This window comes from Kitasatospora sp. NPDC088134, assembly GCF_044741705.1.
In the GTDB taxonomy this organism is placed as follows: domain Bacteria; phylum Actinomycetota; class Actinomycetes; order Streptomycetales; family Streptomycetaceae; genus Kitasatospora.
The window spans coordinates 1-44,039 of the sequence record NZ_JBIUTD010000044.1 but is presented as its reverse complement, the minus strand read 5'-3'; the positions used below and the strand labels follow the sequence as shown (position 1 = coordinate 44,039).

36 protein-coding genes are annotated in these 44,039 nt (G+C 74.0%); 23 read left to right on the top strand and 13 right to left on the bottom strand.

All coding sequences use genetic code 11. The features are described 5' to 3' along the window. Positions 1 to 16: 16 nt before the first annotated feature. Positions 17 to 1,018: an RNA-guided endonuclease InsQ/TnpB family protein gene (locus ACIOHG_RS36795; protein WP_400957807.1), complete on the bottom strand. Its 1,002-nt coding sequence runs from the start codon at positions 1,016 to 1,018 to the stop codon at positions 17 to 19. 130 nt (positions 1,019 to 1,148) lie between these two features. On the opposite strand from ACIOHG_RS36795, the gene purE reads away from it, so the two are divergent. The 3 genes from purE to ACIOHG_RS36780 are packed head-to-tail and all read left to right on the top strand — an operon-like array spanning position 1,149 to position 3,765. Next, positions 1,149 to 1,676 carry a 5-(carboxyamino)imidazole ribonucleotide mutase gene (gene purE, locus ACIOHG_RS36790; protein WP_400957804.1) on the top strand — a complete coding sequence of 176 codons (528 nt, stop codon included), beginning with the start codon at positions 1,149 to 1,151 and terminating at the stop codon, positions 1,674 to 1,676. 23 nt (positions 1,677 to 1,699) lie between these two features. Further along, positions 1,700 to 2,893 carry a dipeptidase gene (locus tag ACIOHG_RS36785; RefSeq protein WP_400957802.1) on the top strand — a complete coding sequence of 398 codons (1,194 nt, stop codon included), beginning with the start codon at positions 1,700 to 1,702 and terminating at the stop codon, positions 2,891 to 2,893. Further along, positions 2,890 to 3,765, top strand: coding sequence for a MerR family transcriptional regulator (locus tag ACIOHG_RS36780; protein ID WP_400957800.1), 876 nt, complete (start codon positions 2,890 to 2,892; stop codon positions 3,763 to 3,765). The genes ACIOHG_RS36785 and ACIOHG_RS36780 overlap by 4 nt, the downstream gene beginning before the upstream one ends. Positions 3,766 to 3,801: 36 nt before the next feature. Here ACIOHG_RS36780 and ACIOHG_RS36775 read toward each other — a convergent pair whose 3' ends face one another. Continuing rightward, the gene (locus ACIOHG_RS36775) at positions 3,802 to 4,206 is read right to left on the bottom strand and encodes a CoA-binding protein (RefSeq protein ID WP_400957797.1); all 405 of its coding nucleotides are present in this window, start codon (positions 4,204 to 4,206) and stop codon (positions 3,802 to 3,804) included. A gap of 62 nt (positions 4,207 to 4,268) precedes the next feature. After that, on the bottom strand, positions 4,269 to 5,612 hold the full coding sequence (locus ACIOHG_RS36770; protein ID WP_400957795.1) for a UDP-glucose dehydrogenase family protein: 1,344 nt from the start codon (positions 5,610 to 5,612) through the stop codon (positions 4,269 to 4,271). A 140-nt stretch (positions 5,613 to 5,752) separates the two neighbouring features. Between ACIOHG_RS36770 and ACIOHG_RS36765 the strand changes: the two genes are divergently transcribed. Both ACIOHG_RS36765 and ACIOHG_RS36760 read left to right on the top strand, forming a co-directional pair. Further along, complete coding sequence (locus tag ACIOHG_RS36765; protein ID WP_400957792.1) at positions 5,753 to 6,925, top strand: LCP family protein; 1,173 nt, start codon at positions 5,753 to 5,755, stop codon at positions 6,923 to 6,925. Between the two features lie 92 nt (positions 6,926 to 7,017). After that, the gene (locus ACIOHG_RS36760) at positions 7,018 to 8,181 is read left to right on the top strand and encodes an acyl-CoA dehydrogenase family protein (RefSeq protein WP_400957789.1); all 1,164 of its coding nucleotides are present in this window, start codon (positions 7,018 to 7,020) and stop codon (positions 8,179 to 8,181) included. On the opposite strand, the gene ACIOHG_RS36755 is transcribed toward ACIOHG_RS36760, so the two are convergent. Beyond that, a complete protein-coding gene (locus tag ACIOHG_RS36755) occupies positions 8,178 to 8,639 on the bottom strand; it encodes a serine O-acetyltransferase (protein WP_400957787.1) in 462 nt (153 codons plus the stop codon). The two genes, ACIOHG_RS36760 and ACIOHG_RS36755, sit on opposite strands and share 4 nt — an antisense overlap. Positions 8,640 to 8,745: 106 nt before the next feature. Then, entirely contained in the window at positions 8,746 to 10,050 is a 1,305-nt protein-coding gene (locus tag ACIOHG_RS36750; RefSeq protein ID WP_400957784.1) for an LCP family protein, read from the bottom strand. A 339-nt stretch (positions 10,051 to 10,389) separates the two neighbouring features. Between ACIOHG_RS36750 and ssuE the strand changes: the two genes are divergently transcribed. The 4 genes from ssuE (at position 10,390) to ACIOHG_RS36730 (ending at position 16,674) form a co-directional block, all read left to right on the top strand. Next, positions 10,390 to 10,980: an NADPH-dependent FMN reductase gene (gene ssuE, locus ACIOHG_RS36745; protein WP_400957782.1), complete on the top strand. Its 591-nt coding sequence runs from the start codon at positions 10,390 to 10,392 to the stop codon at positions 10,978 to 10,980. Between the two features lie 288 nt (positions 10,981 to 11,268). Continuing rightward, positions 11,269 to 12,054 carry an ABC transporter ATP-binding protein gene (locus ACIOHG_RS36740; RefSeq protein ID WP_400957780.1) on the top strand — a complete coding sequence of 262 codons (786 nt, stop codon included), beginning with the start codon at positions 11,269 to 11,271 and terminating at the stop codon, positions 12,052 to 12,054. Between the two features lie 17 nt (positions 12,055 to 12,071). Beyond that, positions 12,072 to 14,630: an ABC transporter permease gene (locus ACIOHG_RS36735; RefSeq protein ID WP_400957777.1), complete on the top strand. Its 2,559-nt coding sequence runs from the start codon at positions 12,072 to 12,074 to the stop codon at positions 14,628 to 14,630. A 124-nt stretch (positions 14,631 to 14,754) separates the two neighbouring features. Beyond that, positions 14,755 to 16,674, top strand: coding sequence for a hypothetical protein (locus tag ACIOHG_RS36730; protein WP_400957775.1), 1,920 nt, complete (start codon positions 14,755 to 14,757; stop codon positions 16,672 to 16,674). A gap of 46 nt (positions 16,675 to 16,720) precedes the next feature. On the opposite strand, the gene ACIOHG_RS36725 is transcribed toward ACIOHG_RS36730, so the two are convergent. Further along, positions 16,721 to 18,277, bottom strand: coding sequence for an LCP family protein (locus ACIOHG_RS36725; RefSeq protein ID WP_400957772.1), 1,557 nt, complete (start codon positions 18,275 to 18,277; stop codon positions 16,721 to 16,723). Positions 18,278 to 18,381: 104 nt separating this feature from the next. Here ACIOHG_RS36725 and ACIOHG_RS36720 point away from each other — a divergent pair, with 104 nt between their 5' ends. Both ACIOHG_RS36720 and ACIOHG_RS36715 read left to right on the top strand, forming a co-directional pair. Next, positions 18,382 to 19,425, top strand: a complete 1,044-nt coding sequence (locus tag ACIOHG_RS36720; RefSeq protein WP_400957770.1) for a glycosyltransferase — start codon at positions 18,382 to 18,384, stop codon at positions 19,423 to 19,425. Positions 19,426 to 19,491: 66 nt separating this feature from the next. Beyond that, entirely contained in the window at positions 19,492 to 20,109 is a 618-nt protein-coding gene (locus tag ACIOHG_RS36715; RefSeq protein WP_400957768.1) for an acyltransferase, read from the top strand. Positions 20,110 to 20,157: 48 nt separating this feature from the next. Here ACIOHG_RS36715 and ACIOHG_RS36710 read toward each other — a convergent pair whose 3' ends face one another. Together ACIOHG_RS36710 and ACIOHG_RS36705 are read right to left on the bottom strand one after the other, a co-directional pair. After that, positions 20,158 to 21,819 carry an LCP family protein gene (locus ACIOHG_RS36710; RefSeq protein WP_400957766.1) on the bottom strand — a complete coding sequence of 554 codons (1,662 nt, stop codon included), beginning with the start codon at positions 21,817 to 21,819 and terminating at the stop codon, positions 20,158 to 20,160. A gap of 183 nt (positions 21,820 to 22,002) precedes the next feature. Beyond that, entirely contained in the window at positions 22,003 to 22,791 is a 789-nt protein-coding gene (locus tag ACIOHG_RS36705) for a TIGR03089 family protein (RefSeq protein WP_400957764.1), read from the bottom strand. A 121-nt stretch (positions 22,792 to 22,912) separates the two neighbouring features. Between ACIOHG_RS36705 and ACIOHG_RS36700 the strand changes: the two genes are divergently transcribed. Further along, positions 22,913 to 23,827, top strand: coding sequence for a DNA-3-methyladenine glycosylase family protein (locus ACIOHG_RS36700; RefSeq protein WP_400957761.1), 915 nt, complete (start codon positions 22,913 to 22,915; stop codon positions 23,825 to 23,827). 114 nt (positions 23,828 to 23,941) lie between these two features. Here the strand turns inward: ACIOHG_RS36700 and ACIOHG_RS36695 are convergent, their stop codons facing one another. The 3 genes from ACIOHG_RS36695 to ACIOHG_RS36685 are packed head-to-tail and all read right to left on the bottom strand — an operon-like array spanning position 23,942 to position 26,834. Beyond that, on the bottom strand, positions 23,942 to 25,243 hold the full coding sequence (locus ACIOHG_RS36695) for a coenzyme F420-0:L-glutamate ligase (RefSeq protein ID WP_400957758.1): 1,302 nt from the start codon (positions 25,241 to 25,243) through the stop codon (positions 23,942 to 23,944). Further along, positions 25,240 to 26,211 (bottom strand): 2-phospho-L-lactate transferase, encoded by a 972-nt coding sequence (gene cofD, locus ACIOHG_RS36690; RefSeq protein ID WP_400957755.1) that lies wholly within the window; start codon positions 26,209 to 26,211, stop codon positions 25,240 to 25,242. The genes ACIOHG_RS36695 and cofD overlap by 4 nt, the downstream gene beginning before the upstream one ends. Positions 26,212 to 26,231: 20 nt before the next feature. Further along, a complete protein-coding gene (locus tag ACIOHG_RS36685; protein ID WP_400957812.1) occupies positions 26,232 to 26,834 on the bottom strand; it encodes a cysteine dioxygenase in 603 nt (200 codons plus the stop codon). A 633-nt stretch (positions 26,835 to 27,467) separates the two neighbouring features. Between ACIOHG_RS36685 and ACIOHG_RS36680 the strand changes: the two genes are divergently transcribed. The 3 genes from ACIOHG_RS36680 to ACIOHG_RS36670 all read left to right on the top strand — a co-directional run bounded on the left by ACIOHG_RS36680 (position 27,468) and on the right by ACIOHG_RS36670 (position 33,464). After that, the gene (locus ACIOHG_RS36680) at positions 27,468 to 27,740 is read left to right on the top strand and encodes a WhiB family transcriptional regulator (RefSeq protein WP_033255587.1); all 273 of its coding nucleotides are present in this window, start codon (positions 27,468 to 27,470) and stop codon (positions 27,738 to 27,740) included. A 195-nt stretch (positions 27,741 to 27,935) separates the two neighbouring features. Then, entirely contained in the window at positions 27,936 to 31,802 is a 3,867-nt protein-coding gene (locus ACIOHG_RS36675) for a glycosyltransferase (RefSeq protein ID WP_400957753.1), read from the top strand. A 6-nt stretch (positions 31,803 to 31,808) separates the two neighbouring features. Beyond that, a complete protein-coding gene (locus ACIOHG_RS36670) occupies positions 31,809 to 33,464 on the top strand; it encodes a DUF5719 family protein (protein WP_400957751.1) in 1,656 nt (551 codons plus the stop codon). A gap of 338 nt (positions 33,465 to 33,802) precedes the next feature. On the opposite strand, the gene ACIOHG_RS36665 is transcribed toward ACIOHG_RS36670, so the two are convergent. Next, a complete protein-coding gene (locus ACIOHG_RS36665; protein WP_400957748.1) occupies positions 33,803 to 34,249 on the bottom strand; it encodes a metallopeptidase family protein in 447 nt (148 codons plus the stop codon). Positions 34,250 to 34,305: 56 nt separating this feature from the next. On the opposite strand from ACIOHG_RS36665, the gene ACIOHG_RS36660 reads away from it, so the two are divergent. The 7 genes from ACIOHG_RS36660 to ACIOHG_RS36630 all read left to right on the top strand — a co-directional run bounded on the left by ACIOHG_RS36660 (position 34,306) and on the right by ACIOHG_RS36630 (position 41,177). Continuing rightward, positions 34,306 to 34,749 carry a DUF3499 domain-containing protein gene (locus tag ACIOHG_RS36660; RefSeq protein ID WP_400957745.1) on the top strand — a complete coding sequence of 148 codons (444 nt, stop codon included), beginning with the start codon at positions 34,306 to 34,308 and terminating at the stop codon, positions 34,747 to 34,749. A 124-nt stretch (positions 34,750 to 34,873) separates the two neighbouring features. Beyond that, the gene (locus tag ACIOHG_RS36655) at positions 34,874 to 36,265 is read left to right on the top strand and encodes a phosphomannomutase/phosphoglucomutase (RefSeq protein WP_400957809.1); all 1,392 of its coding nucleotides are present in this window, start codon (positions 34,874 to 34,876) and stop codon (positions 36,263 to 36,265) included. Between the two features lie 126 nt (positions 36,266 to 36,391). After that, the gene (locus ACIOHG_RS36650; protein ID WP_400957743.1) at positions 36,392 to 36,574 is read left to right on the top strand and encodes a Trm112 family protein; all 183 of its coding nucleotides are present in this window, start codon (positions 36,392 to 36,394) and stop codon (positions 36,572 to 36,574) included. Positions 36,575 to 36,609: 35 nt separating this feature from the next. Then, on the top strand, positions 36,610 to 37,776 hold the full coding sequence (locus ACIOHG_RS36645; RefSeq protein WP_400957740.1) for an SIS domain-containing protein: 1,167 nt from the start codon (positions 36,610 to 36,612) through the stop codon (positions 37,774 to 37,776). A gap of 67 nt (positions 37,777 to 37,843) precedes the next feature. Further along, positions 37,844 to 38,818 (top strand): cation diffusion facilitator family transporter, encoded by a 975-nt coding sequence (locus tag ACIOHG_RS36640; protein ID WP_400957737.1) that lies wholly within the window; start codon positions 37,844 to 37,846, stop codon positions 38,816 to 38,818. Between the two features lie 187 nt (positions 38,819 to 39,005). Next, positions 39,006 to 40,454 (top strand): adenosylhomocysteinase, encoded by a 1,449-nt coding sequence (gene ahcY, locus ACIOHG_RS36635; RefSeq protein ID WP_400957735.1) that lies wholly within the window; start codon positions 39,006 to 39,008, stop codon positions 40,452 to 40,454. 105 nt (positions 40,455 to 40,559) lie between these two features. Further along, on the top strand, positions 40,560 to 41,177 hold the full coding sequence (locus ACIOHG_RS36630) for a hypothetical protein (protein WP_400957733.1): 618 nt from the start codon (positions 40,560 to 40,562) through the stop codon (positions 41,175 to 41,177). Positions 41,178 to 41,222: 45 nt separating this feature from the next. Here ACIOHG_RS36630 and ACIOHG_RS36625 read toward each other — a convergent pair whose 3' ends face one another. Then, positions 41,223 to 42,380: an RDD family protein gene (locus tag ACIOHG_RS36625; protein ID WP_400957731.1), complete on the bottom strand. Its 1,158-nt coding sequence runs from the start codon at positions 42,378 to 42,380 to the stop codon at positions 41,223 to 41,225. Positions 42,381 to 42,621: 241 nt separating this feature from the next. Here ACIOHG_RS36625 and ACIOHG_RS36620 point away from each other — a divergent pair, with 241 nt between their 5' ends. Then, positions 42,622 to 43,626, top strand: coding sequence for a stage II sporulation protein M (locus ACIOHG_RS36620; protein WP_400957729.1), 1,005 nt, complete (start codon positions 42,622 to 42,624; stop codon positions 43,624 to 43,626). Positions 43,627 to 44,039: the final 413 nt, after the last annotated feature.

The following is a 44,039-nucleotide window of genomic DNA, read 5'->3' as shown; positions in this document are numbered from 1 at the left end:
AGACTGCCCCCAGCTTCTACGCGACTGCTGCGACAGCCACGCGATGAAGGTCTCCCACCTCCATACGGTTGTTCAGCGCCTCGTGGCGCACCCAGGCGCACTTGTACTCCAGCATGGCCCGCAGTTCGGCCCAGCCCGCGTCCGCCACTGCCCGGGACAGTCTCCGGTTCCTGAGCATGCCGCCCACCGGCAGGTCCTCGATCACGACCGCTTGGTTCTCGCGGACGAGTCGGGTGCTCAGCTTGTGCAGGAAGTCCCGGCGTCGGTCGGCGATCCGGGCGTGGATGCGGGCCGCCCGCCGGCAGGCCTTCTCCCGGTTGTTGCTCCCCGGAGCCTTGCGGGCCAGCTCGCGCTGCGCCCGGGCCAGGCGTTCGCGGTCGCGGCGCTCGTGCCGGGGGTTGGGGACCTTCTCACCGGTGGAGAGCACGGCCAGGTGTGCGATGCCCAGGTCGACGCCCACGGCAGTGTCCAACACGGGCAAAGGGCGGACGGCCGCATCCTCGCACAGCAGCGAGACGAACCAGCGCCCCGCCGCATCGCAGCTGACGGTCACCGTGGACGGGACCGCGCCCTCGGGCAGCGGCCGCGACCAGCGGACATCCAGCGGATCGGCGATCTTCGCCAACGTCAGCTGCCCGTCCCGGTAGCGGAACGCCGAACGCGTGTACTCGGCAGCAGCCCGCGAGCGCTTCTTCGACTTGAACCGCGGATGCCCCGACCGGTTGGCGAAGAAGCCGGCGAACGCCGCCTGCAGATGCCGCAACGCCTGCTGCAACGGCACGCACGACACCTCGGACAGGAACGCCAACTCCGCCGTCCGCTTCCAACCCGTCAGCATCGCCGACGTCGCCCCGTACCCGATCCGCTCCCCACGATCCGCCCACGCCTCCGCACGAGCGGCCAACGCCAGGTTGTAGACCAGCCGCACGCACCCGAACGTGCGCGACAGTTCGGCCGCCTGCGCATCCGTCGGGTAGCAGCGGTACTTGAAGGCCCGCTTCACGTGAGTCGTCGCCACGGCACACACGCTAGAACCCGCCACTGACAGTACGTCAGGTGATCACCTGACGTGATGCCGGATCGTCCCGATGCCGGCCCGCCCCACCCACCCCGGCCCAAGCCCCGGGGTACCTATGAGAGGACTCCCCATGACCCAGTCCCCCCTTGTCGGCATCGTGATGGGCTCCGACTCCGACTGGCCCGTGATGGAGGCCGCCGCGCAGGCGCTCGACGAGTTCGAGATCCCGTACGAGGTCGACGTGGTGTCCGCGCACCGGATGCCGCGCGAGATGGTGGCGTACGGCGAGCGGGCGCACGGGCGCGGGCTGAAGGCGGTCATCGCGGGCGCCGGCGGGGCGGCGCACCTGCCCGGGATGCTGGCGTCGGTGACGCCGCTGCCGGTGATCGGGGTGCCGGTGCCGCTGCGCTACCTGGACGGGATGGACAGCCTGCTGTCGATCGTCCAGATGCCGGCCGGGGTGCCGGTGGCCACGGTCTCGGTGGCGGGCGCGCGCAACGCGGGCCTGCTGGCGGTCCGGATGCTGGCCGCGTTCGACCCCGAACTCGCCGAGAAGATGGTCGAGTTCCAGGCCGAGCTGAACAACCAGGCCACCGAGAAGGGCCGCAAGCTGCGGGCCAAGGTGGCGGGCAACGAGTCCTTCGGCTTCGGCAAGTAGCGGACAGGTAGTAGAACGGGGGCATGACTCCCGAACTGCTCGACCGTGCCCGGAACGTCCTGCGCGCAGCGCCCGTGGTGGACGGTCACAACGACCTGCCGTGGGCGATGCGGGCCCAGGCCGGGTACGACCTGGACGCGATCGACCTGACGGCCGATCAGCGGCACCGGCTGCACACCGACTTCGGCCGCCTGCGGGCGGGCGGGGTCGGTGCCCAGTTCTGGTCGGTGTTCGTGCCCGCTGACCTGGCCGGCGACGACGCGGTCAGCGCCACCCTGGAACAGGTCGACTTCGTCCGCACCATGACCGAGCGGTACCCGGAGCAGCTGCGCCTCGCACTGACCGCCGACGACCTGGAGGCGGCCCGCGCCGAGGGCCGGATCGCCTCGCTGATGGGCGCCGAGGGCGGCCACTCGATCAACTCCTCGCTCGGCACCCTGCGGGCGCTGTACGAGCTGGGCGTGCGCTACCTGACGCTGACCCACAACTCCAACGTGCCGTGGGCGGACTCCGCCACCGACGAGCCGGTGCACGGCGGGCTGACCGCCTTCGGCGAGGAGGTGGTGCGGGAGATGAACCGGCTCGGCATGCTGGTCGACCTCTCGCACGTCTCCGCCGACACCATGCGGGACGCGCTGCGGGTCGCCGAGGCGCCGGTGGTGTTCTCGCACTCCTCGGCCCGCGCCGTCTGCGGCCACCCGCGCAACGTCCCCGACGACGTGCTGGCCGCGCTGGCCGGCAACGGCGGCGTCGCGATGGCCACCTTCGTCCCCAAGTTCGTGCTGCCCGAGGCGATCGAGTGGACCCTCGCCGCCGACGCGAACATGCGGGCCAAGGGCTTCCACCCGCTGGACACCACGCCCGGCGCGATGGCCGTGCAGCGTGCCTACGAGACCGAGCACCCCCGCCCGGTCGCCACCGCCGCGACCGTCGCCGACCACCTCGACCACATGCGCGAGGTCGCGGGCGTCGACCACATCGGCATCGGCGGCGACTACGACGGCACCGCGTTCACCCCGGCCGACCTGGAGGACGTCGCCGGCTACCCGGTGCTGATCGCCGAACTGCTCGGCCGCGGCTGGTCGGAGGCCGACCTGTCCAAGCTGACCTGGCACAACGCCGTCCGGGTGCTGCGCGAGGCGGAGGCCGCCGCCCGCCGGCTGCGGGCCGACCGCGGCCCGTCGCTGGCCACCCTCGCCCTACTGGACGGCGCGTGAGCGAGGAGCTTGACCTCGCCCCTGGGGCAGGCCCGAGCCTGACCGGCGTGGAGGGGGAACGGCTGCTCACCACCGGTGAGTTCGCCCGCCGCGGCCTGCTGTCGGCCAAGGCGCTGCGGCTGTACGACCGGCAGGGACTGCTGCCGCCGGACCGGATCGACCCGGTCAGCGGCTACCGGTACTACCGGCCGGAACGGCTGGCCACCGCGCGGCTGATCGTCCGGCTGCGCGGGCTGGACATGCCGCTGGCCACGGTCGCCGAGGTGCTCGCCCTGCCGGGCCCCGCGGCGGCCGGGCGGATCGCCGCGTACTGGGCCGCCGTCGAACGGCGGACCGCCTCGCAGCGGGCGCTGGCCGACCACCTCCGCGTCCAACTCAGCGGACTCGAAGGGATCGAGGACATGTACCGGATCGAACAGCGCGAGGTGCCTGAGCAGCTGGTGCTCACCGAGCGGCGCCGGGCCCGGCCGCAGGAGCTGCCGGAGTTCATCGGGGGCGCCACCGCCCGGCTGGCCGGCCTGGCGGCCGGCCTCGGCGGGGTGGCCGGGGCACCGTTCGTGGTCTACCACGGCCAGGTCGACGAGGACAACGACGGCCCGGTCGAGGTCTGCGTGCCGGTCGACCCGGCCCGCGCGGCCGGTCCGACCGCCCCGCACCGGGTCGAGCCCGCGCACCGGGAGGCGTACACCACCCTCACCAAGGCGCAGGTCGAGTACCCGCAGATCCTCAGCGCCTACGACGCGGTCTGCGAGTGGCTGGAGGCCCACGGCGCCGCCCGCTCCGGCCCCGGCCGCGAGGTGTACTTCACCGACTGGGACGCGGCCGGCCCGGCCGACCCGGTCTGCGACATCGCCTTCCCGGTCGGCGGCTGACGGGTCGTCGGGGCGGGGGACGTCGGGGCGGGGGCGTCAGAGCCGGGGCAGCTCGATCGCCGGGCAGCGGTCCATCACCATCCGCAGCCCGGCCGCCCGGACCCGGGCGAACGCCTCGACGTCCACCACCCCGAGCTGGAACCAGACGGCCTTCGCGCCCGCGGCCACCGCCTGGTCGGCGACCGCGCCGGCCAGCTCGGAGTTGACGAACACGTCCACCACGTCGACCGGGAACGGGATCTCGGCGAGCGAGGCGTAGCCCTGCTCGCCGAGCACCGTCTCGGCCTTCGGGTGCACCGGCACGATCCGCTTGCCGGCCCGCTGCAGCACGGCGGCCACGCCGTACGCGGCCCGGGCCGTGTTGTTCGACAGCCCGACCACCGCCCAGGTGTCGCCGGAGGAGGTCAGGATCTCGCGCACGTCGTCGCCGTAGTCGCCCATACCGGAGGAGAACCCGCCGCCCGGCCCGGTCATTCCGCGGCCGGGCGGCTCCCCGCGCGCCGTCAGTCCGCCGACGGGCGGCCCATCGCGCGGTACGTCCAGCCCGCGGCGCGCCAGGCGTCGCCGTCCAGCACGTTGCGGCCGTCCAGCAGGCGGCGCTCGGCGACCACCGCGCCGACCTCGGCCGGGTCCAGCTCGCGGAACTCCTGCCACTCCGTCAGGTGCAGCACCACGTGCGCGCCCTCGGCGGCCGCCAGCGGGGAGTCCGCGTAGGAGAGGCTGGGGAACATCTTGCGGGCGTTGTCCATCGCCTTCGGGTCGTAGACCGTGACCTGGGCGCCCTGGAGCTGTATCTGCCCGGCCACGTTCAGCGCGGGGGAGTCCCGGATGTCGTCCGAGTTCGGCTTGAAGGAGGCGCCCAGCACCGCGACCCGGCGGCCGAGGAAGCCGCCGCCGCACTGCTCGCGGGCCAGCTCCACCATCCGGGAGCGGCGCCGCATGTTGATCGAGTCGACCTCGCGCAGGAAGGTCAGCGCCTGGTCCGCGCCCAGCTCGCCGGCCCGGGCCATGAACGCCCGGATGTCCTTGGGCAGGCAGCCGCCGCCGAAGCCGAGGCCCGCGTTCAGGAACTTGCGGCCGATCCGCTCGTCGTAGGACAGCGCCTCGGACAGCTGCACCACGTCCGCCCCGGCGGACTCGCAGACCTCGGCCATCGCGTTGATGAAGGAGATCTTGGTGGCCAGGAAGGAGTTCGCGGCGGCCTTCACCAGCTCGGCGGTCGGGAAGTCGGTCACCACGAACGGCACGCCGTCCGCGATCGGGCCCGCGTACACCTCGCGCAGCACCCGCTCGGCGTGCTCGCTGCGTACGCCGACCACCAGCCGATCCGGGTGCAGGGTGTCGCCGACCGCGTAGCCCTCGCGCAGGAACTCCGGGTTCCAGGCCAGCTCGGCCCGCTCGCCGACCGGGGCCAGCGCCGCCAGCCGCTCGGCCAGCCGGCTCGCCGAACCCACCGGCACCGTCGACTTGCCGACCACCAGGACGGGGCGCTCCAGCAGCGGGGCGAGCGAGTCCAGCGCCGAGTCGACGTAGCTCATGTCGGCCGCGAACTCGCCCTTGCGCTGCGGGGTGTTCACACAGATGAAGTGCACGTCGCCGAAGGCCGCGACCTCCGCCCAGGAGTCGGTGAAGCGCAGCCGCCCGGTCGAGCCCTGGTGGCCCGCGACGTGCTTGAGCAGCAGCTCCGACAGCCCGGGCTCGTACATCGGCACCCGGCCGGCGGCGAGCGCGGCCAGCCGTTCCCGGTCGATGTCCAGCCCCAGGACCTCGAAACCGAGTTCGGCCATGCACGCGGCATGCGTCGCGCCCAGGTAGCCGGTACCGATCACCGTGATGCGGGGAGCCACGCGCGTTCCCTTCGATTCGGGCCGTACCAAGGCTGAGCGACGGCCGCAGCCACCGATGGTAGCCGCCCGGCACGGCCCCGGGATGCGCCGATTTCACGGTTTTCGCTCGAAGCTCCGTACGAAAGGTTCACAATGCGCGCATGACCCCGCGGGAGTGGGCCGACGAGGCCGACGAGGACTCCGGTCCGCTGAGCATCTTCGATCACGACGAGAGCAACGAGGGCGACGGCACCGACGGGAGCACCGGCCCGGACGGCGAGCGGGACCTCGCCGACGCGCCGCGCCGCCGCCGGCGCGGCCGCCGCCTGTTGCTGTGGACGCTCGGGGTGCTGCTCCTGCTGGCCGGCGGGGCCCTCGGCGCGGTGGCGTGGACGGCCGAGCACTACGCCTCCTCGGTGGCGCGCATCCCGAACGCCTTCCCGAACGTCCCGGCCTCCGAGCAGCCCACCGCCGTCCCGCACAGCGGCCAGACCTTCCTGCTGGTCGGCCTGGACGCCCGCTCCGACCAACCGACCACGGGCAAGGACGCCAAGGCCCCGGCCTGGCAGGTCGGCGCGCAGCGCAGCGACACCATGATGCTGATGCACATCTCGGCGGACCGGAAGTCGGTCGCGCTGGTGTCGATCCCGCGCGACACCTGGGTGCCCGTCCCCGGCCACGGCAGCGCGAAGATCAACGCGGCCTACTCCTGGGGCGGCCCGGCGCTGATGGTGCAGACCGTCCAGGACCTGACGAAGATCCGGATCGACCACGTCGCGGTGATCGACTGGAACGGCTTCCGGGCCCTCACCGACGCGGTCGGCGGCGTCGACATCACCATCCCGCGCACCATCGAGGCCAAGGGCGACGCCCGCGAGTGGCTGGCCGGCACCCACCACATGGACGGCGCGCAGGCGCTGCTCTACGTCCGCGAGCGGCACGGCCTGCCCAACGGGGACCTCGACCGCACCAAGCGCCAGCAGAACTTCCTGCGCTCGCTGATGCTGCAGACCATGAACTCCGGCACCCTCTCCAGCCCGTCCAGGCTGACCGGGCTGCTCGGCACCATCGGCGACGTCGCCAGCGTCGACGACCGGCTCAGCAACTCCGACCTCTACGACCTGGCCTGGAGCCTGCGCGCGGTCCGCCCCGACGGCGTCCACTTCATGAACGCCCCCTTCGGCGGCTTCGACACCGTCGACGGCCAGTCCGTGGTCCTGATGGACAACGGCGCGGCCGGCGTGCTCTGGGACGCGATGCGCACCGACCGGATGGACGACTACCTCGCCCAGCACCGCACCAGCGCCGACACCCTGGGCACCGACGTGAACTGACGCACCACCTGTTGTCGAGGTCACCTGCCGCACCGGGTCCCACCGACCGTAGGATGACCACTACTTAACGGTAACTAACCGAGGGGCAAGCGATGGCGGCCAACTCCGGCGCGGACTTCGACCTGTATCGGATCGGCGAGGAGCACGAGATGCTCCGGGAGTCGGTGCGTTCGTTGGCGGAGGCGAAGATCGCCCCGTTCGCGGCGGCGGTCGACGAGGAGGGGCGTTTCCCGCAGGAGGCGCTGGACGCGCTGCTGGCGAACGACCTGCATGCGGTGCACGTGCCGGAGGAGTACGGGGGTGCGGGGGCGGACGCGCTGGCGACGGTGCTGGTGATCGAGGAGGTGGCGCGGGTGTGTGCGTCGTCCTCGTTGATCCCGGCGGTGAACAAGCTGGGTTCGCTGCCGGTGCAGCTGTCGGGTTCGGAGGAGTTGAAGGCGAAGTACCTGGGGGCGCTGGCGCGCGGGGAGGGCATGTTCTCGTACTGCCTGTCGGAGCCGGAGGCGGGTTCGGACGCGGCGGGGATGCGGACCCGGGCGGTGCGCGACGGCGACTTCTGGGTCCTCAACGGTGTGAAGCGGTGGATCACCAACGCGGGCGTCTCGGAGTACTACACGGTGATGGCGGTGACCGATCCGGAGAAGCGCTCGAAGGGGATCTCGGCGTTCGTGGTGGAGAAGGGCGACGAGGGCGTCTCCTTCGGCGCGCCGGAGAAGAAGCTGGGCATCAAGGGCTCGCCGACGCGGGAGGTGTACTTCGACAACGTGCGCATCCCGGCGGAGCGGATGATCGGCGCGGAGGGCACCGGCTTCGCCACCGCGATGCGCACCCTGGACCACACCCGGGTCACCATCGCCGCCCAGGCGCTGGGCATCGCCCAGGGCGCCCTCGACTACGCCAAGGGCTACGTGAAGGAGCGCCGGCAGTTCGGCCGGCCGATCGCCGACTTCCAGGGCGTCCAGTTCATGCTCGCCGACATGGCGATGAAGCTGGAGGCGGCCCGCCAGCTCACCTACGCCGCGGCTGCCAAGTCGCAGCGCGGCGACGGCGACCTGACCTTCTTCGGCGCGGCGGCGAAGTGCTTTGCTTCGGACGCGGCGATGGAGATCACGGTGGACGCGGTGCAGCTGCTGGGCGGCTACGGCTACACGCGGGACTACCCGGTGGAGCGGATGATGCGGGACGCGAAGATCACCCAGATCTACGAGGGCACCAACCAGGTCCAGCGCATCGTGATGGCCCGCAACCTCCCCTAAGCGGAGCCCCGACCGACCGCGATCCCGGCCCGCACGCCCACCCGGCGGGCCGGGACGCCGGCCCAGATCTCGCCGGGCCCGGTGGAGCGGGTGAGCACGGCGTTGGCACCGACCACGGTGCCCGCGCCGACGGTGAGCACGCCGTCCTTGCAGACGATCTTCGCCCCGGCGCAGACCACCACGCCGTCCTCCAGCACCACCCGGCGCATCGCGGACGCCTCCTGCGGCACCCACGGGTCGGCCCGGCCGATCGTCACGCCGTTGTAGAGCGTGACGTTCGCGCCGAGGGTGGTGTACGGGTGCAGGACGGTGCCGAAGCCGCGGTGGAAGACCGTCAGGCCGGGGCCGATCTCGGCCGCCGCGGGCACCTCCATCCCGTAGAGCGCCAGCGCCTCCTGGACGAGGCGCCCGAACAGCCGGCTCCGGCGCCGGTAGACCAGGGAAGACACCAGGGACATACGGGCATTCTGCCCTCGAACAATCTGACGAGCCGTCAGCGACGCGCGCCGGGGCGGGGTTCCGCCGCCCGGACGGCGGACCGCGGAACCCCGCCCCGGCGGGCGGTCACTTGCTGTCGGGCACCGCGGTGTCGTTCTTCAGCGCGTCGAACACGGCCTTCGACTTCGCCGGGTCCCACTTGACCGCGGACTCGCCGGTCGAGGTCCGGTAGTCCGGGTTCCCGATCGGCACGGTCATGGTCTTCCCGTCGCCGCCGGTGACGCCCTTCATCGCCAGGAACATCGAGCCCAGGTCGGTCAGGCCCGCGTCGTCGTCCACGATCAGGGTGTCCAGCCCGGCCGAGGCCAGCGGGTAGAAGGTGAACGGGTTCAGCAGGTTCGCGGGCGAGGCCGCCTGCGCGGCCAGCGCGCCGAGGAACTTCTGCTGGTTGCGCATCCGGCCCAGGTCCTGGTCGGCCATCTGGTGCCGCTGGCGGACGAAGGCCAGCGACTGCTTGCCGGTCAGGGTCTGCTTGCCGGCCTGCAGGTCCAGGCCGGAGTCCTTGTCCTTGACCGGCTGGTCGATGGTCATCTCGACCCCGCCGACCGCGTCGACCAGGCCGACGAAACCGGCGAAGCCGATCTCCGCGTAGTGGTCGATCCGCAGGCCCATGTTGGTCTCCACGGTCTGCACCAGCAGCTTGCCGCCGCCGGCCGCGAAGGCCGCGTTGATCTTCCGGGTGGCGGCCGGGACGGTCTTGCCGTTGCCGGAGGAGTCCGGGTGCGCCGGTATCTGCACCCAGGAGTCGCGCGGGATCGACATCAGGGTGTTCCCGTGGTCGCCGATGTGCAGGATCATCATCGAGTCGCTGCGCTTGCCCTCGGCCGAGCCGGTGTGCAGGTTCTGCTCGTCCGCGTCGGTCAGGCCCTGGCGGCTGTCCGAGCCGACGATCAGCCAGTTGGTGCCCTTCCCGGCCGCCGGCCGGCCCGGGTAGTCGGCCAGCACGTTCTCGTGGTGCAGCTTGCCGTCCGCCCAGAAGTAGGTGCCGACCAGGGTGGCCAGCAGCGCCAGCACCAGGCCGAGCACCGAGTAGCCGACGATCTTCTTGCGCGAGCGCCGCGGCCGGGCCGGCGCCGCCGGTCCCCCCGGACCGGCGCCCTGCCCGGGGCCCTGCCCGGGGCCCTGCCCGGGGACGCCGGGCGCGCCGCCGTGCGGGCCGCCGTGGTAGCCGCCCCCGTTGCCGGCAGCGCCGCCGTAACCGCCGCCGTAGCCCTCGCCCCGCGGGTCGGCCGGGCGGGAGACCGGGGCGCCCTGGCCCCGGGGGTTCAGCGACGGGGGCAGCGGCGGCTCCGCGCCCGCACCGCCCTGGCCGCGTGCCGCATCGCCCTGCCCGTATGAGCCGCCCCCCGGGCGCTCCTGCCACGTGTTCATGGGGGAAGGATGCCCGAACGGGGGGCCGCGCAGTGATCCGGGAGCCCCCGCGGGGCGCCTTGTGGCCGTTTTGATGCAGGGTGCGGACCGTTCGCGGCACTGTTCACCAGCCGGGCACGGCCTTGACCCGCCGAAACCGGGCGTGTTTGCATGGCCGCATGGAGCAGCGTCAGGTCCTCACCCGTCGGCGACACGTCGACCACGGCCGGGTGTCCTGCTCGCTGTGTCGCGGCTGACGCCCTCGCCGCGCACGCACCCGGCGGGCCCGCGCCCCCGCCGACCCTCTCCCCTTTCTCCCGGCTGCGCCACGTCCGCCGCCGCATGCCCAGAGGTGACTCCATGGCCGTGATCCTGTCCGTCTCCGGTTCCCCCTCCGCGACCTCCCGCACCACCCGCCTGCTGCGCCACGTCGACCGCCGGCTCGCCGCCCACGGGCACCGGGTGCACGCGCTGGACGTCCGCACCCTGCCCGCCGGGCCGCTGCTCGCCGCCGACACCTCGGACCCGGAGATAGCCCGCGCCGTCGAGCTGTTCGAGCGGGCCGACGGCGTGGTGATCGGCACCCCGGTCTACAAGGCCGCCTACTCGGGCCTGCTGAAGACCCTGCTCGACCTGCTGCCGCAGTACGCGCTGCGCGGCAAGACCGTGCTCCCGCTGGCCACCGGCGGCTCCACCGCGCACGTGCTGGCGGTCGACTACGCGCTGCGCCCGGTGCTGACCTCGATGGGCGCCCGGCACGTCACCCAGGGCTGGTTCGTGCTGGACCGGCACATCGGGTCGCGCGAGGACGGCGGCACCGAACTGGAGCACGAGACCGAGCTGTTGCTGAACCCGGTGGTGGACGCCTTCTCCGCCGCGCTCGACGTCGCCCGCGGTGCCGGGGCCGTCCCCGGGGTCGACGTCGGGGTCGCGCTGGCGGCCACCGCCTGACGGTTCGTCGGCCGACGGTTCCCGACCGGGGCCCGGACCCTCAGACCGCGCCGCGGTCACCCCTAGGGGACGGGGTCCGGGCCCCGGGGTCTTTCTCGGTGGCGGGCTGCTACCGGCGGGGGACGACGGCGGTAGCGCCCGCTCCTACCGTGGAGCCATCCCCCCAGCACCACCGTGGACGGTGGTGCTGGCCCCACCTCGAAGACGGATGCCTGCCGGATTCCGCGAGAGGGGCCGCGGCCGGAAGGCTGGGGGCAACGGGTGGACCCCACGACGAGGAGAATTTCCGTGACCACGGCAGCGAGCGCCGCTCACCTCACACACCTTCCGGAGCCGGGCGAGGCCGCCGCCCGCGCCCGGCTGGTCACCAAGGCGTACGGCTCCGGGGAGACCCGGGTCACGGCGCTCGACGCGGTCGACGTCGACATCCGGCGCGGCCGGTTCACCGCGATCATGGGGCCCTCGGGCTCCGGCAAGTCGACACTGATGCACTGCCTGGCCGGGCTGGACGCGGTCTCCGAGGGCCGGATCTGGATCGGCGACACCGAGATCACCGGCCTGAAGGACAAGCAGCTCACCAAGCTCCGCCGCGACAAGATCGGCTTCGTCTTCCAGGCGTTCAACCTGCTGCCCACCCTGAACGCCCTGGAGAACATCACCCTGCCGATGGACATCGCGGGCCGCAGGCCCGACCGGGCCTGGCTCCAGCAGGTGATCGACACCGTCGGCCTGTCCGACCGGCTCAAGCACCGCCCCGGCCAGCTCTCCGGCGGCCAGCAGCAGCGCGTCGCGGTGGCCCGCGCACTGGCTGCCCGCCCCGAGATCATCTTCGGCGACGAGCCCACCGGCAACCTCGACTCCCGCTCCGGCGCCGAGGTGCTCGGCTTCCTGCGCCGCTCGGTCGACGAACTCGGCCAGACCATCGTCATGGTGACGCACGACCCGGTCGCCGCCGGCCACGCGGACCGGGTGCTGTTCCTCGCCGACGGCGCCATCGTCGACGAGATGCACCACCCCACGGCCGATTCCGTCCTCACCCGCATGCGCCGTTTCGACGGCAAGCGCACCAGCTGATCCGGAGTCAGGACGCCATGCTGCTCAAGACCTCGCTGCGGAGCTTCCTCGCCCACAAGTGGCGCCTGGTGCTCTCCCTGCTCGCCGTGGTGCTCTCGGTCGCCTTCGTGGCCGGCACCCTGGTCTTCTACCAGACCGCCACCAGCACCTTCGACCGGCTGTTCGCCGCCACCGCCTCCGACGTCTCCGTGCAGAAGGCGGACGACCCGATGGCCCGGCGCGGCGGCCCCGGCGCCGTCCCGACCATCCCGGTGCAGACGCAGGCGAAGCTCGCCGCCGAGCCCGGCGTCAAGGCCGCGCTGGGCTCGATCATGGTCCCCACCGCCGTCCTGGTCGACCCGGCCACCAACAAGGTCGTCGGCCCGACCAGCGGCGCCCCCACCCTGACGGGCAACTGGACGGACACCCCGCGCACCTCGGTCGACGTCACCTCCGGCCACGTCCCGCAGGGCCCCGACCAGATCGTGCTGGACGCCGACACCGCCAAGAAGTCCGGCCTCGGCCTGGGCGCCGGGCTGCGGGTCATCACCGACAGCGGCGACCACGACTTCACCATCGCCGGCATCGCCACCTTCCGGACCACCAACCCGGGCGCCGCCCTCGCCTTCCTGGACACCGCCACCGCCCAGCGCGTCCTGCTCGGCACCGAGGCGTACACCTCCGTCGAGGTGTTCGGCGACGGCAGCCGCGGCAACGACCAGCTGAAGGCCGCCGCCCTCGCCGACCTCGGCAGCGGCTACCAGGCCAAGACGGCCGAGGAGCAGAAGAAGGAGAACTCGGCCGGCGTCGGCTCCTTCCTCGACTTCATGAAGTACGCCATGCTCGGCTTCGCCGTGCTCGCGGCCGGGGTCGGCGGCTTCCTGATCGTCAACACCTTCTCCATGCTGGTCACCCAGCGCACCCGCGAGATCGGCCTGCTGAGGGCCATCGGCGGCAGCCGCTCCCAGGTCAACCGCTCGGTGCTGACCGAGGGCCTGATCCTCGGCGTGCTCGGCTCCACCCTGGGCATCGGCGCCGGCCTCGGCCTCGCGGTCGGCCTGATCCAGCTGATGAAGGCCGTCGGGATGAACCTGGACGCCTCCTCGCTGGACGTCACCTGGACGGTCCCGGTGGTCTCCTACGCGGTCGGCATCCTGGTCACGCTGTTCGCCGCGTTCGTCCCGGCCCGCCGCGCCTCCCGGATCACCCCGATGGCCGCCCTGCTGGACCACGCGGCCCCGCCGGAGCCCCGGGCCAACCGGATCAGGACCGCGCTCGGCGGCCTGACCACACTGCTCGGCGCCGGTGCCCTGGTGCTCGCCGCCCGCTCGACCGGCGCCACCGGCGGCCTGCTGATCGGCCTGGGCGTGCTCGCCACCCTGGTCGGCGCGGTGGTCCTCGGCCCGCTGCTCGCCGCCGGGCTGGTCCGGCTGCTCGGCGGCCTGCTGCCCGCGCTGTTCGGCCCGGCCGGCCGGCTCGCCCAGCGGAACGTGATGCGCAACCCGCGGCGCACCGGCTCCACCGCCGCCGCCCTGATGATCGGCCTGGCCGTGGTCATCGGCGCCTCCGTGGTCACCTCCTCGATGGTCACCTCCGCCACCGCGCAGATCGACAAGTCCGTCGGCGCCGACTACATCGTGGCCGACAACCGCACCGGCCTCAGCCCGGCCGTGGTCGACGCGATCGCCCACTCCAAGGGCATCGACCACATCACCCGGCAGAAGTCGGTGGCCGCCGACCTCAGCACCCCCGACGGCGCCCGCACCGAGACCGAACTGGTCGCCGCGGACAAGAACTTCACCCGGGACTTCCACCTCCCGCTCGCCTCCGGCAGCGCCGACGGCGTCTTCAACGGCGGGGTCTCCGTCGACCAGAAGTTCGCCGACGCGCACCACCTCAAGGTCGGCGACCCGATCACCCTCGACTACGGCAAGGGCCGCAGCCAGACCCTCCCGGTCGCCGCCGTCGTCAAGACCGGCAACCAGTTCTTCGACGGCAACTTCTTCACCGGCCTCGACACCGTCTCCACCGCCCTGAACGGCGAACTGCCGGCGGACTCCGAGGTCTTCGCGGGCGCCGTCGCCGGCGCCGACAAGGCCGCCGTCCTCGCCGACCTGCAGAAGTCCCTCGCGGCCTACCCGCAGCTGACGGTCAAGGACCAGGCCGGCTACAAGGACATGATCAAGTCCCAGGTCGACCAGCTGCTCTCCATGGTCTACGGCCTGCTCGGCCTGACGATCGTGGTCGCCGTCCTCGGCGTGGTCAACACGCTGGCCCTGTCGGTGATCGAGCGGACCAGGGAGATCGGCCTGTTGCGCGCCATCGGCCTCTCCCGCCGCCAACTGCGCCGCATCGTCCGGCTGGAGTCCGTGGTCATCGCCCTGTTCGGCGCCGTCCTCGGCACCGCGCTCGGCCTGTCCTGGGGCGTCACCGCCCGCTACGTCCTCTCCGACCAGGGCCTGACCGCGCTGACGATCCCCACCGGCACGATCACCTCGGTCCTGGTCGGCTCGGTCCTGATCGGCCTGATCGCCGCGCTTGTCCCGGCCTTCCGGGCCGCCCGGATGAACGTCCTGGCCGCCATCGCCACCGACTGATCCACCGACTGATCCAACGCCCGATCCACCGGCCGGCGACCTGTCGGCCGCCCCGGGGGTGCACGCTTCCACCGTGCACCCCCGCTCGGCGTTCCCCCGCCGCCGGCCTGGGAGAATCGCCCGCATGGCCCCCCTCCCGCCGCCCCCGCTGCCCGCCGCGCCCGCGCTCACGCTGGCCGCCGCCGACCAGTGGCGCGCCGCCCGGGTGTGGCGGCGGCTGGAGAGCCGCTGGCTGGCGCTGCTGCCGGTGCTGACCGTTGCCCTGGCCGTCGCGGTCGACGAACTCCCGTCCGCCTGCGACCGGTTGAACGCCTGCGCGGTGCCGTACGGCGAGGGCGCCGCCCAGGCGCTGCTGCTGGCCGAGCTGCTGGTGCTGCTGGTCCGCCCGCGCGGCAGCTTCGCGGTGCCGGCCGCCGTCGGCCCCGCGCTCTGGCTGCTGCCCGGCGCGCTGCCCGGCACCGGGGTCCGGACGGCCGCGCTGCTGGCGCACCTGGCGGTGGCGGCGGCGCTGTACCGGGTCGCGGCCGGCCGCCGCCGGGCCCGGGCCCAACTGGTCGCCCTGATGGGCCCGCCCGTGCCCCACCCGTGGACGCTGCTCGACGGCGAGGAGCCGCACCCCCGCCCTGGCCCGCCCCGGCTGCGGCGCCTGCTGGCCGCCCTGCTCGGCACCGGCGCCCTGCTGCTCGCCGCCACCGGCTGGTGGGCGGCCGCCGCCGACGACGCCCGCGCACAGACCGCCGAGGAGGTCAGGGCCACCGTGCGGGCGGTGCACGACGACGGCGACCGGGTCACCGTCGACTACCAACTCCCCACCGGCACCCGGACGTTCAGCACCGACGTGGAGGTCCGCTGGAGCCGGGAGCCGGGGATCGGCGACACCCTGGTGCTGCTGGCCGACGACACCGGCTGGCACCGGGTCGCGGGGGAGCCCTACGACCCCGCCCCGTGGTGGAGCTGCGCCGGACTGGCCGGGGCCGCCGCCGCCCTGCTGCTCGGCTCCGCCCACCGCACCGACCGGGCCCGGCACGCCCCGGTCGGCGCGGCCCCGGCGCTGCGGGTCCGGGTCCGGCAGGAGCCCGGCGGCCCGGTCGTGCTGCCGGTCGACGGCGGGGACGGCGAACCCGGGCTCTGGCGGCTGGTCCGCCCCGGCCAGGAGGCGTACTTCGCGCCCGCCGACGAGGACGGCCCGGACGAGTGGCTGCCGCACGGCCCGCCCCCCGCCGGGCCGGAGCCGACCGCCGCGACGCCCGCCGAGGCCGCCGCCCTGCTGGCCGGGGCGGCCCGCCCGGTCGAGGCGCTGCTCTACCACGGCCCGGACGGACCGCACCGGCAACTGCTGGTGCACCGGATCCCCGAGGACCCGGAGAGCTGGCAGGCGGTCGGCGCCGCCGCCTACCCGGCCCCGCCCCGGCGGCGCTCCGCCCGCGGCCTGCACGAGGACACCCTGGCGGTGCCCGCGGCCGCCGCCCCGCTGCTGGTGGAGGACCTGGCCGACCCGGACGCGCGCCCCGAACCGGCCCGGGTGCACGGCCCGCCCGCCGCGCTCCGGCTGGCGGCCGCCCCGGTCGGCGCGGTCCTGACGGCCGTCGCGGCGACCGCGCTGGACGACGGCGGGTTCCTGGACGGCCTGGTCCGGCCGCTGGTGGTCGGCCTGCCGTTCCTGCTGGCGGTGATCGGGTCCTGCGGCTGGCAGTTGGCGGTCGACCGGGACGGCGTCGCGGTCAGCGGCGCCCTGCTCCGCCGCCGCCTGCCCTGGGAGCGGGTGACGGCGGCGGCCGTCCACCGCGGCCGGTTCACCGTGCAGACCGCGGACGCCCAGCAGATCGGCTTCGGCTCCTGGCCGGCCGAGCGGCTGCACCGCCACTTCGGCGGCGACTACGACCCCCGGCACGCCGCCCGCACCATCACCCTGCTCGCCCACGCCCCGGACCGCCGCCCCACCGCCCCGCTCCCGCCCGACGCGGTGGGCCGCGCCCTCCCGCTCAACCGGCTGGCCGTGGCCGGCTACCTGGCCTGGACGCTCGGCCACTGGCTGCTCGGCTGACGCCCCGTCAGGACGCGCTGTCCCGACGCCCCGCCACGAAGCGCTGTCAGGACGCGCCACAGCTGATCGCGCTGCCGCTCTCCGCGCCCGCGACCGCCGTGGGCTCCGACCTGGCGGTGGCGGCGGCGGGCGCAGCGGCGGTGGGCGCCGAACCGGCCGCCGAACCGCCGCCCGGCCCCCGGTAGTCGCTGCCCGCGACCACCTGGAAGGTCGGGCCGAGCCCGTTCACCGCGACCTGCTCGGCGTCCGGGAGCGCCGCGGCCAGGGTCCGCAAGGACTCGTCCCAGCGCGGGTCGTAGCGGATCACCGTGCGGGCCGCCGAGCCGCCGCCGGGCGCGTTGGCGGGGGTGCCGGTGGTGGCGAAACCGGCCTTGCGCAGCTCCGCGTCGACCCGGAAGCCCAGCCCCTGGACGCCCGCGCCGTTCAGCACCTGCACCCGTACCTCGCTCGGCGGAATCGTTCCGGCAGCCGGCGCCGCCCCCGCCGGGGAGGCCACCGGGGAGGCCACCGGGGAAGCCGCCGGAGCGGGCGCCGCGGGTGCGGCCGCCGCGGCCCCCGTCAGCGGCCGCCCGGCCCGGACCGCCTCGAACAGCGCCTGCGCGCCCTTCTCGTCCCAGAGCACCGTGGAGCCCCAGCCCGGCACCTGGTGGTCGACGGTGGACAGCGGCACGGTGGCGAAGTCCGCGTTCGAGGCCGACAGGTCCTTCAGACTGCCCGCGAACTGCAGCAGTTCGGCGTTGCCCAGGCCCTTGTCGACCTTCACCGAGCGCAGCACGGTGTCCAGCACCCCGCCGAGCCGCGCCGGATTGAGCAGCGTGCCGCCGGAGGAGGCCTGGTGCAGCAACTGGGCCAGGAACTTCTGCTGACGGTGCATCCGCCCCAGGTCGGAGGAGCCGTCCACGTGCCGGGCCCGGACGTAGCGCAGCGCCCCGGCGCCGTCCAGCTTCGTCGTCCCGGCGGGCAGGTCGAGGCCCGACCAGTCGTCCTTGAGCGGCTTGGGGGTGCACACCTCGACGCCGCCGAGGGCGTCCACGGTGGAGACGAAGCCGAGGAAGTTCACCTCGACGTAGTGGTCGATCCGCAGGCCGGTGTTCTGCTCGACGGTGCGGACGGTCAGCGGCGCGCCGCCCATCCCGTACGCGGCGTTGATCTTGCCCTTGCCGGCCGGGACCTGCTTGCCGGTGGCCGGGTCCTGGTGGGCGGGGATGTCCACGTAGGAGTCGCGCGGGACGGAGACCACGGTGGCCCGGCCGCGGTCGGCCGAGAGCTGCACGATCATCATGGTGTCGGTGCAGTGGCAGGACTCGCCGCCGGCGTGCAGGACGTCCTTCAGGGTGGCTTCCGGGATGCCCTCGCGGTCGTCGGTGCCGACCACCAGGAAGGTCTGCGCCCCGTCGTCGGCGGGCCGGTCGGAGCCGCCGCCGATCGCGTCCACCCGGTCCAGCGAGGAGCCGACGCCGTTCAGCACCGCCCAGCCGCCGCAGGAGGTGGCCAGCACGGAGAAGGACAGGGTGCCCGCCGCCCACCGGCCCCAGCGCCGGCGCTGCGGCCGCCGCGGCCGGTCGGTTGCGGACGGGCGTTCGGACAGGCGCTGGTGGGGCATCTTTCGGATGGTAGGCGGGCCGGCCGCGAGCACCCCGGCGGCACGCCGGGCGCGGGCGGACCCCGTCTGACAGGGGCGGGTGCGCGCCGGTACGCTCGGGCACGATGAACACCAAGGCTGCTGAGGAGCTGCCGGCGGTCTCCGTGATCATGCCGGTGCTCAACGAGGAACGTCACCTGCGGACCGCCGTCCACCACATCCTGGGCCAGGAGTACGGCGGCGAGCTGGAGGTGGTGATCGCGCTGGGCCCGTCCACCGACCGGACGGACGCGATCGCCGCCGAACTGGTCGCCGAGGACCCCCGGGTGCGCACCGTGCCGAACCCCACCGGGCGCACCCCGGCGGGCCTGAACGCGGCGATCCGGGCCGGTCGGCACCCCGTGGTGGTGCGGGTCGACGGCCACGGCCTGCTGACGCCGGGTTACATCGCCACCGCCGTCCGGCTGCTCGACGAGATGGACGCCGCCAACGTCGGCGGCATCATGCACGCCGAGGGCGAGACCGAGTGGGAGCGGGCCGTCGCCGCCGCGATGACCTCGAAGATCGGTGTCGGCAACGCCGCCTTCCACACCGGCGGCCTGGCCGGCCCGGCCGACACCGTCTACCTCGGGGTGTTCCGCCGCGAGGTGCTGGAGCGGCAGGGCGGCTACAACGAGGAGTTCGTCCGGGCCCAGGACTGGGAGCTGAACTACCGCATCCGGCAGGAGGGCGGCCTGATCTGGTTCACCCCCCAGCTGAAGGTCACCTACCGGCCTCGGCCGTCGGTGCGCGCCCTGGCCAAGCAGTACAAGGACTACGGCCGCTGGCGCCGGGTGGTCACCCGCTACCACCGCGGCTCGGTCAACCTGCGCTACCTGGCCCCGCCGGCCGCGCTGCTCGGCGTGGTGGCCGGCGCGGTGCTCGGCGCGGCCGTGCACCCGGCGTTCCTGGTGCTGCCCGGCGGCTACGCCGCGGCGATCGTCGGCGGCGGCCTGTGGGAGGGCCGCGGCCTGTCCGGGAAGGCCCGCGCGCAGCTCCCGCTGGCCCTCGCCACCATGCACCTGAGCTGGGGCTTCGGCTTCCTCACCTCCCCGCGCAAGCTGGCCCGCCGGGTGATCGCCTCCACCCCGCCCGCCCCGATCGACCCGGCCGCCGTCCACGGCGCCTGACCCCCTGCCGACAGCGGTCCCCGGAACGCCGGACGGGGGCCGCCCGCCCGCGCTAGGGTCGGCGCCATGACCAGCGCCCCCCGCATCGAGGCCACCGCCGACGTCGATCCGCGGGCCGTGATCGGCCCCGGCAGCACCGTCTGGCACCTCGCCCAGGTCCGGGAGGACGCCGAGATCGGCGCCGACTGCATCGTCGGCCGCGGCGCGTACGTCGGCCCGGGCGTGAAGCTCGGCGACCGGGTCAAGCTGCAGAACCACGCCCTGGTGTACGAGCCCGCGGTGCTGGAGGACGGCGTGTTCGTCGGCCCGGCGGCGGTGCTCACCAACGACCTGTACCCGCGCTCGGTCGACCCGGACGGCAAGCTCAAGCGCGGCGACGACTGGCACGCCCGCGGGGTGACGCTCCGTCAGGGCTGCTCGGTCGGCGGCCGGGCGGTGCTGGTCGCCGGGGTGACGGTCGGCCGCTGGGCGCTGGTCGCGGCCGGCGCCGTGGTGCACCGGGACGTCCCCGACTTCGCCCTGGTGGTCGGCGTCCCGGCCCGCCGGATCAAGTGGGTCGGCCGGGCCGGCGAGCCGCTGGAGCCGACCGGCGAAGGCCGCTGGCGCTGCCCGCGCACCGGCGAGACCTACACCGAGACCGGTCCGGACACCCTGCTCCCCGACACCGAACTGCCGCCCGCCTAGGGCCCGTCGCCGGATTCCTGCCTGCCACGCGACGACCGGCCCCGGCCCTCACTTCGCCTTGGCGGCGCAGACGTTGGTGTCGTCGGCCTGGACCCGCTGGAGGTCCTTCGGGACCTCGGTCGGCGCGGCCGAGGGGGCGGCGGGCGGGGCGGTGAAGTCCTTGCCGAGTATCACCACCACGCCGTCCCGGGAGCCCAGCTTCGCGTTCTCCTGGACGGCCGAGGCCGGCAGCCCGAGCGCCGCCGCCACCGCCTGCGCCTTCTCCTGCTGGCCCGCCGGGTAGCCGACGGAGGTGGCGGCGGCCGGGTCGGCGTTGCTGCCCGCGACGGCCAGTGCGAAGCCCCTGCCCTGGAGCGCGGTGGCGGCCTTGGTGGCCTGCCCGGAGGCCCCGCTGCCGTTGCGGACTGTCACCTTGACCGCCTTCGCGTCGACCTGCGGCGCGGCGGGAGTGCTCGGGGCCGCCTCGGGGGCGGCGTCGGCAGGAGCGGCGACCTGGGTCAGCGAGCGATCCGCGGCGATCATGGCGAACACCTGCTGGGCGTCGTTCGGCTTGAGCGCCAGCCGGTTCTTGTCGGCCGGGTCGTCGATCACCGGCACCGTGGTGAAGGTGATGTTCTTGGTGTCGACCCGGGAGACGTCGAGCGCCAGGTCCTTCAGCCGGTTGACGTCGTCGATGCCGTCGTCCACCGTCAGCGCCTTGGTCGCGGCGTCCGCCAGGTTCCACAGCTTGGTCGGGCTGGTCAGGGTGTCGCTGCTCTTCATCTTGCGGATCATCGAGCTGATGAACTGCTGCTGCAGTGGAATCCGGGTCAGGTCGCCGCCCAGGCCGACCGCGTGCCTGGTCCGGACGAAGGCCAGCGCCTCCTCGCCCTGCACCACGTGCCGGCCCGCCGCCATCTTCAGGTGCGAGTACGGGTCGTCGATGTTCGTCGACGCGCACACTTCGACCCCGCCGACGGCCGTCGACAGCGTCTTCACCGCCTCGAAGTTCACCATCATGAAGTGGTTGATCCGGACGCCGGTCAGTTTCTCCACGGTCTTCCAGGTGCAGCCCGGGTCCCGGCCGTCCTGCCCCAGGCTGGTGTTGAACATCGCCCGGGCCTCGCCGGGGATCTTCTTGCTGCCGCTCTGGCAGTCCGGGATCGGCACCATCAGGTCGCGCGGGATCGACAGCACCGTCGCGTTGCTGCGGTCCTTGGAGACGTGGAACAGCAGCGTGGTGTCCGCGTGCCCGGTCGAGCCCTCGTCGCCGTACTCGCGGCCCAGGCCGACCCGGCTGTCGGTGCCGATCACCAGGATGTTCAGCGCGTCGGTCGCCTGCGGGCGCTCCGACTCGTCGCCGACCTGGACCTTCACCGAGGAGATGTTCTTGTTGAAGTGCTGGTACGCGTAGAACGCGCCGCCGCAGCCCGCCACCAGCACCAGGCCCAGCGAACCCGCCGTCCACTTCAGCGTCCGCCGCCCGCGGCTCGACCGGCCCCGCCGCCGCGCCGCCCGGCCGCCCGGCAGTGCGTTCGAACCCGCCGCACCGGCGCCCCGGTTCCGGGCACGCCCGGCACCGCGGGACGGCTCGGGGGAGTGCCAGGTGCCCGCGTCCAGATCGAGTCGGAACTCCCCGGTCGCCGGGTCGAGCACCCACTGGTCCGCGGGGTCGACGTCCGGCCGGATCGAGTTCCCCGAGTCGCCCCGGTTCCGCTGTCCGCTGTTCATCCCGGCCACCCTAGACGAGCCCCGCGGCCGATCCCGCCGCCCTGTGACACCTGTCACCCCGGCGGAAGATGAGAAAACGGCGGTGGCGGACGCCCTCCGGCCGGTCGGGCCGGACGGCGCCCACTACCGCCGCACTCCACTGCCATCACCCCCAGGACTACCCGCCGCGGGGGTGCGGACGCGTCACCCCAGGCGCAGAGTCACCCGTTCGGAGTCGATCCGCTTCTGCCACTGATCCTCCGTCAACTGCCCGGAGTTGCGGCACAGCACCACCGAAGCGCCGACCGCCAGCGGCGCCAGCAGACCCGCCTCCAGACCCGCCCAGTCGTCGTACGACAGCGTGGACAGCACCCGGCTCCCGCTGTCCAGGCCCAGCCGGGCCGCGCCCTCCCGGGCCAGCGCCACCGTCTGCTCGCCCGTCAGCTTCAGCGCCAGGCCGTCCACCGAGGTCTCCAGCGCCACCGCCTGCGGGTCCACCGGCGAGTACGGGGCGAACCGGTCGCCCTGCCCCGGCACCTCCGCCGCGTAGTCCAGGAACCCGTCCGGCCGCTGCGGGAACCGGCCGCCCAGCGGGCGCAGCGCCAGCGCCACCCGCTCGCCCGGGCACTCCTGCGCCGCCGCCAGCCCGTCCGGACCTGACACCACCAGTTCGGCGTCCTTCGGCTCGCCGCCCGGCACCGCGACCACGCCCACCGACCAGCAGGCCAGCAGCCACACCGCGCTCTGCCAGTGGGCCGGCAGCAGCAGCGCCGCCCGGTCGTCCGGGGACGCGTTCAACTCGTCCTGCAGCAGGTTGGCCGTCTTCGCCACCCAGTTGTCGAAGGTCTTCGCCGACAACTCCACCCGTTCCCCGGTGGAATCGTCGTAGAAGGTCACCAGAGGGCGGGACGGGTCGGCATCGGCCCCGGCGCGCAGGTAGGCCTGCAGCAGCTCGGCGGGGGTGCGGGCGTCGGCAGCGAAAGGCGCAGTCATGGTGCACCCCAGCCTACGGCCTGCCCCCGCCCGGACGGGAGGGTGCCCGGCCCGTCGGAACGCCGCGTCGCGCTACCCTCGCAGACGCCCTTGCCGCCCGCCCCGCCACCGAGGACCGACGATGCCAGAACGGACCCGACACTGGCGGCCCGGCTACCCCCTGGACCTCGCCCGCACCCTCTTCCCGCTCCAGCACGGGGCCGGCGACCCCACCTTCCGGCGCACCCCCGACGGCACCGTCTGGCGCTCCTCCCGCACCCCCGGCGGGCCCGGCACCCTGCGGATCACCGCCCGCCCCGGCGAGATCGAGGCCACCGCCTGGGGCCCGGGCGGGAGTTGGCTGCTCGACCAGCTCCCCGCGCTGCTCGGCGCGCACGACGACCCCGACGGCCTGGTCCTCCCACCCGGCCCGCTGCGCGAGGCCCAACGCGCCTGCGCCGGACTGCGGTTGACCCGCAGCGGCCTGGTGCTGGACTCCCTCCTCCCGGCGATCCTGGAACAGAAGGTCACCACCGGCGAGGCCCGCAGCGCCTGGCGCACCCTGCTGCACGCCTACGGCACCCCCGCGCCCGGCCCCGGCGCCGAACTCGGCCTGCGGGTCGTCCCCACCGCCCGCGACTGGTCCCTCGTCCCCAGCTGGGCCTGGCACCGCGCGGGCGTCGACCCCAAGCGCTCCGCCACCGTCGCCCGCGCGGTCCGCCTCGCCGCCCGCCTGGAAGAAGCAGCCACGATGTCCCCCGCGGACGCCTTCGCCCGCCTCACCACCGTCCCCGGCATCGGCATCTGGACCGCCGCCGAAACCCTCCAGCGCAGCAACGGCGACGCGGACGCGGTCTCGGTCGGCGACTACCACCTCCCCCACACCGTCGGCTGGGCCCTGGCCGGCCGGCCCCGCAGCGACGACGCCCAGATGCTCGCCCTCCTGGAGCCCTACCGCCCCCACCGCCACCGCCTCTGCCGCCTCCTCCCCCTCACCGGCGCCCGCCCCCCGAAGTACGGGCCCCGCCTCGCCCCGAACGACCACCGCCGAAGATGAGAGGGCTCCGCTTTTCCGGCCCGGAGGTCTTTGGCCGACGCCCCGTGGCGCCCCACTGTGTTCCGGCGATCAGCCTCTCGGCCCCGCCGTTCCCCGGGCCCCTGAAAAACGTCCCTAGAGCACCCTCAAGAAGGCGTCCGCAGGTCGGGGTTGACGCTCCCTCGGCTCCTCCGCCGGTCGGCCGACGGCGATCGCGCCCATCGGGTCCCAGTCCGCGGGGAGGTCGAGGACGTCGCGGACGGTGTCGCGGCAGAACATCGTGGAGGACACCCACGCGGAGCCGTAGCCCTCACCGGTGAGGGTCACCAGCAGGTTCTGCACGGCGGCGCCGACCGCGACGGTGAACATCTCCCGTTCGGCCCCGGCCCGCCGGCCGTCGGGGTAGTCGTGGGACCCGTCCATGACCAGGCAGGGGACGATCAAGTACGGCGCACCGCGCAGCACCTCGCCGCGGGCGGTGCGCCGGGCGATCCGCTCCTCGGTCCAGCCGTCGAGGTCGCGGAGGTCGCGGCGCCAGGCGTCGAGCATGGCGTCCAGCAGCCGGGTGCGGACCTCGGGGGATTCGAGCAGGACGAACCGCCAGGGGGTGGTGCGGTGGGGGGCGGGCGCGGTGGCGGCGGCGGCGACCGCGCGGCGGACGGCGCCGCCGTCGACGGGCTCGTCGGTGAAGGCGCGGACGGTGCGCCGGAGGGTGACGGCCTCGCGGACGGCCTCGGAGGTGCCGAGCCGGAACATGTCGTTCGCGGCGGAGCGGATCAACGGCCGGACGCCCTCCCCGTCCTCGGCGGTGACCAGGTGCGGCAGGCCGCGGACCACCGCGACGGGGGTGCCGGTGGCCTTGCCCTTCACCAGGTCGGCGGCGGCGGCGAGTTCGTCGGCGGTCGCGGTGATGGTGAGCCGCAGCTCGTTGCCGTAGCTGTCGACCCGCCCGCGGTGGTCCTCCAGGACGGGGAGGCCGGCGGCGCCGATCGCCACGTCGGTCAGGCCGCTGCGCCAGGGGCGGCCGAAGGTGTCGGTGATCAGCACGGCCAGCCGGCGGCCCGTCAACTCCTGGATCCGGGCGCGCAGTCGGCGGGCCGAGGCGTCGGGGTCGACCGGCAGCAGCAGGATCGTGCCGGGGGCGGTGTTGGAGGCGTCGACGCCGGCGGCGGCCATCACCAGGCCGTTGCGGTTCTCGACGATCCGGGACCGGCCGCGGCGGGCCACCACCCGGACGGTCTCGGCGTCGATCGCGGCCTCCCGGTCGTCCGCGTGCACCAGTCGGCCCTCGGCCTTGGAGACCACCTTGGAGGTGACCACCAGGACGTCGCCGTCCTCGAACTCCCCGGCCTTGGCGATGAGTTGGGCGAGGTCGTCGCCCGCCCCGACCTCCGGCAGGCCGCGGACGGGCAGCACCTGGAGCCCGGCGGCGGTCATCCGGACACCTCGGCCGCCAGCGCCAGCGCGGCGCGCGCCATCTCGGCGGTGGCGTCGACGGAGGTCATCAGCAGCGGGACGGCCCGGCAGGCGATCCCGGCCGCTTCGACCTCGGCCACCGCGGCGGCGTCGGCGGAGTCGACCAGCCAGCCGTCCAGCAGCCCGCCGGTGCGGCGGGAGCCGTAGTGCCGGGCCACCGCGGCGGCGGAGGTCTCGACGCCGACGGCGGCCAGCACCTTGTCGGCCATGCCGCGCACCGGGGCGCCGCCGACGATGGGGGAGAGGCCGACCACGGGGGCGGGCGCGGCGGCGACCGCCTCCCGGACACCGGGGACGGCGAGGATCGTGCCGATCGAGACCACCGGGTTCGACGGCGGCAGCAGGACCAGGTCGGCGTCGGCGATGGCCTCCAGCACGCCGGGCGCGGGCTTCGCGGTGTCGGCGCCGACCGGGATGATCGCCTCGGCGTCGACGGCGGCGTGCAGCCGCACCCAGTACTCCTGGAAGTGCACCACCCGGGGCCCGTCGGCGTCGGTGATCCGGACGTGCGTCTCGACCCGGTCGTCGGTCATCGGCAGCAGCCGGACGCCGGGCCGCCAGCGGTCGCAGAGCGCCTCGGTCACGGCGGACAGCGGGTACCCGGCGGCCAGCATCTGGGTGCGGACGATGTGGGTGGCGAAGTCGCGGTCGCCGAGCCCGAACCACTCGGGCCCGACCCCGTACGCCTTCATCTCCTCCTTGATCGACCAGGTCTCGTCGGTCCGGCCCCAGCCCTGCTCCTCGTGGATGCCCCCGCCCAGGGTGTACATCACGGTGTCCAGGTCGGGGCAGACCTTCAGCCCGTACAGGTGGATGTCGTCGCCGGTGTTCCCGATCACGGTGATCTCGTCCCCGGGGGAGACCGCCGCCCGCAGCCCGCGCAGGAACCTGGCCCCGCCGATGCCGCCTGCCAACGCAGTGATTCGCATGACCTCATCCTGCCAGCGCGTCAGTGCACCTGGTGACGGGCGGTGTCCGGGACGGCCGGGTACTGGTTCATCTCGACCAGGCCCGGGGTGTAGAGGTGGATCGAGACGGCGGGCTCCAGCGCGGCGTTGACCATCTCGTGCAGGTAGCCGGGGGAGAACACCCGCAGACCGCCCGGCGCCAGGGCGCGCGAGCCCTCGCCGCCGGCCGTCAACGAGCGCTCGGTGAGTTCGCCCTGAAGGACCGTCATCACACCGGAGGCCCGGCCGTGGTCGTGGAAGCCGCTGGACTGGCCGGGCAGCCAGCTGAGCAGCCAGACCTCGTAGCCGGGGCCGGTCTCCAGCCGGGCGTACCAGCGGGTCAGCGCGTCGTAGCGGACCAGCGGCTCCCAGCGGGCCCGGTCGGCGGCGATCTCCCGGACCAGCCGGGCGTAGCCGGCCACCGTGGTCGGGTGCGCGGGCAGGTCGGTGCGGGCCAGGTGCGGGAAGGCCGTCGGGTCGCCGGCGATGGAGACGTCGCTCAGGCCGTCCGTCCAGCGCGGGCCGGCGGCGGGGAGGGGAGCGGGGGAGAGGGGAGCGGAGGGAAAGCGCTTGCGATCGCGGTTGCGCTTGCGGAAGCGGGGCATTCGCACGGTCGTGACGTCCTCGGGTTCGGCTGCGAGTGGGGATCAGCCGGAACCGCGGAGCGTTCAGGGGGGACTGTCGCGCGGCTCGGCCTCTGTTCCGGGGCGGCGCGCGGTGGGACGCGGGCGCCTAGATACAGCGGAGACAGCGGCGACAACACGACGAGGAGTTCACGGCAGCACCGAGGAGCGCCTGGCGGCGCCGGTCGGTGGCGAGGGCCGAGAACTCTGACATGGGGGCTAGCAGACCGCAACCGACCCTCCAGTGTCAAGGCGCACGGACGGACATTCGGGTCACATCACCCGGGAACCACCGGATGGGGTGATAAGCGCCCATTAAGGTTTCGACCCCAAGATCGCCGGGAAGGGACGCCGTGAGATCGCCCCGGACCGGTCCGGTCGGGAGCGCTCGGACGGCCTGACGGCAGGTCAGGGACTGGGCGGAGTGTCCTGGTTGTCCGAATATGTACACTATTCGTAGTGGCTTGGTTCCGGGGAGTGAATCCTTGGCCCAATACCAGAGCTCGGCTTGACTGGGCCAGAGTGACGCAACTGTAATTTCCCTCGTGTCGTTCCGCCGCACCGGCAACGGCAACACCACGGGGACGCCAAGAGGGGCAGAGGAGGCGCGCCAGCATGAGCGAGCTCTTTGAGCTGTTGATCGGTGAGGGCATCGAGGAAGAAGAAGAGGAACTCGGCTGGCAGGAACGCGCCCTGTGCGCCCAGACCGACCCCGAGTCCTTCTTCCCCGAGAAGGGCGGCTCCACCCGGGAGGCCAAGAAGGTCTGCCTGGCGTGCGAGGTCCGCGCGGAGTGCCTGGAGTACGCCCTCGCCAACGACGAGCGGTTCGGCATCTGGGGCGGCCTCTCCGAGCGCGAACGCCGCCGCCTGAAGAAGAGCGCGGTCTGACCCCGCACCACCCCGAGCTGTGCCGGCGCCTCACCGAACAGGTGGGGCGCTTTCGCGTGCCCGGCCGCCCCGGAGCGCGGGCGTGATACCCACTGCACCGTCTCTTCACGCACACCCGGGACGACCGCGCCACCCGGAGCCGTTAGTGTGGTGCGTCATCTGCCGTCAAACCCGAACCGGTGGTCCGCGCACCCGATGACTGTCTACAGCCACCAGAGCGGCTTCTCCGCTGCCAGGCCGCCCGCCTACCCGCGCCACTTGGTCACCGCGGTGATCGTCTCGCACGACGGCGCCCGCTGGCTGCCGCAGGCGCTCGCCGGACTGCTCGGCCAGGACCGGCAGGTCCAGCGGATCCTCGCGGTCGACACCGGTTCCACCGACAACTCCCCGCAACTGCTCGCCGACACCCTCGGCGACTGGCTCCCCGACAGCGGGCCGCAGATCCTCGGCCGCCGGGTCGGCTTCGGCCGCGCCGTCGGCGAAGCCGTCTTCAACAGCCCCCCGCTGCGCCCCGAGGACCTCTCCTACAGCCTCGACCCGTCCGGCTACGACCCGGTCACCGGCGGCTGGGACGACTTCGGCGACCCGCTCGGCACCGAGGACGAACTCGGCCGCGGCGGACCGCGCGAGACCCAGCCGGTCGAATGGCTCTGGCTGCTGCACGACGACTGCGAACCGCAGACCGACGCCCTGCGCCGACTGCTCCAGGTCGCCGACTCCACCCCCACCGCCGCCGTCGTCGGCCCCAAGCTCCGCTCCTGGTACGACCGCCGCCAGCTGCTGGAGGTCGGCGTCACCATCGCCCGCTCCGGCCGCCGCTGGACCGGACTCGACCGCCGCGAGCAGGACCAGGGCCAGCACGACCAGGTCCGCCCCGTCCTCGCCGTCTCCACCGCCGGCATGCTGGTCCGCCGCGACGTCTTCGAGGAACTCGGCGGATTCGACAAGGCGTTGCCGCTGATGCGGGACGACACCGACTTCTGCTGGCGGGTCAACGCGGCCGGCCACCGCGTCGTGGTCGCCCCCGACGCCGTGCTCCGGCACGCCGAGGCCGCCAGCCGCGAACGCCGCCCCATCGACTGCGCCTCCGCCCACCCGCACCGGGTCGACAAGGCCGGCGCCGTCTACACCCTGCTCGCCAACTCCAAGGGCGCGCTGTTCCCCTACACCCTGCTCCGGCTGATCGTCGGCACCCTGCTCCGGGTGATCGTCAACCTGGTCGGCAAGGACCCCCGCCAGGCCTACGACGAGATCGCCGGCCTCGGCCACGAACTGCTGCGCCTGCCACGGCTGATGGCAGCCCGCGCGCGCCGCCGCCGGACCCGCTCGGTCGACTCGCTGGACGACCGCACCCTGTTCCCGGTCCCCGGCGCCACCGCCCGCCTCGCCGTCGAGAACGTGGTCACCTCGCTCGGCATCGGCGGCACCGACGACACCGGCGGCCGGCACGGCTCGGTCGAGTCCGGGCCCGGCGACGAGGACGCCGACGACCTGGTGGTCGAGCAGTTCGCGCTGCTCAAGAAACTGGTCCGGCGCCCCGCCCCCGTACTGTTCGCCGCCCTGCTGCTGTTCGCGCTGATCGCCTGCCGCGACCTGATCGGCGCCGGCTACCTCCAGGGCGGCGCCCTGCTGCCCGCCGCCGACGGCGCCGCCGGCCTGTGGAACATGTACGCCGCGCCCTGGCACCCCGTCGGCACCGGCTCCACCGCCACCGCCCCGCCCTACCTGGCGGTCCTGTCGATCCTGTCCTGGGCCCTGTTCGACCACGCCGACCTGGCGCTCACCCTGCTGGTGGTGCTCTCCGTCCCGCTCGCCGCGGTCGGCGCCTACCTGGTCTCCCGGCCGCTGATCGCCTCCAAGCTGGTCCGCGCCTGGGCCAGCGCCACCTACGCGCTGCTGCCCGCCGCCACCGGCGCGCTCGCCCAGGGCCGGATCGGCACCGCCGTGCTCGCCGTCCTGCTGCCCCCGCTGGCCCGCGCCGCCGCGATCACCGCCGGCCTCGGCATCCGCACCGAGACCGCCGCCAAGGGCGCCCGCCCCGGCTGGCGCTCCGCCTGGATGACCGTGCTGCTGCTCACCCTCGGCACCGCCTTCGTCCCGCTCACCTGGGCCATCGCCGTCCCGCTCAGCCTCGCCGCGCTCGGCCACGCCGTGCTCCGCGGCGGCGCCTTCGGCCGCGGCGCCCAGGCGCTGCGGCTGCTCGGCCTACGCGTCGCCGTCATCCTCGGCGTCCCCGTCCTGGTGCTCGCCCCCTGGTCGCTGCACGTCCTCGCCGACCCGTCCCGGCTGCTGCTGGAGGCCGGCGTGGCCGGCTTCAACGGCCCCGCCGCCGACCCGCTCGGCCTGATCCTGGTCAACCCCGGCGGCGCCGGCGTGCCCCCGGTCTGGCTCTCCGCCGGCGTGGTGCTCGCCGCCCTCGCCGCCCTGCTGCGCGCCGACCGCCGCCGCGCCGTGCTCGCCGCCTGGGGCGCCGCCCTCGCCGGCCTGGTCTTCTCGGTGATCGTCGCCGGCACCGCCGTCACCCCCGCCTCCGGCGGCCCCGCCACCCCGGCCTGGGCCGGCCCGGCCGCCCTGCTGGCCGGCGTCGCCCTGCTCGCCGCCGCCGCGATCGGCGCCGACGGCGCCAACGCCCGGGTCTCCGGCATCGCCTTCGGCTGGCGCCAGCCGGTCGCCGCGCTGCTGGTCGCCTCCGCCGTGCTCGCCCCGCTCGGCACTGCCGCCTGGTGGGCGGTCACCGGCGCCGACGGCCCGCTGCACCGCGGCCCCGCCGCGCAGGTCCCCGCGTTCATCGCCGAGGCCGCCAACACCACCGACCGCTCCCGCACCCTGATGGTCACCGGCGACGCCTCGGGCGACGCCGTCCGCTACACCCTGGTCCGCGGCCCCGGCCTGACGACCGGGCAGGCCGAGAGCACCGTGGACGCCGCCGCCGACGGCAAGCTCGACCAGCTCACCGCGAAGCTGCTGGCCGGCTCCGGCGGCGACCTGGCGCGCACCCTGGCCGGCTACGGCGTCAGCTACGTCCAGGTCAAGGACCCGGTGATCGCCAAGGTCCGGGACGTCCTCGACACCACCCCCGGCGTCACCCGGCTCAGCCTCGACCACGGCGTCGGCCTCTGGCAGATCAGCAGCGTCCCCGGCACCCGGGCCGCCATCGTCAGCCCCGGCGCCGTCCCGATCACCGTGCCGTCCGGCGCCCGCGACGTCCGGGGCAGCATCCCGGCCGGCCCGGCCGGCCGCCAGCTGCGGCTCGCCGAACAGGCCGACCCCGCCTGGCAGGCCACCCTGGACGGCAAGCCGCTCACCCCCGTCACCCTCGACGGCTGGGCGCAGGGCTTCACCCTCCCCGCCGAGGGCGGCAGCCTCGACGTCACCCGCACCGGCAGCACCCTGCACACCGGCTGGGTCTGGGGCCAGCTGCTGCTCGGCGTGGTCGTCCTGGTCCTCGCCCTGCCCGGCCGCCGCAACACCAACGACGACGACCTGCCCGAGGACGTGGTCGCCGCCCAGGCGCTGGCCGCCGCCGCCCAGGCCCAGGCCCCCGCCCCCGGCAGCCGCCGGGCCCGCCGCCTCGCCGAACGCGGCGAGGGCGACGGCGAGGACGCCGACCCCGGTGTCTACGCCGGCGGCGCCCCCGACCGGCCCGCCGGCGAACCCGAGCCGGCGGCCGACCACCTGCCCGAGCCCGAGCCCTTCGCCGACCCGTACCAGGCCGATCCCTACCAGGCCGACCCGTACCGGACGGACCCCTACCAGGCCGACCACCAGGCCGACCCGTACCAGCAGCAGGGCTACCCGGCCGACGCCTACGGCTACGACCCGGCCCACCAGCAGCCCGTCGGCGTGCCGCACCAGCAGCAGTCCGAGGGCTACGACCCGTACGGGCAGCAGCCCTACGGCTACGACGCCCCGGCCGCCCAGGGCTGGACCGACCCGTACGCCGACCAGCAGCACGACGCCGGACAGCCCTGGCTGCCCGAGCAGCAGCAGCCCACCACCTACTACGACCCCAACGACCCCTACGGCAGCCAGCACCCGCAGCGGCCCGGGACGGGGAGCTGACCCGCGATGAAGAAGCCCACCCTGAAGGCACCCAAGCTCAAGGCCCCCGACCTGAGCGCCGTGGCCGGCGGCAGCCGCACCGGCCAGTCGCTGCTGGCCGGCGTCGCCGTCCTCGGCCTGGTGTTCGGCATCGCCGAGCTCCGCCCGCCGGTCGCCCCCGCCGCGGGCGCCACCGGCAAGCGCACCACCGCCCAGGTCGAACGCACCGCCCTGGTCTGCCCGCCGCCCATGCAGGGCGCCGTCGGCTCCACCACCCTCACCCTGTTCAGCCCCGAGGGCGGCTCCGGCAGCACCGGCACCGGCCTGCTCGCCGACGCCACCCGCGACAACGTGATCGCTGCCCAGACCCCGGTCCAGCCCGCCGCGAGCGGCGCCCCGGCCCCGTCCGGCAGCCCCGCCGCGCAGCCCGCCCCCCAGCCTTCCGGGCAGCCCTCCGGCGCCCCCGTCGCGCCCGTGCTCGACGCCCGCCTCACCCTGGCCAAGCCCGGCGTCCCCGCGGCCGGCCCGGCCGCCAACAACGACACCGCCCCCGGCAGCTTCGCGCTCGCCACCGGCAACCTCGCCCCCGGCTTCACCGTCAGCCAGACCACCAGCTCCGAACAGGGCGGCTCCGCCCTCTCCGGCACCCGCTGCGCCCCCTCCGGCACCAGCTTCTGGTTCTCCGGCGCCAGCACCGGCCCCAACCGGGTCGACTACGTCACCCTGGTCAACGCCGACACCGTGCCCGCCGTCGTCGACCTGCGGATGTACGGCGACAAGGGCCTGGTCGAGAACGAGCTCGCCGCCGGCATCGCGGTCGCCCCCGGCACCTTCAAGACCCTGCTGCTCAGCGGCCTCAGCAAGGGCCCGGTCAACGACCTCGCCGTGCACGTGGTCGCCCGCAGCGGCCGGGTCGGCGCCGGGCTGCACGCCCTGGAGACCGGCAAGGGCGCCGACTGGCTCGAACCCTCCGCCGACCCCGCCCCCTCGGTGACCGTCCCCGGCATCCCCGCCGACGTCACCACCGCCCACCTGGTGGTCGCCACCGACTCCTCGGACGACGCCGACCTGAAGGTCCAACTCTCCGGCAAGAACGGCTGGTTCACCCCCGCCGGCAAGGAGAGCATCCACGTCAAGGCCGGCATGACCGCCGCCCTCGACTTCCAGTTCGCCGCCGAGACCCGCGAGGGCGCCAGCGCGATCCGGCTCACCCCCACCGACCCCAAGCACGCCACCCCCGTCGTGGCCGGCCTCCGGGTCGACCGCGAGAACAAGGGCAAGACCGAAGCCGCGTGGCTCGCCGCCGGCACCCCCGTCGGCGCCCGCGCCTCCCTCGCCGACAACCGGGGCGGCCAGACCGCGCTGATCCTCACCGCCGTCGACACCGACGCCAAGGTCAAGGTCACCTCCTCGGCCGGCACCAACGGCGGCACCCCCGCCACCAAGGACGTCGCGGTCCCCGCCGGCACCACCGTCACCGTCGACGGCATCGACCCCGCCGGCCTCAACGGCCCCTACGCCCTCACCGTCCAGACCGTCTCCGGCGGCCCCGTCCTCGCCACCCGCCAACTCACCGTCCCGGCCAAGGACGTCCCCGCCTTCACCACCCAACAACTCCGCGACGACCACGCCACCGTCGAAGTCCCCCAGGTCGCCGCCGACCCCGGCGTGGTCCTCAAGTAGGAAGCGAAGCTCCCGGGAGCCCCGTCAGGGGCCCGCTGGGAGCGGAGCTCCGTCCTGGGCCCGCCGGTAACGAAACTCCGTCCTGGGCCCGCTGGGAGCGAAGCTCCAGGGGCCCGGGGAACGGCGGGGCCGAGTGGCGGGTGTCCGACGGGCTGCGAGGCGCCACCCCGTTTCGGGCCGAAGGTCTTTTGGCCGACGCCCCGTGGCGCCCCACTGTGTCCCGGCCCATCGCCTCTCGGCCCCGCCGTTCCCCGGGCCCCTGATTTCGCACCCTCGTCTGCCCAAGAGTTCCCCGGGCCCCTGGGTGCTTCGTCTGCCCGAGAGCTCCCGGCCCCGGGCTACTCCTCGCCGTAGCGCGGATCGATCGCGTCCGGCGACAGCCCCAGCAGCTCCGCGACCTGCTCGATCAGGATCTCGTGGACGAGCGCGGCCCGGTCCTCCTTGGCCTTGGCGCGGATCTCCACCGGCCGCCGGTAGACCAGGATGCGGCTGCGCCGCCCCGCCGCGCCCGGAATCACCCGGCCGAGCGGGACGGCCTCGGGCTCGGGTTCACCCTTGACGGGCAGCGGGACCTCCAGGACGGCGAACTCCACGTCCTCCAGCTGCGGCCAGCGCCGGACCAGTCGCTCCATGGACTCCCGGACGTAGTCGTCGAAGAGCTCGGACCGGGTCAGCGAGATGGGCACCTGCGGCGGCGCCAGCGGTCCGCGCAGGCCGCGGCCGTGCCGGTCGCGGTGCCTGCGGCGGCCGGGACCGGACGGGGACGAGGGAGTCGGGCTGTCCATAGCAGTGTCGAGCGTAGTCCCTGGATGCCCGGAAGTGGACCACTCGAGCACGGCGCGTGACGGCAGCGGGCCCGCCGGGGACACGCGAGCCGGGGGCGGGTCTTCGCGGCCCGGTGCCCAGTACGGTACCGTCCACCCTCGTGAGCTCTGTACGTCGTTGTTCGCGGACCGCGTGCGGCCGACCGGCCGTGGCGACGCTGACGTACGTCTACGCGGACTCCACGGCCGTCCTCGGCCCGCTGGCGACGTACGCGGAGCCGCACTGCTACGACCTGTGTGCCGAGCACGCCGAGCGCCTGACGGCGCCGCGCGGCTGGGAGGTGGTCCGGCTGGCCGCCGACACCGCGGTGCGCCGCAGCAGCGACGACCTGGAGGCGCTGGCGAACGCGGTCCGCGAGGCCGCCCGCCCGCAGGAGCGCACGCCCCGTCAGGGGCCGCCCGGCGAGGGCGAGTCGGGCCGCCGGGGGCACCTGCGGGTGCTCCGCTCGCCGGAGAGCTGACCGCCCCGCGCCGGACGGCGGCACCGGGCATTTCCCGTGGCCGGGTACGCTGCCCCTCTGCGGGCGGCGCGGACACCAGGTCCGCCCGGCCCGCAGCACAGTGCGGAACAGACACGGGAGCATTCTGGTGCGGGACCTCAAGCAGCTTGTGAAGGCGTACGACGTCCGGGGCGTCGTGCCGGACCAGTGGGACGAGTCGCTGGCGTACGCCTTCGGTGCGGCGTTCGTCGAGGTGGTCGGCGGCAGTGCGGTCGTGGTCGGCCACGACATGCGGCCGTCCTCGCCCTCGCTGTCCCGCGCGTTCGCCGAGGGCGCGGCCTCGCGCGGCGCGGACGTGGTGGAGATCGGGCTGTGCTCCACCGACCAGCTGTACTACGCCAGCGGCAGCCTGGACCTGCCCGGCGCGATGTTCACCGCCTCGCACAACCCGGCCCAGTACAACGGCATCAAGCTGTGCCGCGCGGGCGCCGCCCCGGTCGGCCAGGACACCGGCCTGTCGGAGATCCGCGAGCTGGTCGAGTCCTGGCTCGACGAGGACGGCAAGGTGCACGTCCCGGCCGCCGAGGCCGCCACCGTGGGCGCGCTCAGCTCCAAGGAGACCCTGGGCGGCTACGCCGACCACCTGCGCAAGCTGGTCGACCTGACCGCGATCCGCCCGCTCAAGGTCGCGGTGGACGCGGGCAACGGCATGGGCGGCCACACCGTGCCGACCGTCTTCGACGGCCTGCCGCTGGACGTCGTCCCGATGTACTTCGAGCTGGACGGCACCTTCCCGAACCACGAGGCGAACCCGCTGGACCCGGCCAACCTGGTCGACCTGCAGGCCAAGGTCCGCGAGGTCGGCGCCGACCTCGGCCTGGCCTTCGACGGCGACGCCGACCGCTGCTTCGTGATCGACGAGAACGGCGACGCGGTCTCCCCGTCCGCGATCACCGCGCTGGTCGCCGAGCGGGAGATCGCCCGCGCCCAGGCGAACGGCGAGGCCAACCCGACGATCATCCACAACCTGATCACCTCCTGGACGGTCCCCGAGGTGGTCCGCGACCTCGGCGGCGTCCCGGTCCGCACCCGGGTCGGCCACTCCTTCATCAAGCAGGAGATGGCGAACACCGACGCGGTGTTCGGCGGCGAGCACTCCGCGCACTACTACTTCCGCGACTTCTGGCGCGCCGACACCGGCATGCTGGCCGCGCTGCACGTGCTGGCCGCGCTCGGCGGGCAGGACGGCACGCTGTCCGCGCTGACCGCCAAGTACGAGCGGTACGCCGCCTCCGGCGAGATCAACTCCACGGTCGCCGACCAGGCCGCCGCCACCGAGAAGGTGCGGGCCGCCTACGCGGGCCTGGAGGGCGTCACCACCGACGAGCTGGACGGCCTGACTGTGGCCGGCCCGGACTGGTGGTTCAACCTGCGCGCCTCCAACACCGAGCCGCTGCTGCGCCTGAACGCCGAGGCCAAGGACCCGGCGAAGATGGCCGAGCTGCGCGACGGCGTGCTGGCCATCGTGCGGGGCTGACGCACGGGTCAGCCAGCCGCTGACTTTTCGGGTGCCCCGGCCGGTAGGGTTGCCACCGGCCGGGGTACTGCTGTGTCACGGCCCTTCGCACCACGACCGCCACGAGAGTTCCCGGAGCCGAGCACCATGAGCCTGCCGTCCTTCCTGCTGGAGATCCTGGTCTGCCCGGAGTGCCGTTCGCCGCTCGACGAGGAGATCGAGGGCGAGGTGCACGAGCTGCGCTGCACCGGCGAGGGCTGCGGCCTGGTGTACCCGGTCCGTGACGGCATCCCGGTCCTGCTGGTGGACGAGGCCCGCCGCCCGTCCTGACCCCTGCCCCGCCCAGTCGCTGGAGGCCAGCCGCCATGTTCGACGACTCCCTGCTGGACGACCCGGCCGCGCTGCAGCGCGCCGACCGCCGCCGCGAGCTGCTGGCCCTGGCCGGGGCGGGCGCCCGGATCAGGATCGCGCTGCGCCGGGCCGACGCGGCCGGCGTCAACGCGCTGGACCCGGACGGCCGCCCGCGCGCGGTGCTGGTGGCCGGGCACGGCGGAGTCCTGACGGCGGCCGCCGTGCTGGCGGCGCTGGCCCTGCCCAGCACCCAGGTGTGGCCGCTGCCGCCCGCCGACGCCCGCCCCGACGGGTTCGCCTTCACCGACGGCGAGACCTGGCAACTCCCGGGCTGGGCCAACCCGCTGGACCTGGTCGTGCTGGCCAGCGCGGGCGGCCGGGAGGGCGGCCTGATCAACCTGGCCGAGCAGGCGTACGCCCGGGGCTGCGCCGTCGCGGTGATCGCCCCGGAGGGCTCGGAGCTGTTCGAGGCGGCCCTCCAGGTGCGCGGCCTGCCGCTGCCGTTCGAGCCGAGCGCGGTGGAGCCGGACGGCACCGACGCCGAACCCGACCTCCCGGCCGAGGACCCAGCCGCGCTGTGGGCCTTCCTGGCCCCGCTGCTGACCCTGGCCGACCGGGTCGGCGCGGCCCAACTCGCGCCCGGCGCCCTGGAGTCGGCCGCCGACCGGCTGGACGAGGTGGCGGTCCGCTGCCGCCCGGACGCCCAGGCGTACGACAACCCGGCGAAGACGCTGGCCGCCCGGCTCGCCGAGACGGTCCCGCTGCTGTGGGCCGAGGGCGCGCCCGCCGCCGCCGCGGGGGAGCGGTTCGCGGCCGCGCTCGCCGACCGGGCCGGCCTGCCCGCGCTGGCCGCCCGCCTCCCGCAGGCGCTGACGGCGCACCGCGGCATGTTCACCGGCCGGCTGGGCGCCGGCGCCGACCCGGACGACTTCTTCCGCGACCGGGTCGAGGAGCCGGTGCCGCTCCAGCTCCAGGTGCTGCTGCTCCGGCACACCCCCGGCGTGGCCGAACTGGAGGCCGCCGCCTGGCCGGTGGCCCGGGCCCGGCGGCTCGCCGCCGCGCACGAGGTGCGGGTCACCGAGCACGCCTCCAGCCTGGAGGACCCGCTGCAGGCGCTGGCCGAACTGATCGGTCTGACCGACTTCGCCGCGGTGTACCTCGGCCTGGCGACCAGGAGCTGACGCGGTATCGTCCCCTCGTCAACCAAGGCCCGGCAAAGCCCCGGGCCCGGCGGAGGGAAGTGCGGGGTTGAGTACCGAAGGCGGCACCAAGGCGCTGGTGGCGGCACTGTCCGCGAACCTGGGGATCGCGCTGAGCAAGTTCGTGGCGTTCGCGTTCTCCGGCTCGTCCTCGATGCTCGCCGAGGGCGTGCACTCGATCGCCGACTCCGGCAACCAGGTGCTGCTGCTGGTCGGCGGCAAGCGCGCCCAGCGGGCCGCCACCGAGGAGCACCCGTTCGGTTACGGCCGCGAGCGGTACATCTACGGGTTCCTGGTCTCCATCGTGCTGTTCAGCGTCGGCGGCATGTTCGCGGTCTACGAGGGCTACGAGAAGATCTCCCACCCGCACGAGCTGGAGAACTGGTACTGGCCGGTCGGCGTGCTGGTCTTCGCGGTCCTGCTGGAGGGCTACTCCTTCCTCACCGCCTACAAGGAGGCGTCGAAGGACAAGGGCCAGCACGGCTGGTCCGCGTACATCCGCCGGGCCAAGGCCCCCGAGCTGCCCGTGGTGCTGCTGGAGGACACCGGCGCGCTGATCGGCCTGGTGCTGGCGCTCGGCGGCGTCGGCCTGACGGTCGCCACCGGGGACGGGGTCTGGGACGGCGTCGGCACCCTGTGCATCGGCATCCTGCTGGTGGTGATCGCCCTGGTGCTGGCGCTGGAGACCAAGTCGCTGCTGATCGGCGAGTCCGCCGACGCCGAGGTGGTGGCGAAGATCCGCGAGGCGCTGGTCGACCACGACACCGTCACCTCGGTGATCCACATGCGCACCCTGCACGTCGGCCCCGAGGAACTGCTGGTCGCCGCGAAGATCGGCGTCAACGCGGAGGACAGCGCCGCGGTGGTCGCCGAGGCGATCGACCACGCCGAGACCCGGGTCCGCAAGGCCGTGCCGATCGCCCGCGCGATCTACCTGGAGCCCGACGTCTACTCCGAGGAGAAGGCGCTGGCCGGCCCCGACGCCGACGCCACTCCGGGCGGTCCGGGCCCGAACGCCCACTGAGCCGCACCCGATCGGTGTAGATTCGTCAGCAGTGCCAAACGTCGCTGCTGATGGCGGTCGATCGGAGCCGGGCTCCGGTCGAGGGAGAGAGGTCCTCCGACGGATTGTGCCGCAGCAGAGGGCCGCTCCCGCGCACCCTCTGCCGCTCAGCACACCCGTAACCAGGACCACCCCGCGAGGAGTTCGCATGTCGAACCAGCCCACCGGCGACTTCAAGGTCGCCGACCTCTCCCTGGCCCCGTTCGGCCGCAAGGAGATCCAGCTCGCCGAGCACGAGATGCCCGGCCTGATGTCGATCCGCGCCGAGTACGCCGCCGCCCAGCCGCTGGCCGGGGCCCGGATCACCGGCTCGCTGCACATGACCGTGCAGACCGCCGTCCTGATCGAGACCCTCACCGCCCTGGGCGCCGAGGTCCGCTGGTGCTCCTGCAACATCTTCTCCACCCAGGACCACGCCGCCGCCGCCATCGCGGTCGGCCCGAACGGCACCCCCGAGGACCCGCAGGGCGTCCCGGTCTTCGCCTGGAAGGGCGAGACCCTGGAGGAGTACTGGTGGTGCACCGAGCAGGCGCTCACCTGGCCCGACGGCCAGACCCCGAACATGATCCTGGACGACGGCGGTGACGCCACCCTGCTGATCCACAAGGGCGTCGAGTTCGAGAAGGCCGGCGCCGCGCCGTCCCCCGACACCGCGGACAACGACGAGTACCGGATCATCCTGGAGCTCCTCAACCGCACCCTGGTCGAGACCCCGCAGAAGTGGACCGAGGTCGCCGCCACCATCAAGGGCGTCACCGAGGAGACCACCACCGGCGTCCACCGCCTGTACGAGATGCACCGCGACGGCAAGCTGCTGTTCCCGGCCATCAACGTCAACGACTCGGTCACCAAGTCGAAGTTCGACAACAAGTACGGCTGCCGCCACTCCCTGATCGACGGCATCAACCGCGCCACCGACGTCCTGATCGGCGGCAAGGTCGCCGTCGTCTGCGGCTACGGCGACGTCGGCAAGGGCTGTGCCGAGTCGCTCCGCGGCCAGGGCGCCCGGGTCATCGTCACCGAGATCGACCCGATCTGCGCCCTCCAGGCCGCCATGGACGGCTACCAGGTCGCCACCCTGGAGGACGTCGTCGACACCGCCGACATCTTCATCACCACCACCGGCAACAAGGACATCATCCTCGCCTCGCACATGGAGCGGATGAAGCACCAGGCCATCGTCGGCAACATCGGCCACTTCGACAACGAGATCGACATGGCCGGCCTCGCCAAGCTCCCCGGCGTGGTCAAGACCGAGGTCAAGCCGCAGGTCCACGAGTGGCGCAAGGCCGACGGCAAGACCATCATCGTGCTCTCCGAGGGCCGCCTGCTCAACCTCGGCAACGCGACCGGCCACCCGTCCTTCGTGATGTCCAACTCCTTCGCGAACCAGACCATCGCGCAGATCGAGCTGTTCACCAAGACTGAGCAGTACCCGGTCGGCGTCTACGTCCTCCCGAAGCACCTGGACGAGAAGGTCGCCCGCCTCCACCTCGACGCCCTCGGCGTCAAGCTCACCACCCTCACCCAGGACCAGGCCGACTACATCGGCGTCCCGGTCGAGGGCCCGTACAAGGCCGAGCAGTACCGCTACTGACACCCCGTCACCCCGGTGCCCGGCACTCCCCGTCCGAGGGGGTGCCGGGCACCGGCGCGTTCCCGCCCCCACCGACCGCACCCCGGATTACGTAGGCTTCACCGCATGCCGAACGGCCGCTACTCCCTCCACGACCCGCACGACGGAACCCCGCTCGGCGAGGAGCGCTTCAGCTGCGCCCCCGGCCCCGCCGGCTGGCGCTACGTCGCCAAGCGCTACCGGCCCGACGGCACCGTCCAGGGCACCACCGACCTCACCCTGGACGCCCGGCACCGCCCGATCCGGCTCGAACTGCGCTCCGGCGGCTGGCAGGTGCGCGGCGGCGCGCTCGACGGCGTGCACTGGGTCCGGGCCGCCGCCACCGGCGAGGCCGCCGACGCCACCGAGGGCACCGACCGGGCGCACGCCTTCACCGGCGACTCCCCGGCCTTCCTGGTCGCCACCGCCCGCCTGCTCGACCTCGCCCCCGGCGGCAGCGCCCGCATCCGCCTGGTCTCCTTCACCGGCGACGCCCTCGCCCCCCGCACCCTCGACCAGGGCTGGCAGCTGCACGCCGTCCAGGACCACCCCACCGAGACCGGCCCGCTCCCCGTCGAGCACTACCGGGTCACCGACCTCGACACCGGCGAGGTCCGCGACCTGCACCTCAGCGGGGACGTCCTGCTCGCCGCCCCCGGCATCGACCTCGAAGAACTCGAATCCCCGCCCAACCCGCGCCGCTGAGCGCAGGTCGGACGGGGACCGTGGTGAACCGTCCGCCGTCAACCGTCAGGCGGGCGGGGCGAAACCCCCGGCCGCCGGAGCCGACTCCGTCGGACCGTCCGCGACCGGCACCGACGGCGCGACGGGCGCGGGCGGTGCGGGCTGCGCCACGGGCGCGGGCGCGGGCGCAGCCTGGGTGACCGGGGCGGGCTGGGCCGGCACCGTCGGGTACCCCAGCACCCGGGCCGGAGCCGCATCCGCAGGCGTCGGCGGGGCGAACGGCTGCGCCGCCGGAGCGGCCTGGACGGGGAGCTGACCGGTGGCCTGACCGGGCATCGGCACCGGAGCCTGCCCCGGGGCCGCGAACGGCTGCGCCGCCGGGGCCGCGCCCCAGGGCGCCGTCCCGAACGGGGCCACGCCGTACGGCGCCGCACCCCACGGCACCGGGTGCACCCCGCCGTTCGCCGCGGCCGCCCGCTCCCACGCCCGGCGCTGGCGCTCCATCAGCACCGCGCCCAGGTACACCAGCGGCGGCAGCCCCTCCGGGACCGGCCAGGCGACCCGCTGCGACAGGTCCGCCGCCAGCCGCTCCGCCAGCCCGGCCGCCACCGGGGCGTCCAACTCGCGCATCCGGCCGACCAGTTGACGCGCCGACAGCCACAGCCCGTCCGGCACCGCCGACAGGTCCAGGGCCGCCAGCTCGGCGCCCAGCGCGTGCATCACCTGCGGCTGCACCGGCGGCACCATCCCCTGGTCCCGCGCGCCCTGCGGCAGCCGCTCCCGGATCACCAGCGTCCCGCCGAACACGTCGCCCAGCCGCCGCCCGTCCGCGGAGAACAGCGAGGACAGCACCGCGGGCATCGCCGACAGCCCGAACTCGATCACCCCGATCAGCCCGCGCACCAGCGCGTGCCGGAACCGGATCGGCCCGCCGTCCGTCCGCACCACCCGCAGCCCCAGCGCGGCCTTGCCCACCGACCGCCCCTGCGACAGCGTCTCCACCAGCACCGGGAGCACCAGCAGGAAGAACGCCATCACACCGATCGAGAACGCCATCAGCGCCGCCGACTCCAGCTGGGACAGCGCGAGGGACAGGAAGATGAAGGTGAAGAAGTACCCCACCATGTAGATGACCCCGTCCAGCAGCCGGGCCAACGCCCGGGACGGCAGCCGCGCCGACCGCAGTCCCAGGACGACCGCCTCACCGGTCACCAGCTCGCTCACGCCACCCACCCGATCCGATCCGCGGCCCGCCGGACGACCCCACGCCGCACGACTCGACCCCCACCATCAACAGCGCACAACATACGGCCGCCCGCTCCGCCCCGTAACCCCGGGCCGCCGCTTCCGGAATCCCCTGCCGCGCCGGCCGCGACCTCTGGCAAGCTAAGGCCCGCACCGCCCCGGCCGCACACCAACCAGTGCTGCGTCCGCCCGCCCCGCCGCGCCCCTGGAGAGATCCGCAATGGACCTGGACGTCTTCGTCGCCGCCCACCGGGCGGAATGGCACCGTCTGGAGGCCCTGAGCGGCCGCCGCCGACTCACCGGCGAGGAGTCCGACGAGCTGATCACCCTCTACCAGCGCGCCACCAGCCACCTCGCCCAGGTCCAGGCGGCCGCCCCGCACGCCGGCATCGAGGGCCGCCTCACCACCCTGGTCGCCCGCGGCCGCCACGCCGTCACCGGCGCCCGCCGCTCCACCTGGCGCGACGCCGCCCGCTACTTCACCACCAGCTTCCCCGCGATCCTGTACCGCACCCGCCGCTGGTGGCTGACCGTCGCCCTGGTCTCCCTCGCCCTCAGCGCGATCCTCGCCTGGTGGATAGGCACCCACGCGGACGTCCGCGACACCTTGGTCCCGCCGGACGAGCTCAAGGAACTCACCAAGCCCGGCGGCGAGTACGAGGCCTACTACAGCGACCACCCCTCGGCGAACTTCGCCGCCCAGGTCTGGCTCAACAACGCCTGGATCGCCGCCCTCTGCGTCGCCTCCGCGGCCCTGCTCGGCCTCCCCGTCATCATCATGCTGTTCACCAACGTGGTGAACCTCGCCGCCGGCATCGGCCTGATGGCCTCGGCCGGCCGCTTCTGGCTCTTCCTCGGCCTGCTCGTCCCGCACGGCCTGCTCGAACTCACCGCCATCTTCGTCGCCGGCGGCCTCAGCCTCCGCCTCGGCTGGACGGTCGTCGACCCCGGCCCCCGCACCCGCGCCGTCGCCCTCGCCGAGGAGGGCCGCGCCATCGTCGGCTCCGCGGTCGGCCTCACCGTCGTCCTCCTGGTCTCCGGCATCATCGAGGGCTTCGTCAGCGGCTCCGCCCTCCCCACCTGGGCCCGGGTCGGCATCGGCGTCGTCGCCGAGGTGCTCTTCCTGGTCTACGCCCTGTTCCTCGGCAAGCGCGCCGCCGACCAGGGCGAGATCGGCGACGTCGAAGCCGCCGACCGCACCGCCCAGCAGCCGGTGGCCGCCTGACCCACCCGGCGCGGCGTGGTCACGAAGGCCCCGCCACACCTGGTAGCCTGATGATCAACCCCAAGGGACCATTGACGTGCTCCCTGTGGGTCAGTAGGTTTGAACGGTTGGGCGCGATTGGACTTACAGTCCGCCCCAGCGTAGGGTCTACGACATCGCCGAAGCGAAGCAGAGCGTCCGAGAGGATGCCGAATCCGCTTCCGGCAAAACCCCGAAGCAGAGCAGCGCAGAGCTTTTGATAAGGTCTGCAGCGAAGTCGAAGGAATTCCCACTCCAGCGGGAATGGAAATCGGAGCGAAAAACCTCTGATAAGCTGGAAACACGAAAGAACGAAGCGCCCGGAGATACGGTCGGAAGGCCGGTCGAAGGAAGCGTCCGTTCCTTGAGAACTCAACAGCGTGCCAAAAGTCAAC

Bases quoted from the DNA above. Each gene is read 5' to 3' on its own strand.
- ahcY (WP_400957735.1), top strand. From the start codon at position 39,006: ATGTCGAACCAGCCCACCGGCGACTTCAAGGTCGCCGACCTCTCCCTG.
- ACIOHG_RS36650 (WP_400957743.1), top strand. From the start codon at position 36,392: ATGAGCCTGCCGTCCTTCCTGCTGGAGATCCTGGTCTGCCCGGAGTGC.
- ACIOHG_RS36620 (WP_400957729.1), top strand. From the start codon at position 42,622: ATGGACCTGGACGTCTTCGTCGCCGCCCACCGGGCGGAATGGCACCGT.
- ACIOHG_RS36765 (WP_400957792.1), top strand. From the start codon at position 5,753: ATGACCCCGCGGGAGTGGGCCGACGAGGCCGACGAGGACTCCGGTCCG.
- ACIOHG_RS36685 (WP_400957812.1), bottom strand. From the start codon at position 26,834: ATGCCCCGCTTCCGCAAGCGCAACCGCGATCGCAAGCGCTTTCCCTCC.
- ACIOHG_RS36775 (WP_400957797.1), bottom strand. From the start codon at position 4,206: ATGGGCGACTACGGCGACGACGTGCGCGAGATCCTGACCTCCTCCGGC.
- ACIOHG_RS36755 (WP_400957787.1), bottom strand. From the start codon at position 8,639: ATGTCCCTGGTGTCTTCCCTGGTCTACCGGCGCCGGAGCCGGCTGTTC.
- purE (WP_400957804.1), top strand. From the start codon at position 1,149: ATGACCCAGTCCCCCCTTGTCGGCATCGTGATGGGCTCCGACTCCGAC.
- ACIOHG_RS36665 (WP_400957748.1), bottom strand. From the start codon at position 34,249: ATGGACAGCCCGACTCCCTCGTCCCCGTCCGGTCCCGGCCGCCGCAGG.
- ACIOHG_RS36670 (WP_400957751.1), top strand. From the start codon at position 31,809: ATGAAGAAGCCCACCCTGAAGGCACCCAAGCTCAAGGCCCCCGACCTG.
- ACIOHG_RS36675 (WP_400957753.1), top strand. From the start codon at position 27,936: ATGACTGTCTACAGCCACCAGAGCGGCTTCTCCGCTGCCAGGCCGCCC.
- ACIOHG_RS36750 (WP_400957784.1), bottom strand. From the start codon at position 10,050: ATGAACACGTGGCAGGAGCGCCCGGGGGGCGGCTCATACGGGCAGGGC.
- ACIOHG_RS36715 (WP_400957768.1), top strand. From the start codon at position 19,492: ATGACCAGCGCCCCCCGCATCGAGGCCACCGCCGACGTCGATCCGCGG.
- ACIOHG_RS36700 (WP_400957761.1), top strand. From the start codon at position 22,913: ATGCCAGAACGGACCCGACACTGGCGGCCCGGCTACCCCCTGGACCTC.
- ssuE (WP_400957782.1), top strand. From the start codon at position 10,390: ATGGCCGTGATCCTGTCCGTCTCCGGTTCCCCCTCCGCGACCTCCCGC.
- ACIOHG_RS36630 (WP_400957733.1), top strand. From the start codon at position 40,560: ATGCCGAACGGCCGCTACTCCCTCCACGACCCGCACGACGGAACCCCG.
- ACIOHG_RS36725 (WP_400957772.1), bottom strand. From the start codon at position 18,277: ATGCCCCACCAGCGCCTGTCCGAACGCCCGTCCGCAACCGACCGGCCG.
- cofD (WP_400957755.1), bottom strand. From the start codon at position 26,211: ATGCGAATCACTGCGTTGGCAGGCGGCATCGGCGGGGCCAGGTTCCTG.
- ACIOHG_RS36720 (WP_400957770.1), top strand. From the start codon at position 18,382: ATGAACACCAAGGCTGCTGAGGAGCTGCCGGCGGTCTCCGTGATCATG.
- ACIOHG_RS36785 (WP_400957802.1), top strand. From the start codon at position 1,700: ATGACTCCCGAACTGCTCGACCGTGCCCGGAACGTCCTGCGCGCAGCG.
- ACIOHG_RS36735 (WP_400957777.1), top strand. From the start codon at position 12,072: ATGCTGCTCAAGACCTCGCTGCGGAGCTTCCTCGCCCACAAGTGGCGC.
- ACIOHG_RS36760 (WP_400957789.1), top strand. From the start codon at position 7,018: ATGGCGGCCAACTCCGGCGCGGACTTCGACCTGTATCGGATCGGCGAG.
- ACIOHG_RS36680 (WP_033255587.1), top strand. From the start codon at position 27,468: ATGAGCGAGCTCTTTGAGCTGTTGATCGGTGAGGGCATCGAGGAAGAA.
- ACIOHG_RS36705 (WP_400957764.1), bottom strand. From the start codon at position 22,791: ATGACTGCGCCTTTCGCTGCCGACGCCCGCACCCCCGCCGAGCTGCTG.
- ACIOHG_RS36730 (WP_400957775.1), top strand. From the start codon at position 14,755: ATGGCCCCCCTCCCGCCGCCCCCGCTGCCCGCCGCGCCCGCGCTCACG.
- ACIOHG_RS36645 (WP_400957740.1), top strand. From the start codon at position 36,610: ATGTTCGACGACTCCCTGCTGGACGACCCGGCCGCGCTGCAGCGCGCC.
- ACIOHG_RS36710 (WP_400957766.1), bottom strand. From the start codon at position 21,819: ATGAACAGCGGACAGCGGAACCGGGGCGACTCGGGGAACTCGATCCGG.
- ACIOHG_RS36695 (WP_400957758.1), bottom strand. From the start codon at position 25,243: ATGACCGCCGCCGGGCTCCAGGTGCTGCCCGTCCGCGGCCTGCCGGAG.